At 72.5% G+C, this 54,237-nt stretch carries 55 protein-coding genes and 4 tRNA genes (2 of these 59 cut by a window edge); 35 read left to right on the top strand and 24 right to left on the bottom strand.

Going from position 1 to position 54,237, the window contains the following annotated elements; all coding sequences use genetic code 11:
- On the top strand, nt 1-324 hold the final stretch of the coding sequence (locus tag ACWDRB_RS50400) for a TetR family transcriptional regulator (protein ID WP_449907069.1). The gene continues 366 nt to the left of window position 1, outside the view; 324 of the gene's 690 nt are visible here — the last part of the coding sequence; its start codon lies off the left edge, out of view; its stop codon occupies nt 322-324.
- A 116-nt stretch (nt 325-440) separates the two neighbouring features.
- A complete protein-coding gene (locus tag ACWDRB_RS50395) occupies nt 441-725 on the top strand; it encodes a hypothetical protein (RefSeq protein ID WP_449907067.1) in 285 nt (94 codons plus the stop codon).
- A gap of 12 nt (nt 726-737) precedes the next feature.
- Here the strand turns inward: ACWDRB_RS50395 and ACWDRB_RS50390 are convergent, their stop codons facing one another.
- Nucleotides 738-1,664, bottom strand: coding sequence for an aminoglycoside phosphotransferase family protein (locus ACWDRB_RS50390; RefSeq protein ID WP_449907065.1), 927 nt, complete (start codon nt 1,662-1,664; stop codon nt 738-740).
- A 441-nt stretch (nt 1,665-2,105) separates the two neighbouring features.
- On the opposite strand from ACWDRB_RS50390, the gene ACWDRB_RS50385 reads away from it, so the two are divergent.
- Entirely contained in the window at nt 2,106-3,263 is a 1,158-nt protein-coding gene (locus ACWDRB_RS50385; RefSeq protein WP_449907062.1) for a hypothetical protein, read from the top strand.
- Nucleotides 3,264-3,402: 139 nt separating this feature from the next.
- Nucleotides 3,403-4,170, top strand: coding sequence for an SDR family NAD(P)-dependent oxidoreductase (locus tag ACWDRB_RS50380; RefSeq protein WP_449907059.1), 768 nt, complete (start codon nt 3,403-3,405; stop codon nt 4,168-4,170).
- A gap of 91 nt (nt 4,171-4,261) precedes the next feature.
- Here the strand turns inward: ACWDRB_RS50380 and ACWDRB_RS50375 are convergent, their stop codons facing one another.
- Entirely contained in the window at nt 4,262-5,602 is a 1,341-nt protein-coding gene (locus tag ACWDRB_RS50375) for an FAD-binding oxidoreductase (RefSeq protein WP_449907056.1), read from the bottom strand.
- A gap of 136 nt (nt 5,603-5,738) precedes the next feature.
- Between ACWDRB_RS50375 and ACWDRB_RS50370 the strand changes: the two genes are divergently transcribed.
- From ACWDRB_RS50370 to ACWDRB_RS50360, 3 genes are all read left to right on the top strand, one after another.
- A complete protein-coding gene (locus ACWDRB_RS50370; protein ID WP_449907053.1) occupies nt 5,739-6,647 on the top strand; it encodes an RNA polymerase sigma-70 factor in 909 nt (302 codons plus the stop codon).
- A gap of 79 nt (nt 6,648-6,726) precedes the next feature.
- A complete protein-coding gene (locus tag ACWDRB_RS50365) occupies nt 6,727-7,659 on the top strand; it encodes an NAD-dependent epimerase/dehydratase family protein (protein WP_449907050.1) in 933 nt (310 codons plus the stop codon).
- The gene (locus tag ACWDRB_RS50360) at nt 7,656-8,579 is read left to right on the top strand and encodes an RNA polymerase sigma-70 factor (RefSeq protein ID WP_449907046.1); all 924 of its coding nucleotides are present in this window, start codon (nt 7,656-7,658) and stop codon (nt 8,577-8,579) included. Before ACWDRB_RS50365 ends, ACWDRB_RS50360 begins: the two co-directional genes overlap by 4 nt.
- A gap of 39 nt (nt 8,580-8,618) precedes the next feature.
- On the opposite strand, the gene ACWDRB_RS50355 is transcribed toward ACWDRB_RS50360, so the two are convergent.
- Entirely contained in the window at nt 8,619-9,491 is an 873-nt protein-coding gene (locus ACWDRB_RS50355; protein WP_449907043.1) for a helix-turn-helix domain-containing protein, read from the bottom strand.
- Between the two features lie 122 nt (nt 9,492-9,613).
- Between ACWDRB_RS50355 and ACWDRB_RS50350 the strand changes: the two genes are divergently transcribed.
- Nucleotides 9,614-10,360, top strand: a complete 747-nt coding sequence (locus ACWDRB_RS50350) for an NADPH-dependent F420 reductase (RefSeq protein ID WP_449907041.1) — start codon at nt 9,614-9,616, stop codon at nt 10,358-10,360.
- 246 nt (nt 10,361-10,606) lie between these two features.
- On the opposite strand, the gene ACWDRB_RS50345 is transcribed toward ACWDRB_RS50350, so the two are convergent.
- A complete protein-coding gene (locus ACWDRB_RS50345) occupies nt 10,607-10,984 on the bottom strand; it encodes a DUF6069 family protein (RefSeq protein ID WP_449907039.1) in 378 nt (125 codons plus the stop codon).
- A 141-nt stretch (nt 10,985-11,125) separates the two neighbouring features.
- On the opposite strand from ACWDRB_RS50345, the gene ACWDRB_RS50340 reads away from it, so the two are divergent.
- Both ACWDRB_RS50340 and ACWDRB_RS50335 read left to right on the top strand, forming a co-directional pair.
- On the top strand, nt 11,126-12,241 hold the full coding sequence (locus ACWDRB_RS50340; protein ID WP_449907124.1) for a sensor histidine kinase: 1,116 nt from the start codon (nt 11,126-11,128) through the stop codon (nt 12,239-12,241).
- Nucleotides 12,229-12,882 carry a response regulator transcription factor gene (locus ACWDRB_RS50335; RefSeq protein WP_449907036.1) on the top strand — a complete coding sequence of 218 codons (654 nt, stop codon included), beginning with the start codon at nt 12,229-12,231 and terminating at the stop codon, nt 12,880-12,882. Before ACWDRB_RS50340 ends, ACWDRB_RS50335 begins: the two co-directional genes overlap by 13 nt.
- Before the next feature lie 3 nt (nt 12,883-12,885).
- Here the strand turns inward: ACWDRB_RS50335 and ACWDRB_RS50330 are convergent, their stop codons facing one another.
- Nucleotides 12,886-13,335 (bottom strand): MarR family winged helix-turn-helix transcriptional regulator, encoded by a 450-nt coding sequence (locus tag ACWDRB_RS50330; protein WP_350730611.1) that lies wholly within the window; start codon nt 13,333-13,335, stop codon nt 12,886-12,888.
- A gap of 108 nt (nt 13,336-13,443) precedes the next feature.
- Here ACWDRB_RS50330 and ACWDRB_RS50325 point away from each other — a divergent pair, with 108 nt between their 5' ends.
- Complete coding sequence (locus ACWDRB_RS50325) at nt 13,444-14,202, top strand: nucleotidyltransferase domain-containing protein (protein ID WP_449907032.1); 759 nt, start codon at nt 13,444-13,446, stop codon at nt 14,200-14,202.
- Here ACWDRB_RS50325 and ACWDRB_RS50320 read toward each other — a convergent pair.
- From ACWDRB_RS50320 to ACWDRB_RS50300, 5 genes are all read right to left on the bottom strand, one after another.
- Nucleotides 14,163-14,984 carry a nitroreductase/quinone reductase family protein gene (locus ACWDRB_RS50320; protein WP_449907030.1) on the bottom strand — a complete coding sequence of 274 codons (822 nt, stop codon included), beginning with the start codon at nt 14,982-14,984 and terminating at the stop codon, nt 14,163-14,165. The two genes, ACWDRB_RS50325 and ACWDRB_RS50320, sit on opposite strands and share 40 nt — an antisense overlap.
- A gap of 241 nt (nt 14,985-15,225) precedes the next feature.
- A tRNA-Tyr gene (locus ACWDRB_RS50315) sits at nt 15,226-15,307 on the bottom strand.
- Nucleotides 15,308-15,346: 39 nt separating this feature from the next.
- Nucleotides 15,347-15,419 (bottom strand) — tRNA-Glu (locus ACWDRB_RS50310).
- Between the two features lie 12 nt (nt 15,420-15,431).
- Nucleotides 15,432-15,504 (bottom strand) — tRNA-Leu (locus ACWDRB_RS50305).
- Between the two features lie 13 nt (nt 15,505-15,517).
- Nucleotides 15,518-15,588, bottom strand: a tRNA-Ala gene (locus ACWDRB_RS50300).
- Between the two features lie 224 nt (nt 15,589-15,812).
- Here ACWDRB_RS50300 and ACWDRB_RS50295 point away from each other — a divergent pair.
- Nucleotides 15,813-16,565, top strand: coding sequence for a MerR family transcriptional regulator (locus ACWDRB_RS50295; RefSeq protein WP_449907027.1), 753 nt, complete (start codon nt 15,813-15,815; stop codon nt 16,563-16,565).
- On the opposite strand, the gene ACWDRB_RS50290 is transcribed toward ACWDRB_RS50295, so the two are convergent.
- Complete coding sequence (locus ACWDRB_RS50290) at nt 16,549-17,235, bottom strand: TetR/AcrR family transcriptional regulator (protein WP_449907024.1); 687 nt, start codon at nt 17,233-17,235, stop codon at nt 16,549-16,551. The genes ACWDRB_RS50295 and ACWDRB_RS50290 overlap by 17 nt on opposite strands.
- An 86-nt stretch (nt 17,236-17,321) precedes the next feature.
- On the opposite strand from ACWDRB_RS50290, the gene ACWDRB_RS50285 reads away from it, so the two are divergent.
- Nucleotides 17,322-18,398 (top strand): FAD-dependent oxidoreductase, encoded by a 1,077-nt coding sequence (locus ACWDRB_RS50285; protein ID WP_363973716.1) that lies wholly within the window; start codon nt 17,322-17,324, stop codon nt 18,396-18,398.
- Here ACWDRB_RS50285 and ACWDRB_RS50280 read toward each other — a convergent pair.
- On the bottom strand, nt 18,388-19,305 hold the full coding sequence (locus ACWDRB_RS50280) for a LysR family transcriptional regulator (protein ID WP_350730601.1): 918 nt from the start codon (nt 19,303-19,305) through the stop codon (nt 18,388-18,390). The two genes, ACWDRB_RS50285 and ACWDRB_RS50280, sit on opposite strands and share 11 nt — an antisense overlap.
- Nucleotides 19,306-19,376: 71 nt before the next feature.
- On the opposite strand from ACWDRB_RS50280, the gene ACWDRB_RS50275 reads away from it, so the two are divergent.
- Together ACWDRB_RS50275 and ACWDRB_RS50270 are read left to right on the top strand one after the other, a co-directional pair.
- Nucleotides 19,377-19,742, top strand: a complete 366-nt coding sequence (locus tag ACWDRB_RS50275; protein ID WP_449907020.1) for a YybH family protein — start codon at nt 19,377-19,379, stop codon at nt 19,740-19,742.
- Nucleotides 19,743-19,799: 57 nt separating this feature from the next.
- The gene (locus tag ACWDRB_RS50270; RefSeq protein ID WP_449907018.1) at nt 19,800-20,870 is read left to right on the top strand and encodes an adenylyl-sulfate kinase; all 1,071 of its coding nucleotides are present in this window, start codon (nt 19,800-19,802) and stop codon (nt 20,868-20,870) included.
- A 36-nt stretch (nt 20,871-20,906) separates the two neighbouring features.
- Here the strand turns inward: ACWDRB_RS50270 and ACWDRB_RS50265 are convergent, their stop codons facing one another.
- The 3 genes from ACWDRB_RS50265 to ACWDRB_RS50255 are packed head-to-tail and all read right to left on the bottom strand — an operon-like array spanning nt 20,907 to nt 24,559.
- Nucleotides 20,907-21,302 (bottom strand): DUF742 domain-containing protein, encoded by a 396-nt coding sequence (locus ACWDRB_RS50265; RefSeq protein WP_449907015.1) that lies wholly within the window; start codon nt 21,300-21,302, stop codon nt 20,907-20,909.
- 6 nt (nt 21,303-21,308) lie between these two features.
- Entirely contained in the window at nt 21,309-21,707 is a 399-nt protein-coding gene (locus ACWDRB_RS50260) for a roadblock/LC7 domain-containing protein (protein ID WP_363973731.1), read from the bottom strand.
- Nucleotides 21,704-24,559 (bottom strand): sensor histidine kinase, encoded by a 2,856-nt coding sequence (locus ACWDRB_RS50255; RefSeq protein ID WP_449907010.1) that lies wholly within the window; start codon nt 24,557-24,559, stop codon nt 21,704-21,706. Before ACWDRB_RS50255 ends, ACWDRB_RS50260 begins: the two co-directional genes overlap by 4 nt.
- 314 nt (nt 24,560-24,873) lie before the next feature.
- Between ACWDRB_RS50255 and ACWDRB_RS50250 the strand changes: the two genes are divergently transcribed.
- Nucleotides 24,874-25,866 carry an ABC transporter substrate-binding protein gene (locus ACWDRB_RS50250; protein WP_449907006.1) on the top strand — a complete coding sequence of 331 codons (993 nt, stop codon included), beginning with the start codon at nt 24,874-24,876 and terminating at the stop codon, nt 25,864-25,866.
- 89 nt (nt 25,867-25,955) lie between these two features.
- On the opposite strand, the gene ACWDRB_RS50245 is transcribed toward ACWDRB_RS50250, so the two are convergent.
- Together ACWDRB_RS50245 and ACWDRB_RS50240 are read right to left on the bottom strand one after the other, a co-directional pair.
- Nucleotides 25,956-27,446, bottom strand: coding sequence for a carboxylesterase/lipase family protein (locus tag ACWDRB_RS50245; RefSeq protein ID WP_449907003.1), 1,491 nt, complete (start codon nt 27,444-27,446; stop codon nt 25,956-25,958).
- The gene (locus tag ACWDRB_RS50240) at nt 27,443-28,375 is read right to left on the bottom strand and encodes an MBL fold metallo-hydrolase (RefSeq protein ID WP_449907000.1); all 933 of its coding nucleotides are present in this window, start codon (nt 28,373-28,375) and stop codon (nt 27,443-27,445) included. Before ACWDRB_RS50240 ends, ACWDRB_RS50245 begins: the two co-directional genes overlap by 4 nt.
- 206 nt (nt 28,376-28,581) lie before the next feature.
- On the opposite strand from ACWDRB_RS50240, the gene ACWDRB_RS50235 reads away from it, so the two are divergent.
- Nucleotides 28,582-31,287: a helix-turn-helix transcriptional regulator gene (locus ACWDRB_RS50235; RefSeq protein WP_449906997.1), complete on the top strand. Its 2,706-nt coding sequence runs from the start codon at nt 28,582-28,584 to the stop codon at nt 31,285-31,287.
- On the opposite strand, the gene ACWDRB_RS50230 is transcribed toward ACWDRB_RS50235, so the two are convergent.
- From ACWDRB_RS50230 to ACWDRB_RS50215, 4 genes are all read right to left on the bottom strand, one after another.
- Entirely contained in the window at nt 31,284-33,332 is a 2,049-nt protein-coding gene (locus tag ACWDRB_RS50230; RefSeq protein ID WP_449906994.1) for an FUSC family protein, read from the bottom strand. The genes ACWDRB_RS50235 and ACWDRB_RS50230 overlap by 4 nt on opposite strands.
- 340 nt (nt 33,333-33,672) lie before the next feature.
- Nucleotides 33,673-34,602 (bottom strand): hypothetical protein, encoded by a 930-nt coding sequence (locus ACWDRB_RS50225; RefSeq protein WP_449906991.1) that lies wholly within the window; start codon nt 34,600-34,602, stop codon nt 33,673-33,675.
- A 461-nt stretch (nt 34,603-35,063) separates the two neighbouring features.
- Nucleotides 35,064-35,261: a hypothetical protein gene (locus ACWDRB_RS50220; RefSeq protein ID WP_449906988.1), complete on the bottom strand. Its 198-nt coding sequence runs from the start codon at nt 35,259-35,261 to the stop codon at nt 35,064-35,066.
- A 147-nt stretch (nt 35,262-35,408) separates the two neighbouring features.
- On the bottom strand, nt 35,409-36,233 hold the full coding sequence (locus ACWDRB_RS50215) for a helix-turn-helix transcriptional regulator (RefSeq protein WP_449906986.1): 825 nt from the start codon (nt 36,231-36,233) through the stop codon (nt 35,409-35,411).
- 172 nt (nt 36,234-36,405) lie between these two features.
- Between ACWDRB_RS50215 and ACWDRB_RS50210 the strand changes: the two genes are divergently transcribed.
- Nucleotides 36,406-37,770 carry a sensor histidine kinase gene (locus ACWDRB_RS50210; protein ID WP_449906983.1) on the top strand — a complete coding sequence of 455 codons (1,365 nt, stop codon included), beginning with the start codon at nt 36,406-36,408 and terminating at the stop codon, nt 37,768-37,770.
- Here ACWDRB_RS50210 and ACWDRB_RS50205 read toward each other — a convergent pair.
- Both ACWDRB_RS50205 and ACWDRB_RS50200 read right to left on the bottom strand, forming a co-directional pair.
- Nucleotides 37,767-38,780 (bottom strand): nitrilase-related carbon-nitrogen hydrolase, encoded by a 1,014-nt coding sequence (locus ACWDRB_RS50205; RefSeq protein WP_449906981.1) that lies wholly within the window; start codon nt 38,778-38,780, stop codon nt 37,767-37,769. The two genes, ACWDRB_RS50210 and ACWDRB_RS50205, sit on opposite strands and share 4 nt — an antisense overlap.
- Nucleotides 38,777-39,760, bottom strand: coding sequence for a DUF1838 family protein (locus ACWDRB_RS50200; RefSeq protein ID WP_449906978.1), 984 nt, complete (start codon nt 39,758-39,760; stop codon nt 38,777-38,779). The genes ACWDRB_RS50205 and ACWDRB_RS50200 overlap by 4 nt, the downstream gene beginning before the upstream one ends.
- A gap of 118 nt (nt 39,761-39,878) precedes the next feature.
- Between ACWDRB_RS50200 and ACWDRB_RS50195 the strand changes: the two genes are divergently transcribed.
- From ACWDRB_RS50195 to ACWDRB_RS50180, 4 genes are read left to right on the top strand one after another with little or no spacing between them, the layout of a single operon-like run.
- Nucleotides 39,879-40,517 carry a TetR/AcrR family transcriptional regulator gene (locus ACWDRB_RS50195; protein WP_357737543.1) on the top strand — a complete coding sequence of 213 codons (639 nt, stop codon included), beginning with the start codon at nt 39,879-39,881 and terminating at the stop codon, nt 40,515-40,517.
- Nucleotides 40,514-40,807 (top strand): DUF6204 family protein, encoded by a 294-nt coding sequence (locus tag ACWDRB_RS50190; protein WP_449906974.1) that lies wholly within the window; start codon nt 40,514-40,516, stop codon nt 40,805-40,807. Before ACWDRB_RS50195 ends, ACWDRB_RS50190 begins: the two co-directional genes overlap by 4 nt.
- Before the next feature lie 27 nt (nt 40,808-40,834).
- Entirely contained in the window at nt 40,835-41,401 is a 567-nt protein-coding gene (locus ACWDRB_RS50185; RefSeq protein ID WP_449906971.1) for a helix-turn-helix domain-containing protein, read from the top strand.
- Nucleotides 41,402-41,442: 41 nt separating this feature from the next.
- Complete coding sequence (locus ACWDRB_RS50180; RefSeq protein ID WP_449906968.1) at nt 41,443-41,970, top strand: N-acetyltransferase family protein; 528 nt, start codon at nt 41,443-41,445, stop codon at nt 41,968-41,970.
- Here the strand turns inward: ACWDRB_RS50180 and ACWDRB_RS50175 are convergent.
- On the bottom strand, nt 41,954-42,787 hold the full coding sequence (locus ACWDRB_RS50175; protein ID WP_355196455.1) for a MurR/RpiR family transcriptional regulator: 834 nt from the start codon (nt 42,785-42,787) through the stop codon (nt 41,954-41,956). The two genes, ACWDRB_RS50180 and ACWDRB_RS50175, sit on opposite strands and share 17 nt — an antisense overlap.
- Nucleotides 42,788-42,850: 63 nt before the next feature.
- Between ACWDRB_RS50175 and thrC the strand changes: the two genes are divergently transcribed.
- The 13 genes from thrC to cseB all read left to right on the top strand — a co-directional run.
- Nucleotides 42,851-43,915: a threonine synthase gene (gene thrC, locus ACWDRB_RS50170; protein ID WP_449906964.1), complete on the top strand. Its 1,065-nt coding sequence runs from the start codon at nt 42,851-42,853 to the stop codon at nt 43,913-43,915.
- Nucleotides 43,916-44,018: 103 nt separating this feature from the next.
- Nucleotides 44,019-44,627: a biotin transporter BioY gene (locus ACWDRB_RS50165; RefSeq protein WP_350730561.1), complete on the top strand. Its 609-nt coding sequence runs from the start codon at nt 44,019-44,021 to the stop codon at nt 44,625-44,627.
- Nucleotides 44,628-44,634: 7 nt separating this feature from the next.
- Nucleotides 44,635-45,993 (top strand): class I adenylate-forming enzyme family protein, encoded by a 1,359-nt coding sequence (locus tag ACWDRB_RS50160; protein ID WP_449906961.1) that lies wholly within the window; start codon nt 44,635-44,637, stop codon nt 45,991-45,993.
- A 1-nt stretch (nt 45,994) separates the two neighbouring features.
- Nucleotides 45,995-47,188: a thiolase family protein gene (locus ACWDRB_RS50155; protein WP_449906958.1), complete on the top strand. Its 1,194-nt coding sequence runs from the start codon at nt 45,995-45,997 to the stop codon at nt 47,186-47,188.
- Nucleotides 47,185-47,859 carry an energy-coupling factor ABC transporter ATP-binding protein gene (locus ACWDRB_RS50150; RefSeq protein ID WP_350730556.1) on the top strand — a complete coding sequence of 225 codons (675 nt, stop codon included), beginning with the start codon at nt 47,185-47,187 and terminating at the stop codon, nt 47,857-47,859. The genes ACWDRB_RS50155 and ACWDRB_RS50150 overlap by 4 nt, the downstream gene beginning before the upstream one ends.
- A complete protein-coding gene (locus tag ACWDRB_RS50145; protein WP_355196443.1) occupies nt 47,856-48,461 on the top strand; it encodes an energy-coupling factor transporter transmembrane component T family protein in 606 nt (201 codons plus the stop codon). Before ACWDRB_RS50150 ends, ACWDRB_RS50145 begins: the two co-directional genes overlap by 4 nt.
- A 54-nt stretch (nt 48,462-48,515) precedes the next feature.
- Complete coding sequence (locus tag ACWDRB_RS50140) at nt 48,516-48,860, top strand: ArsR/SmtB family transcription factor (protein WP_449906953.1); 345 nt, start codon at nt 48,516-48,518, stop codon at nt 48,858-48,860.
- Nucleotides 48,860-49,480, top strand: coding sequence for an SRPBCC family protein (locus ACWDRB_RS50135; RefSeq protein ID WP_449906950.1), 621 nt, complete (start codon nt 48,860-48,862; stop codon nt 49,478-49,480). Before ACWDRB_RS50140 ends, ACWDRB_RS50135 begins: the two co-directional genes overlap by 1 nt.
- 123 nt (nt 49,481-49,603) lie before the next feature.
- A complete protein-coding gene (locus ACWDRB_RS50130; protein ID WP_449906947.1) occupies nt 49,604-50,392 on the top strand; it encodes a hypothetical protein in 789 nt (262 codons plus the stop codon).
- On the top strand, nt 50,392-52,113 hold the full coding sequence (locus ACWDRB_RS50125) for a peptidoglycan-binding protein (RefSeq protein WP_449906944.1): 1,722 nt from the start codon (nt 50,392-50,394) through the stop codon (nt 52,111-52,113). Before ACWDRB_RS50130 ends, ACWDRB_RS50125 begins: the two co-directional genes overlap by 1 nt.
- A complete protein-coding gene (locus tag ACWDRB_RS50120; RefSeq protein ID WP_449906941.1) occupies nt 52,106-52,780 on the top strand; it encodes an ABC transporter ATP-binding protein in 675 nt (224 codons plus the stop codon). Before ACWDRB_RS50125 ends, ACWDRB_RS50120 begins: the two co-directional genes overlap by 8 nt.
- Before the next feature lie 2 nt (nt 52,781-52,782).
- A complete protein-coding gene (locus tag ACWDRB_RS50115) occupies nt 52,783-53,958 on the top strand; it encodes an ABC transporter permease (protein WP_449906938.1) in 1,176 nt (391 codons plus the stop codon).
- Between the two features lie 15 nt (nt 53,959-53,973).
- Nucleotides 53,974-54,237, top strand: partial view of a two-component system response regulator CseB gene (gene cseB, locus ACWDRB_RS50110; RefSeq protein WP_449906935.1) — the 5' end (the start) only. Its footprint extends 402 nt past the window's final position; only the first 264 of its 666 coding nucleotides appear in the window; its start codon is at nt 53,974-53,976; its stop codon lies off the right edge, out of view.

The raw sequence follows: 54,237 nt of genomic DNA, 5'->3' as shown, positions 1-54,237 counted from the left end.
AACATCTCCACCGAGGTCGCCATCCGGCACAAGCACGCCGCCAAGCACTCCATGCAGGCGCTGGTCCAGCTGGTCCTGCGGCACGTGCCCGAACTCGGCGCCCACGGCGCGCCCCGGGTGGTGGAAGTGACCCTGCTGATGGCCACCGCCGCCTGGCCCTGCGACCGGCCATCAGAGGCGATGCTGGCCGCCTACGCCTCCGACCCGGCCCTGGCCGCCATGCGACTCGACTTCACCGAGGTGATGCGCCGGACGGCAGAAGTGACCATTTCCGGGCTCCTCACCCGCCAGAAAGAGCCGACGAGCGCGAGCCCGCATGCCTGAGCACCGGCAGACGTCACCAAGGGATGCGCCCGGCTGGACGCAGGCCGAAGATCAAGCTCCCGGGCCCAGGGGCTTTTTCTCCAGTTGTCCGTAGGCACCTCGGAGAGGTCCCAACCGTGCTTGGCCGCGAGAGGGCCGAGTACGGCGCGCAGCCGGCCGATGCGGGCGGCCATCACCTTCGCCAAACCGCGCAACGCGGCAAGCACCCGGGCGCCGGCCTCGGTGCAGCCCCACGGGATCACCGCGGCCAGCAGCTCGATGAACGGCCGCACCGTGGCGTACCGGTCGAGCAGCGCGGCCCGCCACTCGGCCGCACCGTCGTCGTCATCCTCGGCCGGCAGCAGCAGCGCCCGCACCGTCTCCATGCCCGCCACCGGGAGGAGCGCGACCTCACCGCTTGATCGCCCCAATGCTCATTCTCGCCGGCGCAGCAGTGTCGTAGCGATGGCGACCTGGGCAGGTTCGAGGGTGGTCTTGCCGTCTTCGACATCCCACAGTGCGTTCTGCAGCACGCGGCCGAGACTCCAGCCGACTGCCCGCCTCCGGTCGAGATCGAGGACCTCGGTCAGCAGGTCAAAGCGGCGCAGCACCGCGCGAGCCACATCGCCGGTGGCCTCCACCTCCTCCCACCGGTTGTCCAGTGCCGGCAGCAACTCGAACCCCGGATCGCCGGCCAGCGGCTCAGGGTCGATGGCCAGCCAGGGTTCCCGTTCCCCGGCCAGGACGTTGTCGTAGTGCAGATCCCAATGCAACAGGCGATCGCCAGGCTCGCCGACCAACTCGGCCACGGCGGACGCGCAGGTGCGCACCAGCCGCTGCTCGCCAGGGTCGCGCAGTGCCGACACGGCCTGCGGGACCTGCTCGAGCATGGCCGCGGCGACGTCGGACAACCGTCGCAGATCCCTTGGGGCAGGAACCGAGGTCAAGCGGGCCATCAGCTCGGCCAGGATCTGCATGGCCGCGTCATCGTCGGTCACCGAGGATAGCGGCCGGGCCGCATCCAGGCGTTCCAGCAACTGCGTACCGCTTTGCTCGTCATAGTCGAGCAGGCGCACAATGCCGTCGCCTTGCCACGCCCGCAGCCCGGGGGCGGTGCCGACGGTCTCCTCCCGGAGCTGCTGAAGCTTGAGGACAGCGGGTGTCCCGTCGGACTGAAGTACGGGCAGGACCAGCGAGGCCATGCCGTGCGTGGCCGGGCCGTCCGCCCGCAGCCGCCAGCGGTCCAGGAACTCGCCGCCGAGGCGAGGCAAATCGGCGAGCCAAGCGCGCGCCTCGGCACCGTTCGCGCCATAAGACGCGGCGAACAGGTCGGGAACGTCGATGGAGGTCGACGTGTTCATGAAAGGCATCTCCTTCGTGGGTCCAGGGTCGATCTGCGACGAACGAAAGAGGTGACGGAGGGGCCCGATTACCGGGCAGGCGTCAAAGCATGCACCTAACCTACCCGGACGCGATCACATCTGATCGTTGGTGACCCCGGCCGACTACTCCCTCAGGAGGAACTGCACCCACGCCGGAATCAGGTCTACTGCAGCAACTCCTGTTCGGTGTTAGCCTCCTGCTACCGGAGCAAGAACGGCCGGCCGGTCCCGCCGCGCCGGCGGCACCCGGCGTTGACGGCAAGTGATCCAGTGCAGCGGCGCGTCACGCCCAGGAGCTCGGCCAGGTCGGCGGCTGGGCCGCATCCTCCACGAAGCTTTCGCCCGAGGGGACGGACCCGCTTCACCTGTCCCCGGCACTCGTGGCTGCGACCGTCGGTCCTGCCTGGAAGAGTGCACTCCATGCGCGACGACGAGTTGGACGAGTTGAAGCAAATCCTTCGCCGTGATGACGGTCTCGATCACGTTCGGACTTCGGCGGTGGACCTTGCCCGTTGGCTCGTGGACCACCTCGGCGACGAGCGGGCCACCACAGCCCATGCCCTGCGGACTCAGCACAAGGACGACTGGGACGAATGCTGGGCCACCCGGGCGCGGATCAAGGAGGACGTCGCCCGGCGGCTGGAGAAAGCGGACGACGCCGCCCTGTGCGCCGCGGCGCTCTGCGTGGTGTTGTGGCCAGAGGACCCTTATGCGGATTTCGACGACATACTGAAACGCGCCACCAGGCGGCGTCTGGGCTGGACTGCCGAGCAGGCGAGCGTCCTGTGGCGTCTGGCCGCCGCCGACCAGAAGCGGGGCTTTCGATGGGTCACATGCGTCAAGCTGGCCTTGGCCTCGCTCAAAGGGCTCGGAGAGCCGGAGCTTCGAGAGCTTGCTCCGTTGCTACGCGCCGTTGAGGAGACGCTGCCATCCGCGTGGGGGATCCGTGGCGCCGACCGTGCTCGCCTGCCTCAGGCCATGCGGTCCTACCTGGCGCTGGCCGACGGGCCGCCGACGGCTTTGCCCGACTCGGTGCTCGTGCCCCGCGATCGATGGGCAGAGGGCCTGAGGGAGTGGCTCGGCGTCGAACCGATGCCGCACCTGGTCCAGCTGATCATTCATCTGGCCACCCTGGCGTCGGGTCTTCCGACGGCCGCGTGGCGGCGGACGTGCATGGACCTGGCGCTTGGAGAGGGCACCCGGGAGTTCGGCCGACGAGCGCTGGCCGGGCTGCTGGAGTGCGGTCCCACCACGATGCGGCGCCACGGAAAGCAGCAACAGGTGCTACTGGACGAGCGCAACGACGATCTGGCGAGAGGTGTCGTCTGGATGGCGGCGCTGACTGAGGGGCCCGCAGCGGTGACGGCACTGGAGGCGGTGGTGTTGCGGACTTCGTACGACACCTTCGCCTACTTTCCCGAGCCCAAGGTGGCCACGGCGGCGGTGCGCGCCCTGGGGACCATCCCCGGCCCGCAGGCACCCGCGGCGCTGCGGCGGTTGCTGACGAGAATCCACCACACGGGAGATCGCAAGCAGATCGAGGCAGCGCTCAAGGCCTCAGCGGCGCTTGCCCCGTGACGTGCAGTTGAGCGAGGTGGCTGTCCAGCCGGTCCCGAAGAGTCCCGTCTGCCCAGGCCGGATGTCACAGCTGGGTGGGCCATCTCGTCTCGGGTTCCGAAAGCGAAGGAACGCACCATTCCATAGCAAGGAGCTGGACATGAGCGAGCACGCCACGCATCGGAAGATCGCGCTGATCACCGGGGCGAACAAGGGGATCGGCCGTGCGGCCGCCGGGCAACTCGCCGCGCTGGGCATGACGGTCCTGATCGGCGCCAGAGACCCGCGGCGCGGTGAGGAGGCCGCCGCGGCGCTGCGGGCGGCGGGCGGCGACGCGCACGCGGTCACCCTGGACGTCACCGACCCGGCCACGGCCCGGGCGGCAGCGGAGCAGGTCGAGGAGCGCTTCGGCCACCTCGACGTGCTGGTCAACAACGCCGGTATCACCGGCTCCGGGCAGGTCACGCCCGTCGACGCCCACGATCAGGGCCCCAGCTCCGTCGACCTGGACATGGTCCGGGCGGTGTTCGAGACCAACGTCCTCGGGGTGATCGCGGTGACCAACGCCATGCTGCCGCTGCTGCGGCGCTCGCCGGCGCCACGCATCGTCAACGTCAGCAGCGCCGCCGGATCGCTGACCCTCAACAGCGACCCGGACGGCCCGTTCACGGCGCTGCCGGCGTCGGCCGCGTACTCGCCCTCCAAGACCGCGCTGAACGCGCTGACCGTGCAGTACGCCAACGAGCTGCGCAAGGACGGCATCCTCGTCAACGCCGCCGACCCCGGCTACGTGGACACGGAGATCAACAACCACAGCGGTCATCTCACGACCGAGCAGGGCGCCGCGATCCTGGTCCGCCTGGCCGCGCTCGGCGCGGACGGGCCGACCGGCGGGTTCTTCAGCGAGAACGGCCCGATGCCCTGGTGACCCCGAGGCAGCGGTGGGTGTTCGAGCACGCCGATCAAGGCGGGCCCCACGCACACTCCGTGCGTGGGGCCCGCCCCCGTTGGCGGACGGCCTACTGAGGCCGGACGTTGTGGTTGTGAGCGAACAGGTTGCCGGGGTCGTACTGGCGCTTGACCGCCGCGAGCCGCTCATAGGTCCCCGTCGGATAGACGGCGGCGACGTCCTCCTCGGTGGCGGAAGCCAGGAAGTTCGCGTACGCGCCGTCGGCGTGAGGTGCGAGCCGCGCCCAGATCGCTTCCAGAGCAGGACGGGCGGCCTCCACGACCGGCCCCGGACCCAGAGTGGTCGTCACGAACATCAACTCCGCCCGGCGATGCGCGTAGGCGGTGGCGTCGGCCGGGACTCGGGACACCGCACCGCCGACGCTGCGAACGGCGATGAACGGCGACCCCTCCGACGCCCCGACCTCGGCAAGGATCCGAAGGACCTCGGGCACGGACTCCTTGCCGGCGAAGCCGCTCCGGGTGACGAGCCGGATCCCGGGCGGCGGGGTCGCGCCGTCCACGAGCGTGTCCGCATAGGGCTTCAGCACGACGTCGTCGTCGATCACCGTGCCGAGCCGGCGGATCGGGTCGAGGGCCCGCGCGGCGAGCTCCGGGTCATCGCCGTCGAAGGTGACGAAGACCTCGACCGGCGCCTCGGGCCCGCCGGCGAAGGGGTTGGCGAAGCTCGCGATGGAGGTGAGCTCTTCGGGGGCGGTGCGGAGGTAGTCCGCCCAGCCCTGGAGCACGCCGGCCGCCTCCGCCGCCGGGAAGGCGATCCTGCCGTGGAAGACGTCCGTCGTCGGGTGTGCCGCGAACTCGAAGGCGGTCACGATCCCGAAGTTGCCGCCACCGCCGCGAATCGCCCAGAACAGCTCCGGGTTCTCCTCCGCGCTCGCGCGCACGACCTCTCCGCCCGCCGTGACCAGCTCCGCGGCGACCAGGCTGTCCAGGGCCAGGCCGTACTTCCTGACCTTCCAGCCGATGCCGCCGGTCAAGGTCAGCCCGCCGACGCCGACGCTCTTGGTGTCGCCCGAGGAGATCGCCAGGCCGTGCGGGGCCAGGGCGGTCGCGACCTGACCCCAGGTGGCGCCGCCGCCGATCCGTACGAGGTGCCGTTCTTTGTCGATGACCTCCACCTGCGCGAGGCCGCTGAGGTCGATCACGATGCCGTCGTCGTTGGTGCCGAAGCCCGCGAAGGCGTGGCCGCCGCCGCGTACGGACAGCAGGAGCCCGCTGCCGGCGGCGAACCTGACGCCCGCCTGCACGTCCGCGACGCTCTTGGGCCGCAGAACATAAGCTGGACTGCCCGAAGTCAGTACCGAGCGGCTGGCCGACGCGTACTCCGCTGCGCCCGGCTCGATGATGTCGCCGCCGAAGTCGCGGCGCAGGGTGTCAAGTGCTGATCTCATGAACACGAGATGCCGGCGAGCCGATCCTTGTGACAGCGCGGAGTACGTGAGGTGTGTCACAAGGGCCACGGCGTCACAAAACGGCGGGGTCCGGCGTCTGGTGGATGACACAGTCAAGAGCGAACAGGAGCCACCCATGCCGCACACCGCGCCCGAAGACCGCGGCGGGGACATGAGCCCGGACGCCGCCACCAAGGCGTTCCTCACCCACCGCAACCTGCTGTTCACCGTCGCCTACGAGATGCTCGGCTCGGCCGCCGACGCCGAGGACGTCCTGCAGGAGACCTGGCTGCGGTGGGCGGGCGTCGATCTTGACGACGTACGGGATCAGCGCGCCTACCTGGTCCGGATCGCCACCCGGCAGGCGCTGAGCAGGCTGCGTACGCTGGGCCGGCGCAAGGAGTCCTACGTCGGCCCCTGGCTGCCCGAACCGCTGCTGACCGCGCCCGACGTGGCCGAGGACGTCGAGCTGGCCGACAGCGTCTCGATGGCGATGCTGCTGGTGCTGGAGACGCTGGGGCCGACCGAGCGGGCGGTTTTCGTGCTGCGCGAGGTGTTCGACCTGGACTACGACGAGATCGCCGAAGCCGTCGACAAGAGCCCGGCCGCGGTCCGCCAGATCGCCCACCGGGCACGGGCGCACGTCGCCGCGCGCCGGCCGCGCGGGATCGTCTCCCCGGCCGAGACCCGGGACGCGCTGGCGGCGTTCCAGCGGGCGGTCGAAACCGGCGATCTGCAACGCCTGCTCGACATCCTCGCGCCGGACGTCGTCCTCCTGACCGACGGCGGCGGAATCAAGCAGGCCGCGCTGGCGCCCGTCGTGGGGGCCGGCAACATCGCTCCCGTGCTGAGCAGGATCAGCCCCGCGGCCTCGCTGCAGGCGGCGCACGTCAACGGCTACCCGGCGCTGGTCCTGCGGCTCGACGGCGAGATCGACACCGTCATGGCGGTACGCATCGAGGAGGGCCTCATCACCGGCCTCTACGCCGTGCGCAATCCCGAGAAGCTGGCGCGCATGGAGCAGGAGACCGCCCTGCACCGCTGAGCCCGGCGATGTCACAGCCGGGCGGGCTGTTTCGTCTCGGGTTGCGGAAACGGGTTCTGAGTTCGGAAAGGTGATGATCATGCGGGTGTTCGTGGCCGGTGGAAGCGGGGTTCTGGGGCAGCGGCTGGTGCCGCTGCTGGTGGCGCGGGGGCACCAGGTGACGGCTTCGACGACGAGCGCGGCCAAGAGGGGCTTGCTGGAGCAGCTGGGCGCCGAGGCGGTCGTGATGGACGGGCTGGACGCGGTGTCGGTCGGTGAGGCGGTGGCCAAGGCCAGGCCGGACGCGATCGTCCACCAGATGACCGCGATTTCCGTGGCACACGCCGGCAAGCCCGACATGAAGCACATGGATCGGTGGTTCGCCGGCACCAACCGGCTGCGTACCGAGGGGACGGATCACCTGCTGGCCGCCGCCGAGGCGACCGGCGTGACCGGCTTCGTCGCGCAGAGCTACGGCGCCTGGAACGGCATCCGCGAGGGCGGCTGGGTCAAGACCGAGCAGGACCCGGTGGACCCGATGACGGGGACGCCGGCGGAGCCCGGGATGAAGGCGATCGGCCATGTCGAGGACATGGTCGTCAAGGCCGGGGGCGCGGTCCTGCGGTACGGCTGGTTCTACGGTCCGGGCGCCACGGACGACCTGGTCGAGCCCGTACGCAAGCGGCAGTTCCCGGTCGTCGGGAGCGGTGCCGGCCACTGCTCGTGGGTGCATCTGGACGACGCGGCGAGCGCTACCGTCCTGGCCGTGGAGCAGCGGGCGAGGGGAGTGTTCAACATCGTCGACGACGAACCGGCCCCGGCCGGCGAGTGGCTGCCCTACCTGGCCGGCTGCGCGGGCGCCAAGCGGCCGATGCGGGTCCCCGCCTGGCTGGCCCGCCCGCTGGCCGGGGACGTGGCGGTGACGATGATGACCGAGGGGCGCGGCTTCTCCAACGCCAAGGCCAAGCGGGAGCTGGGCTGGGAGCTGCGCTACCCCTCATGGCGGCAGGGCTTCAAGGAAGAGCTGGCATGACCCGCGCCGAAGAGTTCGAGGAGCTGCGGCCGCTGCTGTTCTCGATCGCCTACCGGATCCTCGGCAGCGTGAGCGAGGCCGAGGACGCGGTCCAGGAGACCTGGCTGCGCTACCAGACCTCCCCGACCGAGCCCGTCTCGGCCAAGTCCTTCCTGGCGGCCGTGGTGACCAGGATCGCCATCGACGTGCTGCGCTCGGCCCGGGTCCGGCGCGAGGAGTACGTCGGGCCGTGGTTTCCCGAGCCGCTGCTCGCCGACCCGTACCAGGACCCGGAGCGCTCGGCGGAGCTGGCCGACTCGCTGTCGATGGCGGCCCTGCTACTGCTGGAACGGCTCAGCCCGCTCGAGCGCGCGGTCTTCGTGCTGCGGGAGGTGTTCGGGTTCGGCTTCGGCGAGGTCGCATCGGCGGTGGGGCGTTCGGAGGCGGCGTGCCGCCAGCTCGCGGCGCGGGCGCGCCGCCACATGGACGCGGGCCGGCCCCGGTTCGAGGCCGACCGCAAGGAGCGGGAGGAGCTGGCCGAACGGTTCTTCGACGCCTTCCGGGAAGGCGACGTCGAGGGGCTGCGGGCGTTGCTCGCCGCCGACGTGCACATGGTCGCCGACAGCGGCGGCAAGGCCCCGCAGTGGGGTACGGGCGTCTTCGGCGCCGAGAACGTGGTCCGGGTGTTCGCCGCGCTCGCCCCGCTGTTCGCCCGCATTGGTGGCGTGGTGGAGCCGCACCAGATGAACGGCCAGCCGGGCGCGATCTTCCGGGACCGGGACGGCAAGGTCGTCAACACCTGGACGCTCGACGTCCTCGACGGACGAGTCCAGGCGATCCGTACGATGCTCAACCCCGACAAGCTCGAGCACGTGGGCCCGGTGGCGGACGCCTGGGCGACCCTCCGCGAGGCGACCCAGGCCCGCCGGCCGGAGAACTGACCGCAAGAGCCGGTCGCCCCCGGACCTGGGGCAGCCGGCTCACACGGCGGACGGCCGCGCCGGCACCACCACCGGCTCGGAGGCCGCGCCCGGACTCGCGAGCTCCCGCAGCGCCTGCTCGGAAGCCGAGCCCGGCTCGGCGGCGAACAGGTCCAGCCCGCAGCACGCCGGCTCGTCGGGCAGCGCGATGAGCTCGCCGTGCAGGGTCAGCTCGCCCACGACCGGGTGGTGCAGCACGTACGTCCGGGACCGGACCCGCGCGACCGGGTGCTCGGCCCACATCCGCGCGAAGTCCGCGCTCAGCTCCCGCATCTCGTCGACGTGCGCCGCGAGCCCGGCGTCCCCGCGATAGCGCCCGAGCAGGACCCGCAGGTGCGCCACCTGCTCGCGCGCCGCCCCCTCCCAGCCGGTGCGGTGCAGCTCGCGCAGGTGGGGCTCGGTGAACAGCAGGTGCGAGAGCGTCCGGCGGTCCGCCGGCAGCGCGGGGAAGTCGCCGAACACCGCCACCGCGAGCCGGTTCCAGCCGACGATCTGGGTGTGCCGGCCGACCACCAGCGCCGGCGTCATCACGAACGACTCCAGCAGATAACGCAGGCTCGCAGGCACCGCGGCCGCGCCACCCTCGCACGCCAGGGGCGGCCGGGCGATCCGGTGCAGGTAGGTCAGCTCGTCGCGGTCCAGGCGCAACGCCGCGCCGACGGCGTCCAGGATCTCGTCGGAGACGCTGTCGCCTTTGCCCTGTTCCAGGCGCGTGTAGTGGGCGATGCTCACCCCCGCGAGCCGGGCCAGCTCCTCGCGCCGCAGCCCCGCGACCCGGCGCGTCCCGCCGTAGTCACGCAGCCCCACGTCCTCGGGGCGCAGCCGGGCACGGCGCGATTTGAGGAACTCGCTCAGCTCGGTCCGGTCGTTCACGCGACCACCCTATGCCGTGGGTGATCACGCCGTGAGTACGCAGGACACGGGCCTGGCCGGGCGGCCGCGGGGGCTCCAGGCTGTCAGGCGAGTCACCCACCTGAACGCATTGGAGATGAACGGTGTCCCAGACGCTCGGACTCATCGGGAGCGGAATGATCGGCTCTTCCGTCGCCCGCCTGGCCGTCGCGGCCGGCCTCGAGGTCGTCCTCAGCAATTCGCGAGGGCCGGAAACGCTCGCCGATCTCGTCGCCGAGCTGGGCGGACGTGCCCGGGCGGCCACACCGGCGGAGGCGGCACGCGCCGCGGACCTGGTGGTGGCGGCCATCCCGCTGAAAGCCTGCGACCAGTTGCCGACCGGCGCCCTGACCGGCAAGACGGTGCTCGACACGTCGAACTACTACCCCGAGCGGGACGGCCACCTGGCCGAACTCGACGCGGGCGAACTGACCTCCAGCGCCCTCATGCAGCGCCACCTCGCGGGCTCCCGGGTGGTCAAGGCCTTCAACAACATCACCCCGCACCAGCTGTTCACTCTCGCCCGGCCCGCGGGCGCGCCCGACCGCAGTGCCCTGCCCATCGCCGGCGACGACGCGGAGGCCAAGGCAGAGGCCACCCGGCTGCTGGACGTGCTCGGTCATGACGCGGTGGACATCGGCACGCTCGCCGACAGCTGGCGCAGCGAACCGAACACCCCGGTCTACATCCAGCCCTACCTCGGCGAACTACCCGCCATGAGCGTGGAGGACTTCCTCCGCTGGACCCTCCGGAACCCCGGCATCGCCGTCCCCGCGGCGCAGGTCGGCGAGCTCGTCGAGACCACGGTCCGCCGATCGGCGGGCGAGGCGAGGCTCCCGAGCGCCGGCTGACCCCTGAAGGCTCATCGCGCTGAACGCCTCGACGGCGTTGACGACGGCGGCGCGTCCCGCCGGACGTGGGCAAGGGGCGAGGTGCGCGGACCCTCGCCGTAGTAGGGGCCGCCGTGCAGGTGGATCAGGACCGGGGCCCCGGCGGGCCGGGAGCGGTGGCCGCGCCAGGCCACCCGGACCAGGCCCGCCATGGTCAGGGCCGCCGCCCCGCGATGATCGGCGAGGTCAGGTACCCGTAGGGCAGGTTCATCGCCGCGCCAGCCCCGCGACGATCACGGCGCCGACGACCAGGTGCAACAGCATCAACACCAGCGTCGTGGCGAGACCGACGGCGCTGCCGAGCGGGCCGAACAGGGACAGGACGAGCACGACCAGGGCGGTGATCGTCCAGACGCGGCCGGGCCGGGCGGCCCGCCGTTCCAGCACGGCCAGCAGCGCCCAGCCCGCGAGCCCGGCCACCAGGCTCGCGACGATGACCGATACCGGGCCGACGGTCTGCGTGCCGCCGCCCGCCCGCACGGTCAGTGCGGCGCCGGACAGTGGCACCGCCAGGGCCCACACGGCCAGGGCGGCCGCGGGCGCGCCGATCACGGTGAGGAGCAGTCTTCTGAGGGAGGTGTTCACGCCGCTCAGCCTCGCCTGCCCGGGCGGGTCGCCACATCGGGCCCGCGGTCGCGCTCTGTCCGTCCCCGGTGGGGTACGGGTCCTCCTTTAGTAGGTGATGGCTCCTTCGTACCGGCGACTAACCTTTGGCCGGTGAGCAAGATGCGACCCCAGCAGCCCCTGGCCGTGGCGGTCATGGCCCTCGGGGTGGGCGGCCTGACCGGCGTGACGCTGTGGGGGCAGAGCGACGGGCCGTTGCTCTGGCCGGATGTCGCGGTCGCGGTGTTGAGCCTGGTCGCGGCGCTCGCCCAGCTGTGGTGGCCGGTCTCCGGCGCGCTCGCCGCCGCCCTGCTCGCCGTGGTCTCCCCGGTGGCCACGCCGGCGGCGACGACGGGGGCGCTGCAGGTGGCCCAGCGCAGGCGCTTCCCCGTCGCGGCGGCGGTGGCGGCGACGGGCATGGCGGCCCACCTGGTCCAGGGGCTGTGGCGGCCGAACTCCGGCATCTCCCTCGGCTGGTGGCTGCTGCTGATCTGCGCCGCGTACGGCGCGCTGCTCGGCTGGGGCGCGCTGGCCCGTTCCCGCCGCGCCCTGCTCATCTCGCTGCACGAACGCGCCCGCCGCGCCGAAGCCGAGCAGGGCAGGCGCGTCGCCGAGGCCCGCATGGCCGAGCGCCGCCGGCTCGCCAGGGAGATGCACGACGTACTGGCCCACCGCCTGTCGCTGGTGGCCACCCACGCGGGGGCGCTGGAGTACCGGCCCGACTCCTCGCCCGACCAGCTCGCCCGGGCCGCCGGGGTGGTCCGCTCCGGCGTCCACCAGGCGCTGGAGGAGCTGCGCCAGGTGATCGGCCTGCTGCGCGAGGAGGACGACCTCCTGGACGAGCTCGAACCCCAGCCCACGCTGGCCGACCTGGCGCGGTTGGTCGCCGAAGCGCGCCACGCCGGTCAGGACGTACAGGTCAGCGACGAGACCGGCGGCGCCGCCCCGCCCGCCGCCGGACGGACCGGCTACCGGGTCGTTCAGGAGGGGCTGACCAACGCCCGCAAGCACGCCCCCGGCCAGCCGGTGGAGGTGCTGCTGCGCGGCGCTCCCGGCACGCGCCTGCTGATCGACGTCAGCAACCCGCTGCCCCCGCCCGGCTCGGTGCCGACCACCCCCGGCAGCGGCGTCGGCCTGGTCGGGCTCACCGAACGGGTACGGCTGGCCGGCGGGCAACTGGACCACCAGAGCACCGAGGGGCGGTTCCGGCTCCAGGCCTGGCTACCATGGCCCGCGTGATCCGCGTGCTCCTGGTCGACGACGACGCCCTGGTCCGTGCCGGGCTGTCCATGATGCTGGACGGCGCCGCGGGCATCGCGGTCGTCGGCGAGGCGGCCGACGGCCAGGAGGCCATCACCGCCACCGACGCCCACGCGCCCGACGTCGTGCTCATGGACCTGCGGATGCCGCGGCTGGACGGCATCGCCGCCACCCGCCGGCTCCGCGCCCGCGCCCGTCCGCCGGAGGTGATCGTGCTGACCACCTTCGACACCGACGAGAACATCCTGCACGCGCTGCGCGCCGGCGCCAGCGGGTTCCTGCTCAAGGACACCCCGCCGCCGCAGATCGTGGAGGCGGTCACCCGGGTCGCGGCGGGCGAGCCGATCCTGTCCCCGCGCATCACCCGGCGGCTGATGGAGCGCACCGTCGCCCAGGCCGGGGCCTACGAGCGGGCCCGCGCAGCGCTGGCCGCCCTCACCCCTCGCGAGTACGAGGTCGCCCTCGCGATCGGGCGCGGCCGGACGAACGCGGACATCTCCGCGGAGCTCGCCATGGGCATCACGACGGTGAAGGCGCACGTGTCCAACATCCTCACCAAGCTCGACCTGGACAATCGCACCCAGATCGCGCTCCTCGCCCACGACGCGGGCCTCGCCTGAGCATCAGGGGCTTTCGTGGCCGAGGTCCGCGAGGCGGGTCAGGGCGGGCAGGGCGGCGGCGATCGCGCGGCGCTGTTCGGGGGTCAGCCGGGCCATGAGCGGGGCCAGGTGGCGGGTGCGGTCGTCGTGGCGGGAGCGGCCGATCCGGCGGCCGGCCTCGGTGATGTGGACGAGCACGGCGCGGCCGTCGGTCGGGTCGGGGCGGCGCTCCACCAGGCCGTCGCGCTCCAGTCGGGTGATGAGCTGGGTGATGCCGGGCTGGCTGACCTGCTCGGTCCTGGTCAGGTCGGTCAGCCGCATCGGGCCGTCGCTGAACGCGAGGGTGTCCAGCACCGACAGCGTGGTGAACGGCAGCTTCTCCAGCACGGGGAGCCGGATGTAGAAGCGGTTGAAGTGCTCGATCGCCGTGGTGAAGGCGTCCACGTCGAGATCGTCGCGCGAGGTGTCGTCCACGCCGAGAACATACCGAATCTTGTTTGAGCTGCGCTGACCCACGAACGGCCGCAAAATTTGATCATTTGCCCTATCTTCGACGGAAGCGCGCGACTCGAAGGGCATCCCGTGACCAACACCCCCAGCAACGTGCTGCTCGCCGGAGTCGTCGGCTCCACCGCCTATGGCCTGGCGGGGCCCGACTCCGACGTCGACCGGCTCGGCGTCTTCGCCACCCCCACGCTGGACATGGTCGGCCTGTCCCGGCCCAAGGAGAGCATCGTCCAGACGAACCCCGACCGCTCGCTCCACGAGGTCGGCAAGTGGTGCTCGCTCGCGCTGGGTGGCAACCCGACCGTGATGGAGCTGGTCTGGCTGCCCGACGACCTGTACGAGACCCGCACCCCGCTCGGCGACCAGCTCATCGCCATCAGGACCGCGTTCCTGTCCGGCCCGCGGGTCCGCAACGCCTACCTCGGGTACGCCACCCAGCAGTTCAAACGCCTCGACCAGCGCGGCGACGGCTCGTTCTCGGCCGACACCCGCAAGCGGACCAGCAAGCATGCCCGCCACCTCGCCCGCCTCCTGCACCAGGGGCGAGAGCTGTACGAGACCGGCCACCTGCCGATCCGGCTCCCCGACCCCGAGGCGATCCGCGCCTTCGGGGAGAGGGTCGCCGCCGGCAGCCTGGAAGAGGCCCAAGTCCTCCTGGCGGCCACCGAGGAGGCGTTCGACACCGTGCGCACGCCGCTGCCCGACCAGCCCGATGAGGCGACGGTCGAAGCGTGGCTGCGCGAGGTCCGCATCGCCCACTGGGACCCGCGGACCTCGCCACCCGTCGTGGGGGATCAGCCGTTCAGCAGCGGTACGAGGTATTCCTCCTCGTAGTCGAGGTGGGCCTCGACCTCGCGGGTGAGCCGTTCGACCTCCGCCAGCAGCGTGCCGGGGGACAGGTCGTCGTCGCGGAGGAGCGTCTGGAGCTCTTCCAGCAGCCGCTGGACGGTCTCGTGCTCGGCGCGCAGCCGGGCCATCACCGGCTCCAGCTCCGGATAGCGCCCCTCCACCGCGGGGAAGACGGAGCCGTCCTCGCGCGTGTGGTGCTCGTGCAGGTTGTTGCACATGGTCAGGCAGTTGACGCGCAGCTGCGCGCCGAGGTGCGGGCCCGACCGGGCGACCTCGGTGCGGATGCGGGCCAGCTCCCTGCGGAAGGCGTCGTGCACCAGCTTGAGCGCGTCGCCCAGGCGGCCCGGTGGCGGCCCGTCGAAGATCGGGAGGAGCGCGACCACGGGCAGGACGCGGCCCGCGTTCTCCTGGTACCGCCCCCAGCCGGGGTCGGCCTCCACGGCGCGGGCGAACATCCGGTCGCGTTCCTCGCCCTCCAGCACGACCGCCTTCGCCTGGTAGGTGAAGACGCCGTCCTCCACGCCGACCTGCGGGTTGGCGACCAGGTTGTGGTACCACGCCGGGTGCCTAGGCGCGCCGCCGGCCGAGGCGATGATCAGGTTGCGCTCGCCGTCGGGCAGGTAGCCGAGCGGCGTCGTGTGGCGCGCGCCCGTGCGCGCTCCGACGGTCGTCAGAAGGAGCAGCCTGGCTCCCTCGAACATGCCGCCGACCTGGCCGCCGTTGGCCCGGAACTCGTCGATGATCTGCTGGTTGAAGTCAATGGGCATGCGTGTATTCGCTCCAAAGAAGGATGGGTTCTTCGATGACCTGGGAAACCCGTCAGAGCACGCCGGAACGACGTGCGCGGGTCAGCTGCGTTCAGGCAAGCCCAGCGATGTGAGAAGTCATCGGCCTCATCCCCTTTGGTTTCGGCGCCTCCATGCCGCCGCCGTCCGCACGGCCGGCGTCACGCGACGCGACGGCCATTACACGTTGATCCGCGACGGATGTCAACTCGCCCGGAGGAAGTGCGCGAGGACGGAGTCGAACCGCCACAGCCGAGGCGTCCGGTCTACAGCCGGGTGGGCTCACCAATGTGCCCAGCTCGCGCATTGCCGATGGTTTTTTCGGGCCGATAAACGGCAGGCCGTACCCCGTACCGGACTCGAACCGGCGATTTCCCGGGTGAAAGCCGGGCGTCCTGACCGCTGGACCAACGGGGCCTTTTTCTTACGTACGTCCGGCGGGATTCGAACCCGCACCGTCCGGTTCCTTAGACCGGTGCCTCTGCCATTGGGCTACGGACGTGCCGGTGCTGACGTGGACCGACAGGATCTCGAAACCTGAACTCCTGCTTGCAAGGCAGGTGTGATGCCTTTTCACCATCAGCCCAAAGAGAAAGGCCGCCCGGTGGATTGCCCGGCGGCCCCTGGAGAATCCTGACGGGGGATTACCCAGAAAGCCGCCCGGCCGGCGCGAGCGCGCCGCCGTACGCCGCGCCCCGGCGATAGTGGCGTTCGGCTGCGAATCGCATGGGAGGCCTTTCCTTTCGTTCTTCCGACGAACCTGACAGTAGCCGGTGCGCAGCGGCGCCTGCCATTGATTTATCGTGGGGTATGCGGATCGGAGAGCTCGCCGCGCTGCTCGGGGTGTCCACCCGGACGGTGCGCTACTACCACCAGCAAGGCATCCTGCCGGAGCCGCCGCGCCTGGCCAACGGCTACCGCGAGTACGGCATGCGCGACGCCATCGCCCTGGCCCGCGTGCGGCGCCTGGTGGAGCTCGGGCTGAGCCTGGAGGAGGCGCGCGACGTCATCGCGGACGACCGCTCCCGCGAGCTGTCCGACATCCTCGCCGAGATCGACGCGGACCTGGCCCGCCAGGAGCACGAGATCCAGCTGCGCCGCCGGCGGCTGGCCGAGGTGCTCAAGCAGGCCGAGGCCGGGTCGCTGGGCCCCGACGACACCTCATCGCCCGATCTGCTGGCGTTCCTGCGCACGGTGGAGCTCCCGGCCTCGAAGGCGGCGGCCTGGGACCGCGATCTGCTGGTGCTGATGGACAGCATGGCGACGAGTGGCGATCGGAAGCGGGCATTCGAGATGTTCGACGCGCTGGCCGCCGACCCCGAGACGACGGCGCGCGGCCACGACTTCTACCACAGGCTCGACGCGCTGGCCGACGCCTCGCCGGACGATCCCCGGGTGGGGCCGCTGGCGGAGTCGCTGGCCGACTACAGCGTGGTGCACCTGCTGGCCGGCTCCGGCCAGCCCGACTGGGACCCGGCGGCGGTCGAGCCGTTCCTCGACGGGCTCGCCCCCGCGCAGGCCGAGGTCGTACGGCAGGCGATGCGGATCATGGCGCGCCGGTGACGCGCGGGGCGACCCCGTCGAGCACCCAGTCGAGACCTTCGTCGAAGTCGGGCTGGACGTCGTCGCCCGTGACGACCCTGGCCACCGCCGGGTAGCGGCCGGTGGCCAGCATCCGGGTGAGGTACGGGCCGACGGTGCTCTGCCACTCCCGCTCGTCCAGGCCGCTGGCGCGCTCGGCCCGCCGCTCGGTGATCTCGAGGCGGACCGCGCCCATCACGTACGCGTTGACGGTGCCGACGACCCGCATCACCGTGGTGACCGGCACGTCCCCCAGCGCGGCCAGGGAGGTCTCCAGGTAAGCCAGCGCGTTGGGCCCCAGATTGGGCCGCCCGCCCAGCAGGTCGGCGAACCACTCGTGGCGCAGCGCCGCCTGCCTGGTGAGCCGGGCGAGATCCCGCAGCGCCGCCCGCCAGTCGCCGCCGGGCGGCTCTGACGGCACGATCTCGCCGTACACCTCGTCCACCATGAGGTCCAGCAGCTCTTGCTTGGTGGACAGGTAGCCGTACAGGCGCATGGGGCCCGCGTCGAGCGCGGCGGCGACCTTGCGCAGCGACACCGCGTCGAGCCCCTCGCGGTCGGCGAGGTCGATGGCCGCGCGCACGATCCGCTCCCTGCTCAGCGGGCTCGGCGTGGGCCTGCCCGGCGGCTCGGGCCGCTCCCAGACGAGCATGGGCTCACCTCCTTGAGGAATGAGAATACACCGTCTATCGTCGATACAGTGTATTGACCAATACACTGTATCGAAAGGATCGTCCCATGACCTCTCCCCGCATCGCCGTCGTCGGAGCCGGGCTCGGCGGCCTCACCCTGGCCCGCGTCCTGCAGGTCCACGGCCTGCCCGTCACCGTCTTCGAACGCGAGCCGTCACCCGATTCCCGCTCCCAAGGCGGCACCCTCGACATGCACGCGGGCTCCGGGCAGACCGCGCTGGCCAAGGCCGGGCTGCTCGACGAGTTCCGCGCGCTGGCCCGGCCGGAAGGGCAGGAGAAGCGGATCCACGACGAGCACGGGACCCTGCTCCACCACGAGCAGCCCGCCGACGGCGACGAGAGCATGCCGGAGATCGACCGGGGGCAGCTGCGCGGCCTGCTCATCGGCTCGCTCGCCGACGGCACCATCCGCTGGGGCCACGCCGTGGAGGGGGCCGCCGGGCGGAGCGTGCTCTTCCCTGACGGCTCCAGCGAGGAGTTCGACCTGGTCGTGGGCGCGGACGGGGCCTGGTCCCGGGTGCGTCCCGGCCTGTCGGAGGTGACGCCCGCCTACACCGGCGTCAGCTTCGTCGAGACCGGCTTCGAGGAGGCCCGCCACCCCGAGCTGGCGCGCATGGTCGGCAACGGCACCATGTCGGCCTACGGCCCCGACAAGGCCGTGCTCGCCCAGCGCAACAGCAACGGCCGGATCCGCGTCTACGCCGCCTACCGTGGTCCTCAGGACCGGCCGGTCTCCGAGGTGCTGTCGATGTTCGACGGCTGGGCGGAGAGCGTACGCGCGCTCCTGCTGGAGGCCGACGAGCCGTTCGAGTCCCGCCCGCTGTTCACGCTGCCTGTCGGCCACTCCTGGCCGCACACCCCGGGCCGCACGCTGCTGGGCGACGCCGCCCACCTGATGCCGCCGCTGGGCGTGGGCGCCAACCTCGCCATGCTCGACGGCGCCGAGCTGGCCGACGCCCTGGCCGCCGAGCCCGATGTGGACGCGGCGGTCCGCGCCTACGAGAGCGTCATGTTCCCCCGTGCGGCGCGCCTGGCCCGCTTCGCCACCGACGGCCTCGACGCCCTCTTCTCCCCGGAAGGCGTCAAGGGGGCCCTGCGTCTCTTCAGCGAGCTCACCGGCTGATCGCCGCCGTGGTCACGGCGGACGAGGCAGGGGTCCCGAAGGCCTGCCGGCCGCGGGCCAGGAGCTCCCGTACGGCCGGGCCGTGGCCGGTGCGCCAGACCAGCGCCAGCAGGGCGGGCGCCTCGACGTCGGCGATGGTGCGGGCGACGAGCCGGTCGCGGTGGCGGGCGGCCATGGAGTCGCTGAGGACGCCGACGGCGACGCCGCGGGCGGCGAGGTCGGCGATGGCGTCGGCGGCGCTGGCCTGCAGGGCGATCACGGGCCTGCGGCCCTGCGCGGCGCAGGCCCGGTCGAACACCGCGCGCAACCCCGTGCCGGGCGGCATGCACACGATCGGGTACGCCTCCAGATCGCGCAGGCCGACCTGGGGCAGCTCGGCCAGGGGGTGGCCGGGCGGGACGGTCACGACGAGGCGCTCGCTGATGATCGTGAGCGCCTCCAGCCCGTCGAGGGCGTCGGTGGCCGTGCCCACCAGGGCCAGGTCGATCGTGCCGGCGCGGACCCCGTCGATGAGGCGGTCCGAATTGTCCTCCAGCAGGGAGAGCTCCACGCCGGGATGCGCCCGGTGGAAGGCGGCGAGCGCGTCGAACAGCGGCGTGACCGTGCAGCCGATCACCATCCCGACCGTGAGCCGCCCCCGGATCAGGTCGGTCACCTCGCCCACCGCCTCGCCGACCGCCCCCGCCGCCGCGAGCGCGGCCCGGGCGTGCTCCAGAGCCGCCCGGCCCGCGACGGTCAGCGTCGCGGTGCGGCCCGAGCGGTCGAACAGCTCGGCGCCGAGCTCGCGCTCGAGCTGGCGGATCTGGGCGCTGACGCCGGACTGGCTGATGTGCACCCGCTCGGCGGCCCGGGTGAAGTTCTGCTCCTCGGCGACCGCGACGAAGTACTCCAGCTGCCTCAGTTCCATAACCGGAGATTCTAGCTTCCATCAGAACCATCTGTTGGACTTCTGGTGGGTGGCCGGGCAGGGTGGAAAACATGACGGAATACGAGAAGGCCATGCGGCCGGAGGACATCACCCGCCTGTTCGTCGAGCGGTCCAACGCCGGTGACGCGGCCGGAGTGGCGGCGCTGTACGAGGAGGACGCGGTGCTGGCCTACCCGCCGGGCAGCCAGACGGTGGGCCGGGAGGCGATCCGCGAGCTGTGGGAGAAGGTGCTGGCCGGACGGCCGCACTTCGAGCCCGAGCAGCCGCTGCCGACGCTGATCCACGGCGACATCGCGCTCACCTCCACCCCGCCGAGGGACGGGGCCGGAGCGCGGGCCCAGGTCGTACGCCGCCAGCTGGACGGGAGCTGGCTGCGCGTGATCGACCAGCCCGAGTTCGTCCCGCCCACCCGCTGACCCTGCCCTCAGAAAAGGGGTCGCCGGGCAGGGCGGGGGCCGACTACGGTCGCGTGGATGAGCGATGATCGTCTGCCCCTGCTGTGGCTCTGCGGCCCGTCGGGCGTCGGCAAGTCGACGGTCGGGTGGGAGGTGTTCACCCAGCTCAGCCGGAGCGGCGTCAGGACGGCGTTCGTCGACGGCGACCAGATCAGCATGTGCCACCCGCTCCCCGAGGGCGGCACGCACCCCGTACGGGCGCGCCACCTGGCGGCGATGTGGCCGAACTTCCGCCGGGAAGGCGCCCAGTGCGTGGTCCTGTCGGGCTTCGTCTTCACCGACGAAGAGGTCCGCCAGTACACCCGCCTGCTCCCGGACGCCGCGCTGACGCTGTGCCGGCTGCGGGTCGGCCAGGCCGAGCTCAAGGAGCGCTTCCTCGCCAGGGGCTGGCGTCCCGACCTGGTCGAGCAGGCCATCGCGGATGCGGAGGCCCTGGAGCGTACGGACTTCGCCGACGTGTGCGTGGACACCGACGGGCTCTCGATCGCGGAGGCGGCCAGGACGGTCCTCGCCCGGGCCGGGGGATGGCCGCTCGCGCGGGTGCCGGTGCTGTGGTTCTCCGGCGCGACCGCCGTCGGCAAGTCCACGGTCGCGTACGAGGTCTTCTCGCGCCTCATCAGGAGCGGCGTCCCGGCCGCCTACGTCGATCTCCAGCAGATCGGCGTGCTCCGTCCCGTCACCGACGACGCTCGGCGGCTCAGAGCGGGCAACCTCGCCGCCCTGTGGTCCGGCTACCGGGCCGCCGGAGCCCGCTGCCTGATCGTCTCCGGCGACGCCGGCCTCGACACCTACGCGGACTCCCTCCCCGGAGCCGCGCCGACGGTGTGCCGCCTGCACGCCGGCCCCGGCACGCTGGCCGAACGGGTGATGCTGCGCGGGCAGGGCGGAGGGCCGGCCATCCCCGGCGACGAGCTGAAGGGCCTGGATCCCGGCGCCCTGCGGCGGGCCGCCGAACGGGCGGCCCGTGAGGCCGAGGCCCTGGAGCGCGCCGGCGCGGGCGACCTCCGCCTCGACACCGACGGCCGGTCGGCGGCGGAACTCGCCGAAGAGGTGCTGGCCGCCTGGCCGGGCCGTCCCGCCGGCGCGTGAGTCGGCGTGGCGGCCGTCAGCCCGTGGACGCCGGGCTCAGAGCCGCTGCAGCCCGCTGAGCACCCGTTCCAGCAGGCCGGCCTCCGGCCGCCCGCCGGGCAGGCGCGGGTGGTACAGGTGCAGCAGCCCCTCGGCCGCCATGTCGGCGATCAGCACGCGGGCGACCCCGAGCGGGATCTGCAGCACCGCCGCCACCTCGGCCACCGACCGGACCTGCCGGCACAGGTCGCTGATGGCGGCGTACTCGGGCGTGATCAGGGCGAAGGTGTGCGGCGGCGCGTCGGCGGAGCACACCAGGGCCTCCATCGCCAGCTTGATGCGCGGCGCGGTGCGCCCGCCGGTGACGGCGTACGGCCGGACCGGCGAATCCGGGTCCTGCTCGTCGGGGTCGGGCGGCGGCCGCCAGCCGCCGCTCCAGGGCGGGTCGGTCATGTCCGCTCACCAGGACTGCCGGGCGCGAAGGGCCGGGGTGAGCACCTGTCCGGCCCGGTCGGCCAGGAGCGTCATCTGGTACGCCACCACGCCCATGTCGCAGTCGGGGGTGGCCAGCACGGCCAGGCAGGAGCCGTCGCTGATGGCCACGTTCAGCATGAGCCCGCGCTGCATCTCAATGGCAGTCTGGACGACCGGCCCGCCCTCGAACAGCGTGGCCGCGCCCTGCGTCAGGCTGGCCAGGCCCGAGGCGACGGCGGCCAGTTGCTCGGCGCGTTCGGGCGGGAAGCCGGCCGAGACGGCGAGTGGCAACCCGTCGGAGGAGACGACCGCCGCGTGGGCGACGCCGGGGACCGATCGGGCGAAGTCGGTGATCAGCCAGTCGAGATTGCTGTTGCGGGTCATGGGCCTTCCTCGCGGGTCGTGCTCCCTGCATCGAAGGGAGGGATGCTGCGCATGCAGATGTCGTCGCGGGCCGCTCGGAACCCCTGCTGGTAGCTGGCCATGCGGTCGCGGACCTGCTCGGGCGAGATCTGCGGGATGGGGGCGACGCCCTTGGGCACCGAGGGATTGTCGGCGCTGCCGGGCACCAGATTGGCCTTGGGCACGCGCTTGGGCAGGCCGGAGGCGGTGGTGCCGTCGTTGGCCGGGCTGGCGGCGGCCTCGGCCGCGCTCCACCCGGCGTCGGCCTGGGGCGAGCTCCAGGCGCCGTCGGAGGTGTCGTGGTTGAACCAGGCCGACGTCACCGCCGCGAAGATCGGCAGGTAGCCGTCGGGGTCGGGGACGGGCGCGACGCCCAGCCCCGTGCCGAGCGGGTCCACGGAGATCGCCCTGGCGGGGACGGCCCCGTCCGGGACCGGGCCGTTGGCGATCGGGCCGCTCGCGATTGGGCCCGGCGCCGTGCCACCGAACGCCGGGCTTCCCGGGACCGGGCCTGGGATCGGGCCACCGAAGGCCGGGCCGTCCGGGACCGGGCCTGGGGCCGCGCCGTCGAAGGACGGGCCTCCCGGGACCGGGCCCGGGCCGCCGCGCAGGAGGTCGAAGCGCGCCCTGGCCCCGGGCGTGTCGAACATCCCCGGCCAGATGGAGGCCGCCGACCAGTCCGCCGAGGACTTGTCGGGCCCGGGATCGGTGGCGAACGACGGCCAGTCGGCCGAACCTGTCCCCACGGCCGGCGAGTACGGCCGCGGGGACGGGACCACGGGCGGGGGAGGGGTGACCCAGGAGTCGGAGATGTCGAACGGCCGCCCGAAGGAGGCCGCCGGCGTCGGCTGGGCGGGCGGCTGCAGCAGCGCCTCCGGCAGGAACACCGTCGCGGTCAGCCCCTTGGAGTCGTTGAGGTGCAGCTGCACCCGGATGCCGTGGCGGTGGGCCAGCCGGGCGACCACGAACAGCCCCATGCGCCGCGAGACCGACACGTCCACCGTGGGCACGTTGGACAGGCGCGTGTTGGCCTGCGCCAGCTCGCCGGGGACCATGCCGATGCCGCTGTCGGAGATGGACAGCACGGCGCCGCCGCCCTCGATGGCGGCGGCCGTGACGACGACGGACGTGGTCTGGGGCGAGAACGACAGCGCGTTCTCCACCAGCTCGGCCAGCAGGTGGATGATGTCGTTGACCGCCTGCCCGGAGACGGCGCTGCGGGTGGCGACCCGGGGCGTGACCCGCTCGTAGTTCTCCACCTCCGACAGGCAGGCGCGTACGACGTCGGCCACGCTGACCGGCTTGTTCCAGCGCCTGGGAGGCTCCTGACCGGCCAGGAGCAGCAGGTTCTCGTTGTTGCGCCGCATGCGTGTGGCCAGGTGGTCGAGCGTGAACAGGCTGGCCAGCCGCTGCTCGTCCTGCTCGCCCCGCTCCAGCCCGTCGATGAGCTTGATCTGCCGCTGCACCAGGGTCTGGCTGCGCCTGGACAGGCTGACGAACATGGCGTTGACGTTGGCGCGCAGCCTGGACTCCTCGCCGGCCAGCCGGACGGCCTCGCGGTGGACCTCGTCGAAGGCCCGCGCGACCTCGCCGACCTCGTCCAGGGAGTCGACCCCGATGGGCGGGATGGCCACGGTGGTCTCGTCGCCGGCCTCGTGCAGCGAGCGCACGGTCCGGGGCAGGCGTACCCCGGCGATGTGCAGAGCCTCGGTGCGCAGTCGGCGCAGCGGCCTGACCAGCGACTGGGCCATGATGGCGGTGACCATCAGGACCGCGAGCAGCAGCAGGAGGCTGTAGGTGGCGGCCAGCAGCGCGTCGCGGCGCGCGGAGTCCTGCAGCGTGCGGCTCTGCACGTTGATCGACTCGCCGAGCCGCCGCTGGACGGTCCACATGCCGTCCACGGTGCCGCTGATCGCCTCGAACCAGCGCTCGGCGTCGTCCTCGCGGCCTGGGTCGAGATCGACCCGGCCGCCCTCGGTGACCTGGGCCAGCGCGCGCAGTCTGATCGCCTCGGCGCGGTCCACCAGCGTGCCGGTGACGGTGTCGTCGTAGGTCTGCAGCTGGTCCAGCGTGGCCACCGACCTGAACACGGCGATCTCGCTCTCCTGCTGGGCCCGTGCGGCCATGAAGCGTTCGAGCTCGCCGCTCTGGAAGCGGCCCGCCGAGGCCACCGCGGCGAGCAGGCCGCGCTGCTGCGAGGCGGCGTCGTGCGCCTTGGACAGGGCTGCCAGCGCGCGGACGCTGTTGCCCAGGGCCTCCTGGTCGCCGCCCTGGGCGATCTGGTCGTGGAACTGCTGGAAGGCGTTGATGATCTGGGAGTACTTGGTCAGCGCCGGCAGCGCGAGCAACTGGGTGGACTGCACGATGCCGCGGGTCGCGGGGATCTCCGGCAGGCGGCTGGTCATCTGCTGGGTGATGGTCCAGGCGCTCTCGCCGTGGTCGGGGGTGATCGCCTGGGCCTTCGCGCGTACGGCGGCGACCGCCTCGTCGACGGGGGCGAACTGCCGGCGCAGCGGCTCCGCGCGCGCGGCCGAACGGCCGGTGGCCACGTAGTAGACCGCGAGGTCGCGCTCGCGGGCGAGCTGGTGGGTCAGTTCGATGACGGTGTCACCGAGCTCGGCCTTCTCCAGCACGCGCTGGTACTGGCCCGCCGCGGCCCACGAGGTGATCACCTGCTGGGCTCCGAGCACGACGCCCACCCCGGTGGGGATGAGGATCAGGGCGACGAGACGCGCCCGCACCCGCCAGTCACGCAGTCGCAGCCTGCGCTTCTGCCTCCTGCGGACGTGCGCTAATCGGGGGCGAGGGCGGCGCGCGGTCGGTTGCTTCGTCACTGGCTCCCCACTCTGTCGCCTGAACGCACGCCGGCATGCGAGGCGCGTGATGTGCGCCATGAGACGAAGAGCAATTTGAGCACACACCGACGAGGTAGGCCAACCTTACAAAGACCATGACTTCCATTGGAATGGCCGATTGACCTGGAATCCCTCCTATCTGCCCAAGGTTGCCAGAAATAGGACACTTTTGGACAACCCGTAATGTTCCACCGAGTCATGACTCATGACATTTCATGGCAATTGCCGCAGATCCTGCTGTACGATCACCGGCGGCCTTTCGGATGCGTGGACTCGCCAAGGAGAAACCCTCAATGGAATCCGGTTCTGCTTTTCGCGCGTTCCTGGCGTTCCTGGCCGCCGTCGCCCTCGCCGGGTGCGGCGGCGGCAGCACCCCCGCGGCGAACCCGGGCGCGCCGGGAGACCTGGAGAAGACCACGCTGACCATCGGCGTCAGCCCCACTCCCTCCTCGGCTCCGGTGTTCATCGCCGATCGCAAGGGCTTCTTCAAGGCCGAGGGCCTGACCGTCAAGACGGAGATCATCCAGGCCCCGCAGCAGGTCATGCCGAAGATCCTCAACGGCGGCATCGACATATTCAAGGGCAGCTACGTCTCCCTCATCAACATCCAGGGCAGCGGCGCCGCCAAATTGAAGATCCTTTCAGACACTTTGCAGGGCGCGCCCGGCATCGCCGGCGTCGTGGTACGCAAGGACTCCCCGCTGCAGACCCCCAAAGACCTCAAAGGCAAGACGATCGCGGTCAACTCCCTGAACAACCTGGGCACCATGTCCATGAGCGCCCATTTGAAGGCGTATGAAGTAACGCCGAAACAGGTGAAGTTCGTCGCCATCGATTTCCAGGCACAGCTGGGCGCGCTGACGAGCGAGAAGGTGGACGCGGCCTGGATGGTGGAGCCGTTCCTGTCGGCGGCCCAGCAGGCCGGCGCCCGGCTGCTGCTCGACACCAACACCGGCCCGACCGACGCGCTGCCGATCGACGGCTGGGCCGGCACGGCGGAGTGGGTGAGCAAGCACCCGAAGACCACCGCCGCCTTCCAGCGCGCGGTCGCCAAGGCCCAGCGCCTGGCCGCCACCAACCGCGCCGAGCTGGCCGAGGTCGTCCCGCTCTACACGCAGACGCCCAAGCAGGCGGTGATGACCATGGCGATGGGCACCTTCCCGACCTCGCTGAACCCCAAGCGGATCCAGCGGGTGGCCGACCTGATGTACGAGTTCGGCTACCTGAAGTCCAAGGTGGACGTGGCCTCCATGGTCGTCCCCGAGCCCGTTCCGCAACCCGGTTAGCCGCGCCGGCCGACCCCTCGGCGATCAGCTCGCGGCGGCCCCAGCCGGGCGCGGTGCCCGCGAACTGCCTGCATCCCGGGCCGATGGGGTCAGGGCCACGCCTGAAGCTCCTCGCCGTGTGGGTCGTCCACCAGGCTCCATTCGGCGTCGATGCGCATGGTGGCCCGGCGGCCGGTGTCGTAGCGGTCCCAGCCGGGGTCGCCGGTCGTGGCGAAGGAGACCCAGGCGGCATGCATGCGGGCGGCCGGCTCCGCGGGCGGTTCGTCCGGCCCGAGCAGGGCCTCGGGGCCGCGCAGCCGGGGCAGCCCGGTGACGTCGAAGACGAACGGCAGCTCCACGGCGTGGGTGGCACCCAGTTCGCCGCCCAGAGCGTTCGAGCGCCACGCGAAGGAGTAGCGGTAAGTGGCGGCGTCCGCGCGTCCCGCGTGCGCGTCGGCCAGGCGCCGGCTCCCCATGCCGAACAGGGCGTCGCCCATGATGGCCGAGCGCAGTTCCCCGAAGGACGCCTCCGGCCTGGTCTTGCGGTAGGCCTCGACGAGGCGGGCCGGATCCGGGTGCGAGCGGGCCGCGGCAGCGTCCACGTCCGCCGCGGTCGAAGTGGACAGGCTCCCGAACGGTGCCAGGTAGAGGTTGCCTTCCTCCGTGTTGGTGCCCACCAGCAGGTCCACGCCCGCGCCGCGGCCCGCGGCGACCGCCTCGGCCGGTTGCCGGTCGAGCACGACGCTGAATGCGCTGAGCCCGATGAGCGGGTCCGTGTGGGTCTCGGTCCGCAGGTCGATGCCCGACAGTTCGGATACGACCTCGACGAGCCGTTGGTCGGGGACGCCGGCGAAGGCGGCGGCGTGCGGCTCGATCCCCAGGGCGCGGGCCGCGGCGCGGGTCACGCGGGCGGCCTGCTCGGACGTGAAGGCGCCCAGTCCGCTGCCGCTCTGCACGATCGCGCGCCGGAACAGCCCTTCGGCCTGCGGCGCGGCCAGCACCCCGCCCACGATCGTGGCGCCCGCGGACTGACCGAACAGCGTGACGCGGCCGGGGTCGCCGCCGAACGCGGCGATGTTCTCCCGCACCCAGCGCAGGGCGGCGATCACGTCGAGCAGGCCCCGGTTGGCGGGCGCCCCGGGCAGGTCGAGGAAACCCGCGACGCCCAGCCGGTAGTTCAGCGTCACCAGGACGACCCCGTCGCGGGCGAAGGCGGCGCCGTCGTAGATCTCGGACCGCGTGGATCCCGCCACGAACCCGCCGCCGTGCACGAACACCATCACGGGCAGCCGCGCGCCGCCGGCTTCCGGCGTCCACACGTTGACGGTCAGGAAGTCCTCGCCGGGGATCCAGCCCGGCCCGAAGTACGGGGTCATGTCCACGCTGCCGAGCCTGCGTTCGGCTTGCGGCGCGGTCGGACCCGGCGTGGTGGCGTCCCGCACGCCGTCCCAAGGGGCGTGCGGCCTCGGGGCGGCGAATCGGGTGGCGCCCGCCGGTGGAGCGGCGTAGGGGATGTTCAGGAAGACGCTCGTCCCGTCGCGGCGCAGGCCCCGTACGGCGCCCTGCGCGGTGACGGAGGTGTCTCGCGTACGGTGGTTCATCGAGCGTCCTCCAGGCTCTCGGCGTGTGGTGCGAACGGCGCCCAGCCCTTGATGGCGAACCCGCTCCCTTCGCGGCGCACCTCGGCGGCCCCCTGCCCGCCCAGGTGTGCGGGGACGACCAGGGCGTTGCGGTCGGCGGCCCAGCCGAGCACCTTGCGGCGGGTGGCGCGGGCCGCGGCCGGGTCCTCGCAGAAGCAGCTGTTCGCGTCGGGCTCCACGAGCTGCACGGGGCTGTGCAGCAGGTCGCCGACGAACACCGCGCGGTCCGCACCCGATTCGAGGACGACCACGGAGGACCCGGGGGTGTGGCCGGGCGCGGACTCCAGGCGCAGGTTGGCGTCGATCGTGTACGAGTCCTCCCACAGCGTGGTCAGGCCCGCCTCGTGGACGGGGGCGACGCTGTCCTCGAACACGTTCTGGTTGCCCCGGCCGAGCAGCGGCTCGTGCTCGTTCGCCGGGTTCCAGAAGTCGAAGTCGGTCTTGGGCATGAGGTACGTGGCGTTGGGGAAGGTCGGCACCCAGGCGCGGTCGTCCAGGTAGGTGTTCCAGCCGACGTGGTCCACGTGGAGGTGGGTGTTCACCACGAGGTCGACGTCCTCGGGCCGTACGCCGGCGCGGGCCAGGTTGTCCAGGAAGCCGGTGTCGAGGCGGCTCCACACGGGCGCGTAGGGCCGCTCCTTGTGGTTGCCGACCCCGGTGTCGATGAGGATGTTCCGGCCCTCGCTACGCAGCAGCCAGGTCTGGATCGCGGCGTTGACGATCCGCGTCTCAGGGTCCACGAAGTGCGGCTCCAGCCAGGAGGCGTGCTCCTCCCAGGCGCGTGGCGAGCTTTCCGGGAAGAACGCCTCGGGCGTCATCGCGACGGGTCCGTAGAACTCCCACACCCGAGTAACCGTGACGTCACCCAGGGTGATCTTATCGGTGATCATGAGTATTCCTTGATCGATGAGTGGTGGTGAACGCGGTGGAAGCCGCCGCCCGTCCATCGTGCGCCGCCGCCCCGGTCGAGCGGTATGCGACAGGTGACTGCATCTGCCGTCCGGCACCCGTTGCTACGGTGACAAGGAGGCGGTACGGACCTGCGACGACGCTGCGTCACGGCCGACGGGCACAGGCGTTTTCCGGAGGGAGGCCCATGGACGAGCGGGTGCCGCGCGACCCGATCATCGGGCGGGACTCCGAGATCGAGCGGCTCTCCGCCCTCGTGGCCGACGGGTCCGGCGGACACGTCCTGCTCCTGTCCGGAGCCGAGGGGACGGGCAAGAGCACCCTGCTGGAGGAAGCGGTCCGCCGCGCCGAGGCGGCAGGCCACCGGGTGCTGCGCGCGACCGGCCACGGATCCGAGAGAGACCTGGCCTTCGCGGGACTCCACCAGCTCCTGCGGCCGGTGCTGCACGAGGCGGCCGACTTGCCGGACAGGCAGCGCCTGGCGCTGCTGGGGGCTTTCGGCTTCGTGCCCGACGCCCCCGACCCACTGCTGACAGGCGTCGCGGTCCTGACCCTCCTGTCCCAGGTGGCCGAGCGGGCGCCCCTCCTGGTCGTGCTCGACGACGCCCAGTGGATCGACTCCGCCTCCGCCGCCGTCCTCGCCTTCGTCGCCCGGCGGCTGGACGCCGACCCGATTGCCGTGCTGGTCGCCGCACGCGACGGCGATCCCGGCCTCGACCGGGATTTCCCGACGCTCACGCTGGGCCCGCTCGACGACGTGGCGTCCCGGCGGCTGCTCGACCTGCACTCGCCCGGCCTGACGGGAAGGATCAGGAAACGCGTCCTCGACCAGGCCGCGGGCAATCCGCTGGCCCTGCTCGAGCTGGCCGAACACGCTCGTCCCGACCGCGACGATCACGGTCCGCCGCCGGTCGGCGAGCGCCTGGAGGACATCTACGCCGCCCGGCTGACAGAGCTGCCGGAAGCCGGCCGGCGCGCCCTGCTGCTGCTGGCCGCCGCCGATGTGGAGGACCCCCCGGACGCCGTCCTGGCGCTGCTGCCCGACGCCGACGACAAAGCCTGGCCCGCCATCGAAGAGTCCGGGCTGATCCGCCGGGCGGGCCGGCACCCACGGTTCCGCCACCCGCTGACCCGCTCCGCGGTCTACCACGCCGCGCCGTTCGACGCCCGGGTGGCGGCCCACCGCGCGCTGGCCGACGCCCTGCGCGACGAACCGGACCGCCGTGCCTGGCATCTCGCCGCCGCGACCCTCCGCCCGGACGCCGACGTGTCGGCGGCCCTGGAGCACACGGCCGGTAGGGCACGTCGGCGAGGTGGCTACGCGGCGGCGGCCAAGGCGCTGGCCCGCGCGGCGGAGCTGCGTCCCGGACGCGACGACGGTGCCCGGCTGCTCGCGGACGCGGCCGGCCTGGCCGTCTTCACCGGGGACCTGTCCTGGGTGCGGGAACTGGCCGATCGGGCCCGCGACCGTACCGACGACCCGGCCGTGCTCGCCGCGGCCTCCCTGCACGTCGGCCGGCTGGCCGCGCTGACCAGGCAGCACGCCACCGCTTTCGCCGGCCTGGCCGCGATCGCCGACGACCTGGCCGCCACGCGTCCGGACACCGCGCTGGATGCGCTCGCCACCGCCGCCGTGCTGCGCTTCTACTCCGGCGAGGAGTCCCAACGGCGGGAGATCGACCGGATCCTGCCCCGCCTGCCCGCCGGACCGCTGCGGGACTGGGTGCGGATCGTGTCGGACCCGTTCGGCGGCGGGCGCGAGCTCGTGCCCCGGCTGCCGGACCTGATCGCCGCGGCCGGGGACCGCCCGGAACGGCGGACCGCACTCGCCGTCGCGGCCTGGGTGCTGGATGAGCTGCCGCTGGCCGTCCGTACGTTCGAGGAGGCCGTACAGTCGTGGCGCGCTGCGGGACCGCTACCCGACGGGCTGGGCGGCGTCGCCGCGCTCGCCTACTTCGAGTACGGCCACTGGGAACAGGCCCGGGCGGTGTGCGCGGAACTCGCCGAGCTGTCCGTCGCGGCCGGGCTCGCCCACGCCGTCGCGTGCGCGCGCGCCATCGACGCGATGGTCCAGGCCTCCCACGGAGACGCCGCGGGTGCCCGCGCACTCGCCGAGGAGGCGCTGCGCCTGGTGAACCCGTTGGAGAGCCGGTCGGTTGCCATCTACGCGCGCCGCGCCCTGGCCGTCGCCGCCCTGGCCGAGGGCGATTACGAGGCGGCCTACGAGCACGCGCGGATGGTGTTCGACGCCGACGGCGACCCCGTCCACTACCACGCCTCCTACCCGGCGCTGCCGGAGCTCGCCGCGTCTGCCGCGCGCGGCGGGCACCACGCCGAAGCCGTCGAGATCGTCGAGCGCTCGGCCCGCGCTCTCGCGCGCGGAGGCTCGCCCCGCCTGCGGGCCCTGGTCCACCGCAGCCGCGCGCTGCTCGCCGAGCCCGGCCACGCCGAGCCCGACTTCCTGGTCGCCCTGGCCGACCCGGCGCTGGAACGCTGGCCCTTCGAGCGCGCGCAGGCGCTGCTGGAGTACGCCGAATGGCTGCGCCGCCGACGCCGGATCGCCGAGGCGCGGCCGTACCTCAGCACCGCGTACGACATCTTCCGCCGCCTCGGCGCACGCCCGTGGACGGAACGCGCGCAGGCCGAGCTGCGGGCGGCCGGTCTGGACGTCGACACCCCGGACCCCGACGCCTTCGCCGGACTCTCCCCGCAACAGCAGCAGATCGTCCGGCTCGCCGCCCGCGGGCTGACCAACCGGGAGATCGGCGAACGCCTCTTCCTGTCGCCGCGCACCGTCGGCTCCCACCTCTACCGCACCTTTCCCAAGCTGGGCGTCACCGCCCGCTCGCAGCTGCGCGACGTGCTGGAGACGGGGACCCGCACGACCGACTAACGTGCCGGGCACCCGACGCGGGCCCCGCCAAGAGCCCTCGCGAGCTCGGTCGTCGCCTCGTCCAGGCGTTCCAGGTGAAACAGTTCGCGGTGCGCCGCGGAGGTGCGGTCGCCGCCCCACCGGCGCTCGGCGGCGAGCCGCGCCAGCGTGCGGCGGCCGTCGTGACAGGGGATCGCGGGCCACCCGCCCGCCTCCACCAGGGCGATCGTCCGGTCAAGCGTGGCCCGGATGCGCTCGACGGCGCGCACCTCGCACCCCGCTCCGCCCCGCTGAACCGCTGGTTCGGCGGTCACGGCGGCGAGGCTGCGGGCGTGATAGGCACACGACTCCAGCAGCGCGAGCAGACGGCGGGCATGGGCACGCCGGGCGCGGCGCGGGTTCAGCGGGTGGGTCAGCGGACGAAGCGAACCGCGCAGCTCCTCGATGGCCCCGTCCAGCTCACGGATGTCGAACAGCGCGCCCCCTTCCCCTACGCGCGTCCGCCGGAGGACCCGCAACACCTCGAGCAACCGCGCCGCGCCGGCCCGGCACGCGGTGGTGGGCAGCACGAGCGTCCCCATGAGCACCCCGCACAGCGCCCCGAGGACGGTCTCCTGGAGGCGCAGCGAGAGGAGCTCGGCCGAGAAGGTGCCGAGCAGGACGAACGTCATGGCGATCAGGCAGGTGACGAAGAAGGTGACCGCCCAGTACGCACGCGGCGGGGTGCGGAAGATCCCGTAGACACAGACCAGCGACACACAGAGCGCCGGCAGGACGCCGCCCCCGCCCACGGCGGCGAGCGCCGGCCCGCACACCACGCCCAGGACGGTGCCCAGCAGCCGCTGGAAGCCCTGGACCAGGATCTCCTGGGAGCTCTCGGTGTTGACGAAGACGACCCACGCGGTGAGCACGGCCCAGTACCAGCGCTCGGAGGACAGCAGCTCCCCGAGCACGACGGCGATCGCCCCTGCCGCGGCGGCCTGGAAGGCCTGCCGCGTCGTGACCCGCCTCAGCCCGCGAGGGCTGGTACGAGGTGGCTGCCCGCCGTCTCCCAGCCGGTACGGGGCGCCGTCGACCAGCCCGAGTCCGGCCACGGCCCGCGTCAGCTCGCCGATCGCGTGACGCACGTCGAGGAAGGGGTCAGGAGCGCCCCCGAGCTGCCGGTCGACCCGGTCGTGGTCCGTGTCACGAGGGCGCATGAGATGGCCGTGGACAACCTGCAGCTCCGCGAGCAGATGCTCCCGGGCGCGTGAGCACGCCGGCCCGGCCGAGGCGGAACGGACGATCAGCACCGCCAGCCGCTGCGCGGCCACCTCGGCCTGCGCGACCCGCCTCAGCATCCGGTTCGCGGAGGACTCCCACGACTGCGCGGCCACGTCCTGGTCCAGGAGGTCCGCGATCAGCAGCGCGTCACGGTGCAGCCGGGCGACCCGGCGTTCCAGCGACCGCGCAAGGCGGGCATCGTCCCGTCCCGCCCGCACCACCTCGATCGCTCCGAGCACGACGTGTCCCAGGTGCGTGTGGAAGGCCCGCCTCAGCCGTCGCAGCGTCCTCGCGGGTCCCGTCCGCAGCAGGCCGAAGCGCACCAGTGCATGGGCGGCGAAGCCCACGCCCACGGCGGCGTACAAGCCGGGCAGATCACTCACCCGCGCGTCCAGGAACTGGGTCAGGAAATACGCCATGAAGGCGAAGATCCCAAGCGCCTGGCCCCGCGGCCCGTACCGGCGGATGTACACCGCCCAGAAGATCAGCACAACGAAGACGCCCTCGGCCATCACGGGAAAGGGCGCCAGCGCACCGCCCGCGGGCAGCACGGCGAACACCAGGGGAACGGCCGCGACGACCACGAAGACCTGATCGCGCGCGGAGCCGTCGCCGATGGCCAGCGCAGCGGTGAAGGGGGCGAAGCAGCCGGCGACGAGGAACGGGGCGGGCATGTCCAGGAAGGCCAGGACCGCCAGGGCGAGCGCGATGCCCGCGACGGCCGCGAGCGCGGTCGTCGAACGCATGAGCCCGGGGTCGCGGACCGCGAGGCGATCCCACGCACGCCGGAGTTGAATGCCCATCGGTTTCCTCGAGGTTGTCCGGTTCTCCGGGCCATCATGCGGACGTGCGGCCCTGCCGGGGTATCGGACGCATGACTGCACTTCAGCCCGGCTGCCGCGTAGCCTGATGAATATAATGATCACCATGGGCCGTGCGGCGGGCGAGGACAGGACGGCGCCTCACAGCCGGTCCCCGAAGACGCATCAGCCGGACGACATGGAGTTCCGCCTGCTGGGGCCGGTCGGGCTCGGCACGCGCTCGAAAGCAGTGAGGTGCCCGAGACGCCGCAGGCGATCCGACGGCAGCACTGAGCTTTCAACCCCTCCACTCGACCAGACTGCGGCGCGCGGGACAGGCGGCTCACTGGACGCTCCAGGCCTCCTTGCGCGGCGGATAGGTGAAGGTCTGCGTCTCGGCCCAGTCTTCCCCGACGACGCGGTAGTCGTGCGCGGCTTCGCTGGCGGTGTGGCGGCGGCCGATGTCGACCGTGTCGGCAGTCGACCAGACACCGTTGACCTGGTGCTGCACGGTGTAGAGAAACTCGTTGAAGCCCGAGGTGGACACGCACGTGTTGACGATGGTGAGCGAGCGTCGCCCCGTCGTCAGATGCGGCGGGAGGGTGACGATCTGGTTTCGCCACTTGTAGATGCCGTCCTCGAGCAGCGGTCGCCATTCCGCGGCCGGGGCCCCGTTGACGGTGATGGTGGCATGTTGCAGACCGACGCCCGCATCCAGCCGGCGGATCAGCCGTACGCCCGTATTGGCCGGGTCGACGGTCACGGTGAACCGGCTCCACCCTCCACGAGGGAACGCACGACCGTCGTCGCTGACGATGTGGGCGGGATTGACGATGTGGTCGGGCACCTCTTCGGAGGCGCCGCGTTGCGGCGTCGCCCGCTGGGCGATGACGACGCTCAGGATCACCGCGGCTGCCAGCACGGTGACCGCTGTGAGCAGGGCGGCTCGGCGCCGACGCCGGCCGGTGGCACGGGTCGTCCCCGTGGTGCCCGGTTCGGTCATGGCCTGGGCGGCGATCTCCGTGGACCCGGGGGGCAGCTGATGGACACGCACCCGCTCCCACGCTCGTTCCCACGCCGAGAGCTGATGGTCGGGGACGCGGCAGCCCCGGAGGAACGCCACCATCACCGCCTTCTTGGGGAAGCGCCGACCGGCCAGCATGTCGGCGCAGGTAGAGCGTGGCAGCCGCGTTCCGCCCGCCCTGTCCGCCCGCGTCTGAAGCTCCCGAAGTGACACGTCGGCCCGCGCGAACTGCTCGGCCAGCAGTTTCACCAGGTCCTCGTGAGACGTCACCGACTCCGGCCCGCCCTCGGGCCGAGGATCTTGGTCGCCTTGAGGGGCCTCGCTCATCGTTCCCAGACCCTGTCCTCTCCTGACCGGGCCGTTCGGCCTCGCCTGCTGCGACAGACAGTGTACGGGCGATTGCTCAGCGTGTCCGAGCCTGGCCGAGTCTGGCCGAGTTCCTGTTGGACACCCGCCGGGGTGGGTTTCGCTGTCGTGCGCCACGAGAGCACGCCCGAACACAGGAGACCACCATGCGCGCATGTCGCGGACTCGCCGGGATGCTCACCTCCGCCGCCATGGCTGCCGGCGCCGCCCGGCGTCCACCGCGGGTGGACGCCGGGCCACACGAAGGAGTACGCGTGAAGCGCACGATCAGGATGTCGGGTCACCGGACTGCCGATGCCCGGCAGCCATGAGCCGCTCGACCACCTCGCGCAACTGGGCGGCGGTCACCGCCGCGAGATCATCCCCCGGCGCCGGAGCGCATCCAGCGGCGCAGTCCACGAGCTGCGGCCCGTCTCCGACGCCACCACGAACGAATACGGCCAGCCCGGGATCATGATGTGCTGGTCCTTGCCGCTCTGGGCAGGGGTGCCGTGCTCACCGCCCGCCGCGTCTCCATGTCCCGCGAACGGTCCAACCTTCACCCAGTTCGACGAACCGGCCGATGAGAAAGGTCGAAGATCAAGCGGGACCGTGTTTCATAAGGCGTGGCGCAGCCGGTAGAGCGCGGGGAGGACAGCCCGTGCGCCGCGGCCCACCCGCCCGGGGACGACAGCCGTTGAAGAGCGATCTCAGCCACGGACGGGCGCGGCGAGGCTGCCCAGCAGTTTCAGCGCCTGCTCCGAAGGGCTGCCCGGCTGGGCGAGCAAAGTGATGAGCTGTAGGCCGTCGGAGCCGTTCACCGAGAAGACCTCGCAGGTCAGCTCCAGCTTCCCGACCTCCCGGTGGCACATGCGCTTGACCTCGGCCACCTTGGGCGAGACGTCGTGGCGGGCCCACAGCCTCCGGAAGTCGGAGCTCTTGACGGACAACTCTCCCACGAGCTCGGTCAGGCGGGGGTCGTCGAGCTGCGACCCGGCGACGAGGCGCAGGTGAGCGACCTTGGAACGGGCCGACTTCTCCCACTCGGGATAGAACTCGCGGGCCGCGGGATCCAGGAAGATCATGCGGAGCAGGTTGTCGCGGTCCTCGAACCCGCCGTACAGGGCGTCGGCGAGGGAGTTCGCGGCGAGGATGTTCATGAGGTCGTCGCAGATCAGCGCGGGCGTGACGGGCCAGTCGCCGATCAGCGTGCGCAGCGCAGGGCTGACCCGCCGGGCCGGCGACCGCCGGGGCTGGAGCATGGGATGGGCCAGTGCGTGCATGTGGGCCGTGGCCTCGAGAGTCAGCCCGAACACCTGGGCGAGGGCTCCGAGCACGCGCTCGGACGGGTGGCGCTCCCTGCCCTGTTCGAGGCGGATGTAGTAATCCGTGCTGACGTGGGCCAGCATTGCCACTTCCTCGCGCCGCAACCCCGGGGTCCGGCGCGGGCCCACGTCGAGGAGCCCCGCCTGCGCGGGAGTCATGACCTCTCTCCGCGCGCGCAGGAACTCCCCCAACAACTTGGTGCTGTCCATTTAAGTACGATATGTCGGGATTTGAGTGCCAGGGTGGGCGTGTCACTACCAGGCTGAGACGGCATCGCCGCATCCGTCGGCATTCATCCAGGTATGCGAATTTCCTGGGTGTCACGCGCCCACCCTCCTCAGCATCGTCCCGCCTTACCGTCGCAGTGACGGAAAGGAAACGATGACCGTGATTCCTCGCCCCCAGTCCATCCGAGCGCGCTGCACCGTGGCCGCGTCGCTGCTCGCCCTGGTCGCGCTGGCCGTGGTGGGCGTCACCTCCTCGCTGGCCATCCGCTACCGCATCCAGGACGACGCCTTCAACCGGGTCGAACAGGTCGCCAGCCGGTGGAGTGCGGCGGCCCGCGCCGGCACGATCCCCAAGGTGATACCCACCTCGGGCGACCTGGCTCTCATTCAGCTGGTCGACGCGCGCGGCCGGGTCCTCGCCGCCAGCCACTCCGCCCTCGCGCGCTCGGCGCTGAGCACGCTGCGACCACCCGTCGACGACCGCGTCCAGCGGCGGAGCGATGGGTGCCGCCTCCTGGTGGCCATCCGGATCACCACGGCGGCCGGCGCCCAGGTCCTGCTGGCGGAGCGCCGGGAGCCGGCCCTGCTGCGCGGCCACAACCTGGAGTACGCGCTCACGGCGGCGGCCCTCGTCCTCCTCGCGATCGTCTCCTGGACCTCCTGGAGAACGGTGGGCCGCACGCTGCGGCCGGTCGAGGCGATCCGCGCGCGCCTGGCCGAGATCACCGTCAGCGACCTCAGCCTGAGCATCCCCGTGCCGCCGGGCGACGACGAGGTCGCCATGCTCGTCCGTACCGCCAACCAGACCCTGGACCGGCTCGACGAGGCGGTGGCGCAACAGCGCAGGTTCGCCTCCACCACGTCGCACGAGCTCAGGAACCCGATCGCCGGCCTGCGGGCGCAACTGGAGGAGGCGCTGCTCCACCCCGGCGAGATTGATCCGCACAAGACCATCCGCTCGGCCCTGTCGGTCACCGACCGGCTCGACGCCATCGTCGGCGATCTGCTGGCGCTCGCGCGGCTCGGGGCCGGCGACCCGGCGCCGCCCGAGCTCATCGACCTCGGGCGGCTGGTGAGCCAGGAGGCGCCGCGCGCGGGCCGCGTGCCCGTACGCGTCCACACAGCCTCGGACGTCTGGGTCCGCGGGTCCCACATCCAGCTCGCCCGGCTGCTCGCCAACCTGGTGAGCAACGCGATCCGGCACGCCGGCAGCGCCGTGGGCGTCTTCGTGGCAGCCTCGGACGGCGAGGCCGTGGTGACGGTGGTGGACGACGGCGCCGGCATCGCGCCCGCCGACCGCGAGCGGGTCTTCGAGCGGTTCACCCGCCTCGACGACGCCCGCCACCGCGACGCCGGCGGCAGCGGGCTTGGCCTGGCCATCTCCCGCGACATCGCCCAGAGCCACGGTGGGACGCTCAAGGTCGAGGATGCGCCGCGCGGCACCAGCTTCGTCCTGCGGCTCCCGCTTCTCGACCCCCCTCCGGTCGATCAGACGGAACGCGTGAGCGCTGTCGCCTAGCAGTCGCCCGGGCCGTACAGGCGCTCGATCGCCTCGACCTGCCGGGCGGCGAACCAGGCCCGATCGCGCGCGCCCTGCGACAGCCCGCCGGGCCGCTCGCCGTCGTGCCTGGCGTACTCCTCGGCCCACAGCCCCGTCTTCACCCTGCTCAGCAGGTTGCCCATGCCGGGCCGCCGCCGCAGCCGGCGCAGCGCGCCCACGTCCAGCTCGGCGGCGGCCACCAGCGACTCGCCCGCGCCCGCCTGGGCGAGCACGCGTCCCTGGTGGTCGAGGACCTCCGAGCCGCCGTTGGTGGAGTCGCCGGGAATCGGGATGCCCCTCAGGCCGCCGCTGTTGGCCGAGACCACGTAGGCCAGGTTCTCGGCGGCCCTGGCGCGGCGGGCGATCGCCTTCGGGGTCAGCGCCGGCGAGGAGGCCTCGGAGGTGGGGTGGCAGAAGACCTCGGCCCCGCGCAGGGCCAGCGCGCGGGCCAGCTCGGGCATGAGGATCTCCTCCGAGGCCAGCACCGCCAGGTTGCCGATCTCGGTGCGGGCCACCGGCAGCACCCCGTCGATGCCGTAGACCTCCAGGTAGCGCTCCCACACGTCGTACGGGCTCGGCGTGAACATCGAGTGCAGCCTGCGGTAGCGCAGGACCGGCGCACCCTGCGGAGAGAGGATCACCGACGCCTGGAAGTACAGCTCGGGGAAGTGCTCGTCGCGCTCATAGGCGTTCACGCACAGGTAGACCCCGTGCCGGGCGGCAATCCCGGCCAGCGCCTCGTACTCCGGGCCGCCGGGGTCGAGCGCGGCCTTGTCGCGCCACTCGGCGAAGCTCTCGCGCATCGGGAAGCCGGTCAGCACGTACTCGGGCAGCACCACCAGGCGCAGGTCGCGGCCGAGCCAGGCCTTGCTGCCGCCGACCTGCTCGCCGATCCGCTCGATGGCAGCGCGGATGGCGGCCCTCGGGTCGGCGGCGGCGTTGACGGCCCTGGTCTCCATCTGGAGCGCCAGGGCCGTGTACGCGGTCACGAGCGCCCGTTGGCCGCGCACCAGCCAGACCAGGTGGTGGCGCCCTTGCCAAGCTGCTTGTTGTAGAAGGAGCTCCAGGAGTTCTCGCTGGCCCCCGGCGCGGTGGGGGCGGCCGTGAAGAGCGGGTGGTTCGCCTCGACCTCGGCGCGCAGCCACGGCTCGATCTCGGCGTAGGAGCTCAGGGACCAGCTGCGGGCGTGGTAGGTGAGCTGGCCGCGTACGTCGCTCTCGGCCAGGCACATGAACGGCGCCCACGGGCTCGTCCGCGCCCAGCTGATCTTCGTCTCCATGGCCCCATTGGGGACGGTGCCTGGAACGGTCCTGGCGGCCGCCTCGCGCTCGTCCACGGAGAAGTCGAACATCTCCTGGGCCGCGTACACGCCGCCCACCAGGCCGAACCGCTCGCCGAGCGCGGTGCCGAAGTCGGAGCGTACGGGGATGTCACTGGTCCACACGTTCTCATCATGCAACCGGCGCACCGGCGGGCCCACGTAGGCGGAGGTGATGTTGAACGGGCCGAAGTTCACCGCGTCGTTGTTGATGGGGATGACCGGATAGGTCTTCTGGTCGATCGGGTTCTTCCATTCCCGCAGGACCCGCGTGGGATCGGCGGGGTCGGTGTAGAAGACGATCTCACGGGAGAGCTGGTAGAGCTGCGTCGTGTCCGGCACCCGGTACAGGCGCCTGATGTTGTAGCCCTCGATGTTGAACAGCTTCTGGCCGTGCCGCATCGCCGGGTCCAGGCTGTTGCCCTCGACGTTGGCGTACACGCTGCCGGAGATCCGGAAGACCATGTCCTTGCCGTCGGGACGGCCGAAAGTCTGGAGCGAGAGCAGGCCGCTCCGATCGGTGACCGTCTTGTAGACCGGTCCCGGAGCTGTCGGGTCGGCGGGCTTGTCGTCGGCCGCGGCGCCCGGAGCGGTCACGCTCAGGAAGAGGGCGGCAAGGGCTAAAGACCGGAGGATATTGCGCTTGACCATGGGTCATCTCCGAACACTTAGGCGGGTGAGCGAGCCCAATGTGATCATGTCGCGCTCGGCGCTGTCCATCAGGCCCAGAAAACTGCAATGGACTCCAAATTTGAAGTAGACTCCAGGTATGGTGGAGGGGCTTCGGGAGCGGAAGAAGCGGCAGACCCGGCAACGCATCATCGGCGTGGCCATCGGCCTGTTCGTGGAGCGCGGCTTCGAGCACGTCACGATCGCCGAGGTCGCGGCGGCCGCCGAGGTGTCGGTGAACACCGTCTACAACTACTTCCCGGCCAAGGAGGACCTCGTCCTGCCGCCGGAGGAGGCCTCGCCGCACCGGCTGGCCGACATCGTGCGGGAGCGCCCGCCCGGTCAGTCGGCGGCCGGGGCGGTGCTGGCGCGGCTGCGTGCGGAGGTGCGCGGGCGCGAGCGCCAGGTGGGGCTGACGGAGGGGTTCGGGCGGGTGCTGGAGATGATGCGGGCCGCGCCCACGCTGGCCGCCCGGCTGGACGACCTCGGCCGCCGGATGACCGACGAGCTGGCCGTCGTGCTGGCCGAGGAGACCGGGGCGGCCGAGGGTGATCCGCTGCCGCGCGTGGCGGCCTGGCACATCGGGTGCCTGCACGCGCTGGTCTACGCCGAGATCGGCCGGCGGACGGTCGCGGGCGAGCCGCCCGACGCCATCGCCGCCGCCGTGCTGGAGCTGATGGATGTCGCAGAAGGGCTGCTGGGCGAGCGTGTCCTGGCCTATGCCGTACGAAAGGGATGACCGTGTTCAGGGTGACGATCAGGGGCAAGTTCAAGGGGCTCGACGACGCCGGGCGGGCCGCCGTGCTGGCCGCGAGCGGCGCGGCGTACACCGAGGCCGGGACCTTCACCCATGACGCGGGCGTCACGGCCTTCACCTTCCGCTGCCAGGTGCCCGCCCGGCCCGACGACGGCGAGGACGAGGCGGCACTGGGGGCGATGGAGGCGCTGGAGGCGCACGGGCATCCGTACGAGATCCTGCAGCTCGCGGTGACCGACATGCGTGACATCAAGGTGCGGCGTCGCCGCTGATCCCACATATGGGATATATTCTCTTATATGAGACGGATGGAGGAGGTCGAGGTCCGGCTCGCCGGGCGGCTCGCGGAGCTGCGCGTCGAGCGGGGCTGGTCGCTGGAGGAGCTGGCGAGCCACTCGGGGATCAGCCGCTCGACGCTGTCGCGGCTGGAACGGGGCGAGATCAGCCCGACCGCCGCGCTGCTGGGCAGGCTGTGCGCCGTCTACGGGCGTACGATGTCGCGGCTGCTGGCCGAGGTGGAGGCCGAGCCGCCGCAGCTCGTACGGGCGGGGGCGCAGGCGGTGTTCCGGGATGAGGAGTCCGGGTTCGTCCGGCGTTCGGTGTCGCCGCCCCACCCGGGGATGCGGGGCGAGGTCGTGGAGGGCAGGCTGCGGCCGGGGGCGGACATCTCGTACGACGCGTCGCCGGTGCCCGGGCTGGAGCAGCACATCTGGGTGCTGGAGGGGGCCGTGGAGATCACCGCCAACGGTCACACGCACACCGTGGAGACGGGCGACTGCCTGCGCTTCCGCCTGTGGGGGCCGTCCCGCTTCCGCTGCCCCGGCCCCGACCCGGTCCGGTACGCCGTCCTGATCGTCCTCCCATGACCCACAGCCCTTCGTCCCCTGGAAGACCCCGGAGGAGTCCCATGCCCGCCATCGAGCGCCTGACCGCCGACGACTTCGACGCCGACGTCAAGGAGCTGGCCGGCCTGCTGGTCGACGCCGTGGACGGCGGCGCGTCCGTGGGCTTTCTCGCGCCGTTCGGCCACGAGGAGGCCGCCGCCTGGTGGCGGTCCCAGGCTCCGGCGGTGGCCGACGGCAGCCTCCTGATTTGGGTGTGCCGCGATGGGAGCGCCGTCACCGGCACCGTCGGCCTCGCCCTGGCGACCAAGCCGAACGCCCGCCACCGCGCCGAGATCGTCAAGCTGATGGTCCACCGCGAAGCCCGCGGCCGGGGCCTGTCGCGCGCCCTGCTGGCCGCCGCCGAGCAGGCCGCCCTCGATGCCGGGGCGTACCTCCTGCTCCTGGACACCGAGACCGGCAGCACCGCCGAGCACGTCTACCGCACCGGCGGCTGGACCCGCTACGGCATCGTCCCCGACTACGCCGGATCCCCGGACGGCACGCTCCAGGACTGCAGCTTCTTCTACAAGAAACTCACAGCGTCCGGGTGAGCGCGTCGAGGTCGGCCAGCCGCTCGGTGGGCGCCAGTCGGGCGGCCGTGGCGACGAGCAGCAGCTCGGTGACGGCGATCTCGTGGGCGAGCGGCGCGATCGGCCCGGCGGCCTCGCGCGGCAGCCGGATCAGCACCTCCGCCTCGGCGGCCAGCGGCGACTCCCACGCGTCGGTGACGAGCACCAGCCGCGCTCCCCGGGCGCGCGCGGCCTTGACGAAGCGGGCGGTGCCGGAGGAATAGCGCCGGAAGTCGTACGCCACCACCACGTCGGACCCCTTCAGATCCAGCACGGTACGCGCCCGGGCTTGCACGGAGTCGGGCACCCGGTGCGCGCCGGGCCGCAGGCTGGCCAGCTGGCGGATCAGGTATTCGGCGGCCAGCTCGCTCAACGGCCCGCCCAGCGCCCACACCGTCCTGGCCTCGGCGAGCAGGGCCGCGGACGCGTCGAGGAGGGGATCCGTGGCGGCGGCGAGCGTGCCGTCCAGCCCCGCGCGCAGGTCCTCGGCGGCCTGTCGCAGCTCGGGACTGGCGGCGGGGGAGTCGGGTGCGCGCGAGACGAACTCCAGCAGTCGCGACCGCCCCCGCGCCCCGTCACGCACTGCGGCCTGGAAGTCGGCGAACCCGCCGTACCCCAGCCGGTCGAACAGCCGCGACGCCGTCGGCGGGCTCACCCCGGCGCGCTCGGCCAGCGCCCGCAGCGAGCCCAGCGCCGCGAACGGATAGTCGTCGAGCAGCACCCGCACGATCGCCCGCTCCCCGGGCGGCAGCTCGGGATAGACGGCGCTGAGGCGGTCGGCCACCGGATCGTTCTCCACAATGACAAATGTTACATCAACACCGGCTACCCAGGCTCGCGAAACGAATGTTACGGTGCGGGCATGAGAACCTGGCATGGCCTGATCGACAGCGACTACCGGCGCTGGCTGCCGGTCACCGCCGACACCCCCTCCGTCTCGCTCAACGAGGGCAACACCCCGCTCCTGCGCTCCGCGCACCTGTCGGAGCTCACCGGCTGCGAGATCTGGCTGAAGGTCGAGGGGGCCAACCCGACGGGCTCGTTCAAGGACCGCGGGATGACGGTGGCGATCAGCAAGGCCGCCGAGGCCGGGGCGCAGGCGGTCATCTGCGCCTCCACCGGCAACACCAGCGCCTCGGCCGCCGCCTACGCCGCCCGCGCGGGAGTGACGGCCGCCGTGCTGGTCCCCAAGGGACGGATCGCGCTCGGCAAGCTGAGCCAGGCCGTACGCTACGGAGCCGAGATCGTCGAGATCGACGGCAACTTCGACGACTGCCTGCGCGTGGCCCGCGAGCTGGCCGCCCACCACCCGATCGCGCTGGTCAACTCGGTCGGCAACGAGCTGCGCCTGGCCGGGCAGCGCACGGTCGCCTACGAGATCGTGGACGCCCTCGGCGAGGCGCCCGACGTGCACTGCCTGCCGGTCGGCAACGGCGGCAACATCACCGCCACCTGGGGCGGCTACCGCAACTACCACGGCGCAGGCCTGGCCGGGCGGCTGCCGCGCATGTGGGGCTTCCAGGCGGCCGGAGCGGCCCCGCTCGTCCACGGCGCTCCCGTGGCGGCTCCGCAGACGGCGGCCAGCGCGATCAGCGTGGGCAACCCGGCCACCTGGGACGGCGCCGTGGCCGCCCGCGACGAGTCCGGCGGGCTGATCGAGGCGGTGACCGACGAGCAGATCTTCGCCGCGTACCGGCTGCTGGCCCGCCGCGACGGCGTCTTCGCCGAGCCCGCCTCGGCGGCAGGCGTCGCGGGCCTGCTCGACCGGCACGAGCGAGGCCTGCTGGAGCCGGGCCTGCGGATCGTGATCACGCTCAGCGGCAACGGCCTGAAGGACCTGGACGCCTCCCTGCGCGGCGGTTACTCCTCGACGGAGACCTCCTCGTCCGCCTCCGACGTGGCCCGGGCCCTCCGCCTGGCGGCCTGACCGCAGTTGTGGAGAAGGTATCGATCGTTCGCAGAGGAACACCCGGAAAGTTGTGGGATCTCTCCATGCCTGAACGGTGCGGTTCTGGTGTGGGATCGTCCCCATGATGGATGCATCGAAGCGGCGCGGGTTCCCCACGGGCGACCTGGCGCGAGTGGCCGTGTTCGCGGCGCTGATCGCGGTGCTGGGCGTGCCCGGCTCGTTCAACCTGTTCGGCAACGCGGTCCCGATCACGCTCCAGACGCTCGGCGTGATGCTGGCGGGGGCGATCCTCGGCACGTGGCGGGCCGCGTTGGCCGTGGTGGTGCTGCTCGTGCTGGTCGCCGTCGGCCTGCCGCTGCTGGCGGGCGGGCGGGGCGGGCTCGGCGTGTTCGCCATGCCGTCGGCCGGATACCTGATCGGCTGGATCCCGGGCGCGGCGGTGACCGGCTGGCTCGTCGAGCGCGCGGGCCGCAACCCGGGGATCTTCCCGCTGATGGTGGCGTGCCTGGTGGGCGGGATCGGGGTGGTCTACCTGTTCGGCATCCCCGTCCAGTCGCTGGTCACCGGGGTGTCCCTGGGCGCGACGGCGGTGTCCAGCCTCGTCTTCCTGCCCGGCGACCTGATCAAGGTGGTGCTGGCGTCCGGCGTGGCCAGGGGTACGCAGCGGGCCTACCCGGACGCGGTCCCGGCCGTGCACCGCGAACGGCTGCGCTCCGGCGGGGGGCGTTGACCGCTCGATGCCGGTTGCACAACACGTGATGCGGCACGCCGCCGAACGCCCTTCGCGCCCGGCGGTGTGCGGCCCCCAGGGCGAGCTCACCTACGCCCAGCTCGCCGAACGGATCCACGGCGCCGCCCGCCACCTGCTCGGCCGCGGGATCGGCCCGGGCGCGCTGGTCTCGATCGGCCTGGCGGACCCGGTCGAGCTGCTCACCGCCGTGCTCGCGGCCGACCTGGCGGGCGCGACGCCGCTGGTGGGCGACCCCGCCTGGGACCGGGAGCGGTGGTCGAGCGTCGCCGCGGCCGGACCCGGTTTCCTCGTGGACACGCCGCTGCCCGGGGCGGCGGGTCCGGCGGTGCGGCACGACCCGGAGCCTGGGGACCGGGCGTGGGCGTGCTTCAGCTCGGGCAGCACCGGCCGGCCACGCGCGATCGTGCGCACCCGCGCGTCGTGGACGGAGTCGTTCCCGCACCTCGGCGAGCTGGCCGGGATCGGCCCGGACGACGTCGTGCTGATCCCTGGCCCCCTCGTCTCCAGCCTGTACGCCTTCGCCGCCGTCCACACCCTGGCCACCGGGGCGACGGCCCTTCTTCCCGGCCGCCGGCCCTCCCGCACGCTGCCCGGCCTGCTGGCCAGGGCCACGGTCGTGCACCTGGTGCCGCACCGGCTGCCCGACGTGCTGGAGCACCCGGGGGCGCTGCGCGTGGCCGTCGTCGGCGGCGCGGCCCTCGACCCCGGCACCCGGGCGGCGGCCGCCCGGGCGGGGGTCCGGGTCGTGTCCTATTACGGGGCGACGGAGCTGTCGTTCGTGGCGGTGGACGCCGACGGGGGCGGGCTGCGCCCTTTTCCGGGCGTGGAGATCGAGGTCAGGCCCAAGGGCGGGCTCGGCGAGGTGTGGGCGCGTTCGCCGTGGCTGGCCGACGGATATCTGGGCGATGCCGCGGGCCCGTTGCGCCGGGACGCTGACGGTTGGGCGAGCGTGGGCGACGTGGCGGAGCCGTATCGGGTAGGAGAGGTGCTGCGGGTACGCGGCCGGGGTGACGGCGCGATCCAGACCGGGGGCGCCACCGTCGTGCCCGAGGACGTCGAGGAGGTGCTCAGGAAGGTGCCCGGTGTGGGGGACATCGTCGTGATCGGCTCGCCGCACCCGTCGCTGGGTGCGGTGGTCACGGCGGTCATCGAGGCCGAGTGCGCCACGCCGCCGCCGCGCGCGCTGCTGGAGGCGACGGCCAGGGGCGGCCTGGACGAGGCGCAACGGCCACGCCGCTGGTACGCGGTGCCGAGCCTGCCCCGCAACCAGACGGGCAAGCCCGCCCGAGCCCTGGTCGCGGCCTGGCTGGCGGGCGGCGATCCCGACATCCGGCGGCTGATCTGACATGCGCGACTCCGATCCGCGCCACGAAGCCGCGCCCCGGACCCTCGGGGACGAGCCCGTCGTCGTGGCGGCCCGGCGCACCCCCATCGGGACGGCCGGGCACGCGTTCAAGGGCGTGACGGTCGATCGGCTGGCCGCGCCCGTGATCGCCGCCGTGGCGCGCGAGCTGGCCGGGCGGCGGGTGGACGACGTGGTGCTGGGCAACTGCATGGGGCCCGGCGGGAACGTGGCCAGGGTGTCGGCCCTGGCGGCGGGCCTGGGGCACGAGGTGCCCGGCCTGACGGTGGACCGGCAGTGCGGCAGCGGGCTGGCCGCGATCCTGGTGGCCGGCCAGGCCGTCCGGGCGGGGGAGATGGACCTGGTGATCGCGGGAGGGGTGGAGAGCGCCTCGACCGCGCCGCTGCGTACCCATCGGGGTGCCACGGAGCCGTACCCCAGGGCGCCCTTCGCCCCGCACGGTCACCCCGACCCCGACATGGGGCCGGCCGCCGAGGCGCTGGCGGCGGCGCGCGGCGTCAGCCGGGCGCGCCAGGACGCCTACGCCTGCCGCAGCCACGCCAGGGCGCTGGCCGCCCGCGAGGCAGGCCGGTTCAAGGAGGAGATCGTCCCGATCGGCGGGCGCCGCGACGACCAGCGGCCCCGGCCGCTGCGGGCGGCGTCGCTGGCCCGGTTGCCCGCGGCCTTCGTGGCGGACGGTACAGTGACGGCCGGTAATTCCTCCCCGGTCAGCGACGGCGCCGCGGCCGTGGCCATCGTGCCCGAGCGGCTGCGCGCGGGCCTGCCGGGGATGCGGCTGGTGGCCGGGTCCGTCGTCGGGTGCGATCCCGAGCTGCCCGGATGGGGTCCGGTGCCGGCGGTGCGGCGGGTGCTGGCGCGTGCGGGGGTGGAGTTGGAACAGGTCGCGGCGGTGGAGATCGTGGAGGCGTTCGCGGCGCAGGTGCTGGCCGTCACCGACGCGCTCGGGATCGACGCCCTGGACGACGATCGGGTGTGCGCCGACGGCGGTGCGCTGGCCCTGGGGCATCCCTGGGGCGCCACCGGCGCGGTCGTGGTGACCCGGCTGTTCGGCCGCCTCGTGCGCGGGGGAGCCCCGCCGGGGACGCTGGGCCTGGCGACGGCCGCGGTGGGTGGCGGGCTCGGCGTGGCCGCCCTGTTCGAGGTGGTCGGCACCGGCCGGGACGGAGCGCGGGCGTGATCGAGTTCGCCGACGTGCGCGTACGCCTCGGCGCCCGCGACGTCCTCAACGGCGTCACCGCCGCCCTGCCCGAGCGGCGGATCGGCGTGGTCGGCGCCAACGGCTCGGGCAAGAGCACCTTCGCCCGCCTGATCAACGGCCTGGCCCTGCCCACCTCGGGCAGCGTCACCGTGCTCGGCCTCGACACCCGCCGCCACGCCGCCAAGATCAGGCGGGGCGTCGGGTTCCTGTTCACCGACCCGGACGCGCAGATCGTGATGCCCACCGTGGCCGAGGACGTCGCCTTCTCCCTGCGCCGCAAGGGCCTGGCGCGCGAGGAGGTCGAGCGGCGCGTGCACGACGTGCTCAACCGGTACGGCCTGGCCGGGCACGCCGACCACCCCGCCCACCACCTGTCGGGAGGCCAGAAGCAGCTGCTCGCCCTGTGCTCCGTCATGGTGCTCGAACCGGACATCCTCGTCATGGACGAGCCGACCACACTGCTGGACCTGCGCCACTCCCGCCAGGTCGCCGACCTGCTGCGCGAGCTGCCGCAACAGGTGCTGGTGGTCAGCCACGACCTGCCGCTGCTGGCCGACTTCGACCGCGTCCTGGTGCTCGACCAGGGGCGCGTCGTCGCCGACGGCACCCCCGACGAGGCCATCACCCACTACCGGAAGATCATGTCGTGAACGGCCTCACCGGCGCCTACGTCCCCGGCTCCTCGCCGCTGCACCGGCTCCCGGCCGGCGCCAAGCTGGCGGGGCTGGCGCTGGCGTGCACGGGGCTGGTGCTGTTGAGCTCGCCGCTCGCGCTGGCAGGCGCGGCGGTCGTGGCGGCCGGTCTCTATGCGCTGTCCGGGGTCGGCGTGGCGGCGGCGTGGGCGCAGGTCAGGCCGGTGCGGTGGTTCGCGGTGGGGCTGTTCGGGATGCAGTGGGTGCTCGTGGACCTGCCGGGGGCGGTGTCCACGACGCTGCGCGTGGTGCTCGCGGTCGCGCTGGCCGGGCTGGTCACCCTCACCACCCGCACCTCGGCCATGATGTCGGCGCTGGAGCGTTGCCTGTCACCGGCCAGGTTCGTGGGTCTGGACCCGTTCCGGCTGTCGTTGCTGCTGTCGCTGACGGTACGCAGCGTGCCCGTCGTGGCCGCGCTGGCCACCCGCGTCCGGGAGGCCCAGCGGGCCAGGGGCGTCGAACGCAGCTTCCGGGCCTTCGCGGTGCCGCTGGTGGTCGGCTCCCTCCGGCACGCCGACGCGCTCGGCGAGGCCCTGAGTGCCCGCGGCCTGGACGACTGAGCGCGGGCTTATCCCAGGTTTGACTTATATAAGCCGATCCTGAACAATCAGGTCGTGCACGCATTCGACGTCCTCGGCGATCCGGTCCGGCGGCGGATCCTGGAGCTGCTGGCCGCCGGTGAGCAGAGCTCCGGAGAGCTCACCGGCGTCATCCAGCGCGAGTTCGGCATCTCCCAACCGGCCGTCTCCCAGCACCTGCGGGTGCTGCGCGACAACGGCTTCGCCAGCGTACGAGCCCAGGGCGCCCGGCGGCTCTACGCCGTCGAGCCGGGGCCGCTGCAGGAGGTCGATCTCTGGCTGGAGCGATTTCGGGGCTTCTGGACCCAACGATTGGACGCGCTGGCGACGGAGCTGGCCCGCGGCAAGCGCGAGCGCCGCATGAACGAAAAGGACACCTGATGGATATCGTGGACGAGCTGCTCAAGGCGCAGCGCGAGGTGAAGGACGGCGACGTCAAGAGCGTGGTGCTGCGACGGCACTACGACGCCGAGGTCGAGGACGTCTGGGACGCCTGCACCGACGCCGAGCGCCTGTCCCGCTGGTTCCTGCCGGTGAGCGGGGACCTCCGGGTCGGGGGGACGTACCAGCTCCAGGGCAACGCGGGTGGTGAGATCCTGCGCTGCGAGCCGCCCAGCCTGCTGAAGGTCAGCTGGCTGTTCGGCGAGAACCCCGGCTTCTCCGAGGTCGAGGTGCACCTGTCCGCCCAGGACGGCGGCACCCTGTTCGAGCTGCGTCACAGCGCCGAGGTGCCGCCGGAGTTCTGGGGGCGGTTCGGGCCGGGCGCGACCGGCGTGGGCTGGGACCTGGCGCTGCTGGGCCTGGCCCTGCACCTGTCGACCGGTGGGGACACAGGGGTCGACGAGGCCACGTTCCACGAGACCGGCGAGGGGCGGCGCTACATCACCGAGAGCAGCCGGGCCTGGGGCGAGGCCCACCTGGCCGCGGGCGGCGAGCCGGACGAGGTCGCCGCCGCCGTCGCCGCCACCACCGCCTTTTACGCCCCCGAACCGGAGCGTTGATACGCGGCGGATACACGGCTGAGCACGCGCGGATACCCGGTCAATACGGATCGGCCGGGAGAGGGCTCCACAGTGGCCACGGCGTCGCGAAGGGCGGCGTGAGTCACCGGGAAGGAGTCCTCGATGCGTGTGCTGATGTGCGGCCTGCTCGGTCTGGCGGTGCTGACCGGCTGCGGGGGAGACCCGGCCCCCGCGGCCGACGGCGGTGGCGGTGCCACGATGGACAAGGCCCGCGAGCGCGAGACCGTCATCGCCACCTGCATGAAGCAGAAGGGTTTCGCCTACACCCCCTCGGTCAGCCCGCCCAGGAGGTCCGCGGCGAACCCCGCTGACTACGCGGCGATGAAGGCCGAGCGCGGCAAGAACGGCTTCGGCGTCTTCTCCGCCGTCGTCTATCCGAAGCCGCCGGAGACCCAGGCCCCGGACCCCAACCAGGCGACGATCGACGGCCTCTCCGGCGCCAGGCGGGACGCCTACCTCAAGACCCTGAACGAGTGCCGGGTCACCGCCCTCCGGCAGGTGAACGGCCTCAAAGCCACCTCGGTCGCCGACTACCAGGACCAGATGGCCACGGAGATCGAGAACATCGACAAGACTCTCGACGGCGACCCCAAGCTGCTGGAGCTCGCCGCGCCGTTCGCCGAGTGCCTGAAGTCCAAGGGCGAGCGGGTGACCTCGGAGAAGCCGGTCGCGCTGAGCGGCCGCGGCGTGGTGCTGTGGAGCGAGCAGGCCGACCGGCTCGGCAAGGCGGGCACCGTCACGGCGGAGGCGGCCAGGCCGTACCTCGCCAGGGAGATCAAGTCGGCGCTGGTCGACCTGGAATGCGGCAAGGACTTCTACGCCGCCTTCATCCCCCTGCAGAAGCGGCTCACCAACGAGGCCAGGGTGAAGTACGGGTTCCAAGAGCGGTGATGCGCACCCCTCGCGGAAAGCTGCTGCTCGTGCTGGCCGTGGTCCTGGCGGTCGCGGGGACCGGCTGGGGAGTGGCCGCCCTGCTGCGCTCCCCGGCCGACGAGGCGGCGGCGCGCAAGCCGCCCAGACCGTCGCTGGTCACCGTCGCGGTCGAGCGGCGCAAGCTGGTCGCCACCGTCGTCGTCAGCGGCGCGCTGGAGTACGGCTCGCCTTATCCGGTGTCGCTGGCCGGGGTGGTGGGCGGCAGCGAAACCACTCAGCGCGCGACCCGCGCTCCCCGGCGGGGCACCCTGGCGGAGGGCGCGGTGATGATGGAGGTCAACGGGCGGCCGGTGTTCGTCTTCTCCGGCACGGTGCCGATGCACCGCAGCATCGTCTCCGGCGCCAAGGGGGCCGATGTCGAGCAGTTGCAGAAGGCGCTGCGCAGGCTCGGTCACCGCGTGCCCGCGACCGGCGTGTTCGACCGGGCGACCGTCGCCGCGGTGTCGCGCTTCTACGCCAGGAAGGGCTATGAGGCGCAGCAGCCCACCTTGGAGCTCCGGCAGAAGCGCGACGACCTGCGCCGGGCCGTGCGGACCGCCCAGGAAGTGCTCGCGACCGAGCGCATGGCCCTTGACCAGGGCAAGGATGTGCTCCCGCTGAAACTCAAGCTCGCCGGCGCCCGGCAGGATCTCAAGGAGGCCGAACAGGCGCTGGGGAGCGCGCGGGCGCAGGACCGTACCACCGAGGACGAGGCCAAGCTCGAGGCCGCCGAGAGCGCCGTACGGGCGGCCGAGGAGAAGCTGCTGGCGGCCCAGCAGGAGCTCGCCCAGGCCACCGCGACGCCCACCGCCGCGCCCAGTCTCGGGCCCAGCCTCGGGCCCAGCCCCACGGTGGGTGCCACGGCCGGGCCGCCCGCCGACACCCGCCTGCTCGAACTCCGGGTCGCCAACGCCCGAGCGGATCTGGCCGCCGCAAGGTCGGCGCTGGAGCGCGTACTGAAGGAGGCCGGGATCACGCGGGCCGCGCGGCTGACCGAGCTGGGGAAGAACGTCCGGCAGGCGCGCGAGGCGGTCGCCACCGCCGAGCAGGCGCTCAGGCAGGCCAGGCGGCTCTCGCCCGTCAAGCTGAAGGTGGCCAACGCCCAGCGTGACCTGGCCGCCGCCCGGGCGCTGCTGGCCGAGTTCTCCCGCACCTACGGCGTCACCGTCCCGCCGGGAGAGGTCGTCTTCCTGCCCAGGCTGCCCGCCCGCCTGCACAAGCCGGCCGTCAAGGCGGGCGAGCTGGTGGACAAGTCGGTCGCCACGGTGACCAGCGCCTCGTTCGTGGTCTCGGGCTCGGTGGACGTGGCCGAGGCCGAGCGGGTGAAACCCGGCCTGAACGCGAGCATCGAGACCGAGGCCGGCAAGACCGTCCCCGGCACGGTGACCTCCCTCGGCGGACGCGACGCGAAGGGCGCCGTGCCGGTGACGATCACCCCCACGTCGATGAAGGGCCTCAAGAAGCTCGCCGGCGCGCCCGTCACGGTTCGCGTGACCATCGGCGCCACCGACCGGGAGGTGCTCGTGGTCCCCGCCGCGGCGGTCGTCACCGCCGCGGACGGCCGGGCCCGGGTGCAGGTGGAGATCGCCCCCGACCGGACCAAGGAGGTCGAGGTACGCACCGGCCTGTCCGCCGACGGGGCCGTGGAGGTGACCGGCGAGCTCAAGCCGGGCGACCTGGTGGTGATCAACAGTGCCTGAGCCGGTCATCCTGCTCGACGGCCTGACCAAGGAGTTCCCCGCCGACCCTCCCGTCAGAGCGCTCTCCGCCGTCACCCTAAGAGTTGAAAAATCGGACTATGTAGCCATAGTTGGCCCTTCGGGGTCCGGGAAGTCCACGCTGCTCAACACGCTCGGCCTGCTCGACCGGCCGACCAGCGGCAGCTACCGGCTCGACGGCATCGAGACCACCACCCTGAAGGACGGCGCGCGGACCACCATCCGCGGCAGCCGGATCGGCTTCGTCTTCCAGTCCTTCCACCTGTTGCCGCACCGCAGCGTGCTGGAGAACGTCATGCTGGCCGAGGTCTACGGCGCGGCACCGCGCGCGGGGCGGCGGCAACGCGCGCTGCGGGCCCTGGAGCGGGTACGGCTGTCGCACCGGGTGGACTTCCTGCCCGGCAGGCTGTCCGGCGGTGAGCGGCAGCGCGCCGCCATCGCCCGCGCCCTCATGGGCGAACCGTCGCTGCTGCTGTGCGACGAACCCACCGGCAACCTCGACAGCAGGAACACCGACGCCGTGCTCGACCTGTTCGACGAGCTGCGCGCCCAGGGGATGACCATCGTGGTCATCACTCACGAGACCGACGTGAGCGACCGGGCCGCGCGCCGGGTGCGCATCACCGACGGCATCCTCACGGAGGAGTAGACGTGCACCCTCGCGACCTGCTGAACGAGGCCGTGGCGGGGCTGCTGGCCCGCCCGGTGCGCTCGGCGCTGACGACGCTGGGCACCGTGCTGGGCATCACCACGCTCGTGGTCACCCTGGGCGTCGCCGCGACGGCGGGCAACCAGATCGTCGGCCGCTTCGACGAGCTCACCGCCACCTCCGTCACGGTCGAGGTCCCGGAGAACCCGTTCCCCCTGGTCGACTGGGCCGACATCGGCCGGGTGACCCGGCTGCGCGGGGTGGTCTCCGCCGCCGCCCTCGCCGAGTCGAAGCAGGGCGCCAACCTCAGCGTCCGCTCCAACGACATCGTGGACCCCACCCGGGTCACCGACCAGACCCTGACCGTGGTCTCCAGCAGCCCTGACCTGCCCGCCGCGGTCAAAGGCAGGATGATCGAGGGCCGCTACTTCGACGCCGGGCACATCGCCCGCGGGGACAAGGTCGTCGTGCTGGGCCGGCACGCGGCCGAGCTGCTGGGCATCACCCGGCTGAGCCGGGCTCCGGCCGTCTTCATCGGCACGCAGGCGTACACCGTCATCGGCGTCCTCGGCGACCTGCGACGCGAGAAGAGCCTCGCGAGCGCGGTCATGTTGCCGCCGTCGGTCGGCAGGCGCTACGGCCTGAGCACCGTGACCCGGGTCCTGATCAACACCGGCCTCGGCGCCGCGGAACTGATCGCCAGGCAGGCCCCGGCCGCGCTCAGCCCCGGCAACGAGGCCCTCCTCCAGGTCGGCTCGCCGCCCAGCCCCACCAGGGCCCGCGATGCGGTGGAAGGCGACGTCGACGCCCTCTTCCTGATCCTCGGGCTGGTCTCCCTGGTGGTCGGCGCGGTCGGCATCGCCAACGTCACGCTGGTGACCGTGATGGAGCGCGTCGCCGAGATCGGCCTGCGCCGCGCCCTCGGCGCCGCCCGCCGCCACATCGCCGCGCAGTTCCTGCTGGAGTCCACCCTGACCGGCCTGACCGGCGGCGTCATCGGCGCTTCCGGAGGGATCGTCGTGATCGTCGCGGTCTGCGCCGTCAAGCAGTGGACGCCGGTCATGGACGTACGGCTGGCCCTCATGGCGCCTGCCGCCGGTGCCGTCGTCGGGCTGCTCGCGGGCCTCTACCCGGCCCTGCGCGCCGCTCGCATGGAACCGGTCAACGCACTTCGCTAGATATGGTGCCCTTTCATGACATCCCTGCTGCTCGTCGAAGATGACGCGGTGATCCGTGAGTCCCTCGGCCTGGCTCTGGAACGCTACGGCTACCGGATGACCACCGTCGCCGACGGGCTGAGCGGCCTGGAGGCGGCCCGGGCGGGCGGTCACGACCTCCTGCTGCTGGATGTGATGCTGCCCGGCCTGGACGGCATCGGCCTGTGCCGCAGGGTCAGGGAGTCCAGCCAGGTGCCGATCCTGATGATGTCGGCGCGCGGCGACTCGCTGGACGTGGTG

Source organism: Nonomuraea sp. NPDC003707, assembly GCF_053587055.1.
This window is presented reverse-complemented; position numbering and strand designations above follow the sequence as displayed.

Excerpts from the sequence above, each read along its gene's own strand:
- ACWDRB_RS50240 (WP_449907000.1), bottom strand. The coding sequence starts at position 28,375 with ATGATCACCGATAAGATCACCCTGGGTGACGTCACGGTTACTCGGGTG.
- ACWDRB_RS50210 (WP_449906983.1), top strand. The coding sequence starts at position 36,406 with ATGACCGTGATTCCTCGCCCCCAGTCCATCCGAGCGCGCTGCACCGTG.
- ACWDRB_RS50230 (WP_449906994.1), bottom strand. The coding sequence starts at position 33,332 with ATGGGCATTCAACTCCGGCGTGCGTGGGATCGCCTCGCGGTCCGCGAC.
- ACWDRB_RS50165 (WP_350730561.1), top strand. The coding sequence starts at position 44,019 with ATGATGGATGCATCGAAGCGGCGCGGGTTCCCCACGGGCGACCTGGCG.
- ACWDRB_RS50320 (WP_449907030.1), bottom strand. The coding sequence starts at position 14,984 with ATGCCCATTGACTTCAACCAGCAGATCATCGACGAGTTCCGGGCCAAC.
- ACWDRB_RS50235 (WP_449906997.1), top strand. The coding sequence starts at position 28,582 with ATGGACGAGCGGGTGCCGCGCGACCCGATCATCGGGCGGGACTCCGAG.
- ACWDRB_RS50280 (WP_350730601.1), bottom strand. The coding sequence starts at position 19,305 with ATGGAACTGAGGCAGCTGGAGTACTTCGTCGCGGTCGCCGAGGAGCAG.
- ACWDRB_RS50135 (WP_449906950.1), top strand. The coding sequence starts at position 48,860 with ATGGATATCGTGGACGAGCTGCTCAAGGCGCAGCGCGAGGTGAAGGAC.
- ACWDRB_RS50215 (WP_449906986.1), bottom strand. The coding sequence starts at position 36,233 with ATGGACAGCACCAAGTTGTTGGGGGAGTTCCTGCGCGCGCGGAGAGAG.
- ACWDRB_RS50365 (WP_449907050.1), top strand. The coding sequence starts at position 6,727 with ATGCGGGTGTTCGTGGCCGGTGGAAGCGGGGTTCTGGGGCAGCGGCTG.
- ACWDRB_RS50385 (WP_449907062.1), top strand. The coding sequence starts at position 2,106 with ATGCGCGACGACGAGTTGGACGAGTTGAAGCAAATCCTTCGCCGTGAT.
- ACWDRB_RS50200 (WP_449906978.1), bottom strand. The coding sequence starts at position 39,760 with ATGGTCAAGCGCAATATCCTCCGGTCTTTAGCCCTTGCCGCCCTCTTC.
- thrC (WP_449906964.1), top strand. The coding sequence starts at position 42,851 with ATGAGAACCTGGCATGGCCTGATCGACAGCGACTACCGGCGCTGGCTG.
- ACWDRB_RS50295 (WP_449907027.1), top strand. The coding sequence starts at position 15,813 with ATGCGGATCGGAGAGCTCGCCGCGCTGCTCGGGGTGTCCACCCGGACG.
- ACWDRB_RS50375 (WP_449907056.1), bottom strand. The coding sequence starts at position 5,602 with ATGAGATCAGCACTTGACACCCTGCGCCGCGACTTCGGCGGCGACATC.
- ACWDRB_RS50180 (WP_449906968.1), top strand. The coding sequence starts at position 41,443 with ATGCCCGCCATCGAGCGCCTGACCGCCGACGACTTCGACGCCGACGTC.
- ACWDRB_RS50260 (WP_363973731.1), bottom strand. The coding sequence starts at position 21,707 with ATGACCCGCAACAGCAATCTCGACTGGCTGATCACCGACTTCGCCCGA.
- ACWDRB_RS50335 (WP_449907036.1), top strand. The coding sequence starts at position 12,229 with ATGGCCCGCGTGATCCGCGTGCTCCTGGTCGACGACGACGCCCTGGTC.
- ACWDRB_RS50125 (WP_449906944.1), top strand. The coding sequence starts at position 50,392 with ATGCGCACCCCTCGCGGAAAGCTGCTGCTCGTGCTGGCCGTGGTCCTG.
- ACWDRB_RS50185 (WP_449906971.1), top strand. The coding sequence starts at position 40,835 with ATGAGACGGATGGAGGAGGTCGAGGTCCGGCTCGCCGGGCGGCTCGCG.
- ACWDRB_RS50360 (WP_449907046.1), top strand. The coding sequence starts at position 7,656 with ATGACCCGCGCCGAAGAGTTCGAGGAGCTGCGGCCGCTGCTGTTCTCG.
- ACWDRB_RS50370 (WP_449907053.1), top strand. The coding sequence starts at position 5,739 with ATGCCGCACACCGCGCCCGAAGACCGCGGCGGGGACATGAGCCCGGAC.
- ACWDRB_RS50290 (WP_449907024.1), bottom strand. The coding sequence starts at position 17,235 with ATGCTCGTCTGGGAGCGGCCCGAGCCGCCGGGCAGGCCCACGCCGAGC.
- ACWDRB_RS50270 (WP_449907018.1), top strand. The coding sequence starts at position 19,800 with ATGAGCGATGATCGTCTGCCCCTGCTGTGGCTCTGCGGCCCGTCGGGC.
- ACWDRB_RS50275 (WP_449907020.1), top strand. The coding sequence starts at position 19,377 with ATGACGGAATACGAGAAGGCCATGCGGCCGGAGGACATCACCCGCCTG.
- ACWDRB_RS50155 (WP_449906958.1), top strand. The coding sequence starts at position 45,995 with ATGCGCGACTCCGATCCGCGCCACGAAGCCGCGCCCCGGACCCTCGGG.
- ACWDRB_RS50130 (WP_449906947.1), top strand. The coding sequence starts at position 49,604 with ATGCGTGTGCTGATGTGCGGCCTGCTCGGTCTGGCGGTGCTGACCGGC.
- ACWDRB_RS50160 (WP_449906961.1), top strand. The coding sequence starts at position 44,635 with ATGCCGGTTGCACAACACGTGATGCGGCACGCCGCCGAACGCCCTTCG.
- ACWDRB_RS50285 (WP_363973716.1), top strand. The coding sequence starts at position 17,322 with ATGACCTCTCCCCGCATCGCCGTCGTCGGAGCCGGGCTCGGCGGCCTC.
- ACWDRB_RS50340 (WP_449907124.1), top strand. The coding sequence starts at position 11,126 with ATGCGACCCCAGCAGCCCCTGGCCGTGGCGGTCATGGCCCTCGGGGTG.
- ACWDRB_RS50265 (WP_449907015.1), bottom strand. The coding sequence starts at position 21,302 with ATGACCGACCCGCCCTGGAGCGGCGGCTGGCGGCCGCCGCCCGACCCC.
- ACWDRB_RS50250 (WP_449907006.1), top strand. The coding sequence starts at position 24,874 with ATGGAATCCGGTTCTGCTTTTCGCGCGTTCCTGGCGTTCCTGGCCGCC.
- ACWDRB_RS50380 (WP_449907059.1), top strand. The coding sequence starts at position 3,403 with ATGAGCGAGCACGCCACGCATCGGAAGATCGCGCTGATCACCGGGGCG.
- ACWDRB_RS50390 (WP_449907065.1), bottom strand. The coding sequence starts at position 1,664 with ATGAACACGTCGACCTCCATCGACGTTCCCGACCTGTTCGCCGCGTCT.
- ACWDRB_RS50245 (WP_449907003.1), bottom strand. The coding sequence starts at position 27,446 with ATGAACCACCGTACGCGAGACACCTCCGTCACCGCGCAGGGCGCCGTA.
- ACWDRB_RS50190 (WP_449906974.1), top strand. The coding sequence starts at position 40,514 with ATGACCGTGTTCAGGGTGACGATCAGGGGCAAGTTCAAGGGGCTCGAC.
- ACWDRB_RS50195 (WP_357737543.1), top strand. The coding sequence starts at position 39,879 with ATGGTGGAGGGGCTTCGGGAGCGGAAGAAGCGGCAGACCCGGCAACGC.